Annotated in this window: 71 protein-coding genes and 1 tRNA gene (2 of these 72 cut by a window edge); 53 read left to right on the forward strand and 19 right to left on the reverse strand. The window is 72.6% G+C overall.

Annotation, left to right across the window (positions count from 1 at the left end; all coding sequences use genetic code 11):
* The 26 genes from ACN267_RS31260 to gp17 form a co-directional block, all read left to right on the forward strand.
* Nucleotides 1-308: the 3' portion of a hypothetical protein gene (locus ACN267_RS31260; RefSeq protein WP_421490265.1), read on the forward strand. 37 nt of this gene lie to the left of the window's left edge; 308 of the gene's 345 nt are visible here — the last part of the coding sequence; the start codon falls outside the window, past its left edge; the stop codon is at nucleotides 306-308.
* A 32-nt stretch (nucleotides 309-340) separates the two neighbouring features.
* Complete coding sequence (locus tag ACN267_RS31265; protein WP_421490266.1) at nucleotides 341-1,132, forward strand: DNA-methyltransferase; 792 nt, start codon at nucleotides 341-343, stop codon at nucleotides 1,130-1,132.
* Complete coding sequence (locus ACN267_RS31270) at nucleotides 1,129-1,311, forward strand: hypothetical protein (RefSeq protein ID WP_421490267.1); 183 nt, start codon at nucleotides 1,129-1,131, stop codon at nucleotides 1,309-1,311. The genes ACN267_RS31265 and ACN267_RS31270 overlap by 4 nt, the downstream gene beginning before the upstream one ends.
* The gene (locus ACN267_RS31275) at nucleotides 1,308-1,529 is read left to right on the forward strand and encodes a helix-turn-helix domain-containing protein (protein WP_421490268.1); all 222 of its coding nucleotides are present in this window, start codon (nucleotides 1,308-1,310) and stop codon (nucleotides 1,527-1,529) included. Before ACN267_RS31270 ends, ACN267_RS31275 begins: the two co-directional genes overlap by 4 nt.
* A gap of 9 nt (nucleotides 1,530-1,538) precedes the next feature.
* Nucleotides 1,539-2,198 (forward strand): hypothetical protein, encoded by a 660-nt coding sequence (locus tag ACN267_RS31280; protein ID WP_421490269.1) that lies wholly within the window; start codon nucleotides 1,539-1,541, stop codon nucleotides 2,196-2,198.
* A gap of 31 nt (nucleotides 2,199-2,229) precedes the next feature.
* Nucleotides 2,230-2,580, forward strand: coding sequence for a hypothetical protein (locus tag ACN267_RS31285; protein WP_421490270.1), 351 nt, complete (start codon nucleotides 2,230-2,232; stop codon nucleotides 2,578-2,580).
* Between the two features lie 136 nt (nucleotides 2,581-2,716).
* Nucleotides 2,717-2,842, forward strand: coding sequence for a hypothetical protein (locus tag ACN267_RS31290; protein WP_421490271.1), 126 nt, complete (start codon nucleotides 2,717-2,719; stop codon nucleotides 2,840-2,842).
* A gap of 87 nt (nucleotides 2,843-2,929) precedes the next feature.
* Complete coding sequence (locus tag ACN267_RS31295; protein ID WP_421490272.1) at nucleotides 2,930-3,124, forward strand: hypothetical protein; 195 nt, start codon at nucleotides 2,930-2,932, stop codon at nucleotides 3,122-3,124.
* The gene (locus ACN267_RS31300; protein WP_421490273.1) at nucleotides 3,121-4,140 is read left to right on the forward strand and encodes a tyrosine-type recombinase/integrase; all 1,020 of its coding nucleotides are present in this window, start codon (nucleotides 3,121-3,123) and stop codon (nucleotides 4,138-4,140) included. Before ACN267_RS31295 ends, ACN267_RS31300 begins: the two co-directional genes overlap by 4 nt.
* Before the next feature lie 37 nt (nucleotides 4,141-4,177).
* The gene (locus ACN267_RS31305; protein WP_421490274.1) at nucleotides 4,178-4,525 is read left to right on the forward strand and encodes a hypothetical protein; all 348 of its coding nucleotides are present in this window, start codon (nucleotides 4,178-4,180) and stop codon (nucleotides 4,523-4,525) included.
* A gap of 523 nt (nucleotides 4,526-5,048) precedes the next feature.
* On the forward strand, nucleotides 5,049-5,240 hold the full coding sequence (locus ACN267_RS31310; protein WP_421490275.1) for a hypothetical protein: 192 nt from the start codon (nucleotides 5,049-5,051) through the stop codon (nucleotides 5,238-5,240).
* Between the two features lie 409 nt (nucleotides 5,241-5,649).
* Entirely contained in the window at nucleotides 5,650-5,886 is a 237-nt protein-coding gene (locus ACN267_RS31315) for a hypothetical protein (RefSeq protein WP_421490276.1), read from the forward strand.
* Complete coding sequence (locus ACN267_RS31320) at nucleotides 5,870-6,952, forward strand: hypothetical protein (RefSeq protein ID WP_421490277.1); 1,083 nt, start codon at nucleotides 5,870-5,872, stop codon at nucleotides 6,950-6,952. Before ACN267_RS31315 ends, ACN267_RS31320 begins: the two co-directional genes overlap by 17 nt.
* Nucleotides 6,949-7,530, forward strand: coding sequence for a hypothetical protein (locus ACN267_RS31325; RefSeq protein ID WP_421490278.1), 582 nt, complete (start codon nucleotides 6,949-6,951; stop codon nucleotides 7,528-7,530). The genes ACN267_RS31320 and ACN267_RS31325 overlap by 4 nt, the downstream gene beginning before the upstream one ends.
* 15 nt (nucleotides 7,531-7,545) lie before the next feature.
* Entirely contained in the window at nucleotides 7,546-8,952 is a 1,407-nt protein-coding gene (locus ACN267_RS31330; RefSeq protein ID WP_421490279.1) for a phage portal protein, read from the forward strand.
* A complete protein-coding gene (locus tag ACN267_RS31335) occupies nucleotides 8,939-10,000 on the forward strand; it encodes a hypothetical protein (protein ID WP_421490280.1) in 1,062 nt (353 codons plus the stop codon). The genes ACN267_RS31330 and ACN267_RS31335 overlap by 14 nt, the downstream gene beginning before the upstream one ends.
* Nucleotides 10,001-10,051: 51 nt before the next feature.
* Entirely contained in the window at nucleotides 10,052-10,810 is a 759-nt protein-coding gene (locus ACN267_RS31340; RefSeq protein WP_421490281.1) for a hypothetical protein, read from the forward strand.
* A gap of 59 nt (nucleotides 10,811-10,869) precedes the next feature.
* The gene (locus ACN267_RS31345; protein ID WP_421490282.1) at nucleotides 10,870-11,592 is read left to right on the forward strand and encodes a hypothetical protein; all 723 of its coding nucleotides are present in this window, start codon (nucleotides 10,870-10,872) and stop codon (nucleotides 11,590-11,592) included.
* Between the two features lie 2 nt (nucleotides 11,593-11,594).
* A complete protein-coding gene (locus tag ACN267_RS31350) occupies nucleotides 11,595-12,659 on the forward strand; it encodes a major capsid protein (protein WP_421490283.1) in 1,065 nt (354 codons plus the stop codon).
* Nucleotides 12,659-13,072 (forward strand): hypothetical protein, encoded by a 414-nt coding sequence (locus ACN267_RS31355; RefSeq protein ID WP_421490284.1) that lies wholly within the window; start codon nucleotides 12,659-12,661, stop codon nucleotides 13,070-13,072. The genes ACN267_RS31350 and ACN267_RS31355 overlap by 1 nt, the downstream gene beginning before the upstream one ends.
* A 64-nt stretch (nucleotides 13,073-13,136) precedes the next feature.
* Nucleotides 13,137-13,523: a hypothetical protein gene (locus tag ACN267_RS31360; protein WP_421490285.1), complete on the forward strand. Its 387-nt coding sequence runs from the start codon at nucleotides 13,137-13,139 to the stop codon at nucleotides 13,521-13,523.
* 2 nt (nucleotides 13,524-13,525) lie between these two features.
* The gene (locus tag ACN267_RS31365; protein ID WP_421490286.1) at nucleotides 13,526-13,954 is read left to right on the forward strand and encodes a hypothetical protein; all 429 of its coding nucleotides are present in this window, start codon (nucleotides 13,526-13,528) and stop codon (nucleotides 13,952-13,954) included.
* A gap of 51 nt (nucleotides 13,955-14,005) precedes the next feature.
* Complete coding sequence (locus ACN267_RS31370) at nucleotides 14,006-15,112, forward strand: hypothetical protein (protein WP_421490287.1); 1,107 nt, start codon at nucleotides 14,006-14,008, stop codon at nucleotides 15,110-15,112.
* An 8-nt stretch (nucleotides 15,113-15,120) separates the two neighbouring features.
* Nucleotides 15,121-15,516, forward strand: coding sequence for a DUF6093 family protein (locus ACN267_RS31375; protein ID WP_421490288.1), 396 nt, complete (start codon nucleotides 15,121-15,123; stop codon nucleotides 15,514-15,516).
* Nucleotides 15,516-15,908: a hypothetical protein gene (locus ACN267_RS31380; RefSeq protein WP_421490289.1), complete on the forward strand. Its 393-nt coding sequence runs from the start codon at nucleotides 15,516-15,518 to the stop codon at nucleotides 15,906-15,908. Before ACN267_RS31375 ends, ACN267_RS31380 begins: the two co-directional genes overlap by 1 nt.
* The gene (gp17, locus tag ACN267_RS31385) at nucleotides 15,905-16,312 is read left to right on the forward strand and encodes a tail completion protein gp17 (RefSeq protein ID WP_421490290.1); all 408 of its coding nucleotides are present in this window, start codon (nucleotides 15,905-15,907) and stop codon (nucleotides 16,310-16,312) included. The genes ACN267_RS31380 and gp17 overlap by 4 nt, the downstream gene beginning before the upstream one ends.
* Here the strand turns inward: gp17 and ACN267_RS31390 are convergent.
* The gene (locus ACN267_RS31390; protein WP_421490291.1) at nucleotides 16,309-16,482 is read right to left on the reverse strand and encodes a hypothetical protein; all 174 of its coding nucleotides are present in this window, start codon (nucleotides 16,480-16,482) and stop codon (nucleotides 16,309-16,311) included. The two genes, gp17 and ACN267_RS31390, sit on opposite strands and share 4 nt — an antisense overlap.
* 77 nt (nucleotides 16,483-16,559) lie before the next feature.
* On the opposite strand from ACN267_RS31390, the gene ACN267_RS31395 reads away from it, so the two are divergent.
* From ACN267_RS31395 to ACN267_RS31455, 13 genes are all read left to right on the forward strand, one after another.
* The gene (locus tag ACN267_RS31395) at nucleotides 16,560-16,898 is read left to right on the forward strand and encodes a hypothetical protein (protein ID WP_421490292.1); all 339 of its coding nucleotides are present in this window, start codon (nucleotides 16,560-16,562) and stop codon (nucleotides 16,896-16,898) included.
* A gap of 13 nt (nucleotides 16,899-16,911) precedes the next feature.
* Complete coding sequence (locus ACN267_RS31400; RefSeq protein WP_421490293.1) at nucleotides 16,912-17,259, forward strand: hypothetical protein; 348 nt, start codon at nucleotides 16,912-16,914, stop codon at nucleotides 17,257-17,259.
* Between the two features lie 3 nt (nucleotides 17,260-17,262).
* Nucleotides 17,263-17,742: a hypothetical protein gene (locus tag ACN267_RS31405; RefSeq protein ID WP_421490294.1), complete on the forward strand. Its 480-nt coding sequence runs from the start codon at nucleotides 17,263-17,265 to the stop codon at nucleotides 17,740-17,742.
* Between the two features lie 84 nt (nucleotides 17,743-17,826).
* Nucleotides 17,827-18,369: a hypothetical protein gene (locus ACN267_RS31410; protein ID WP_421490295.1), complete on the forward strand. Its 543-nt coding sequence runs from the start codon at nucleotides 17,827-17,829 to the stop codon at nucleotides 18,367-18,369.
* Between the two features lie 104 nt (nucleotides 18,370-18,473).
* A complete protein-coding gene (locus ACN267_RS31415) occupies nucleotides 18,474-18,737 on the forward strand; it encodes a hypothetical protein (RefSeq protein ID WP_421490296.1) in 264 nt (87 codons plus the stop codon).
* 275 nt (nucleotides 18,738-19,012) lie between these two features.
* Entirely contained in the window at nucleotides 19,013-22,285 is a 3,273-nt protein-coding gene (locus ACN267_RS31420; RefSeq protein WP_421490297.1) for a phage tail tape measure protein, read from the forward strand.
* Nucleotides 22,286-24,781 (forward strand): carbohydrate binding domain-containing protein, encoded by a 2,496-nt coding sequence (locus ACN267_RS31425; protein WP_421490298.1) that lies wholly within the window; start codon nucleotides 22,286-22,288, stop codon nucleotides 24,779-24,781.
* Nucleotides 24,778-26,424, forward strand: coding sequence for a hypothetical protein (locus tag ACN267_RS31430; RefSeq protein ID WP_421490299.1), 1,647 nt, complete (start codon nucleotides 24,778-24,780; stop codon nucleotides 26,422-26,424). Before ACN267_RS31425 ends, ACN267_RS31430 begins: the two co-directional genes overlap by 4 nt.
* 3 nt (nucleotides 26,425-26,427) lie before the next feature.
* Nucleotides 26,428-27,261: a hypothetical protein gene (locus tag ACN267_RS31435; RefSeq protein ID WP_421490300.1), complete on the forward strand. Its 834-nt coding sequence runs from the start codon at nucleotides 26,428-26,430 to the stop codon at nucleotides 27,259-27,261.
* Between the two features lie 5 nt (nucleotides 27,262-27,266).
* Complete coding sequence (locus ACN267_RS31440) at nucleotides 27,267-27,524, forward strand: hypothetical protein (protein ID WP_421490301.1); 258 nt, start codon at nucleotides 27,267-27,269, stop codon at nucleotides 27,522-27,524.
* Nucleotides 27,521-27,751: a hypothetical protein gene (locus ACN267_RS31445; RefSeq protein WP_421490302.1), complete on the forward strand. Its 231-nt coding sequence runs from the start codon at nucleotides 27,521-27,523 to the stop codon at nucleotides 27,749-27,751. Before ACN267_RS31440 ends, ACN267_RS31445 begins: the two co-directional genes overlap by 4 nt.
* A gap of 233 nt (nucleotides 27,752-27,984) precedes the next feature.
* The gene (locus tag ACN267_RS31450) at nucleotides 27,985-28,263 is read left to right on the forward strand and encodes a hypothetical protein (protein WP_421490303.1); all 279 of its coding nucleotides are present in this window, start codon (nucleotides 27,985-27,987) and stop codon (nucleotides 28,261-28,263) included.
* Between the two features lie 38 nt (nucleotides 28,264-28,301).
* Nucleotides 28,302-28,943: a hypothetical protein gene (locus ACN267_RS31455; protein WP_421490304.1), complete on the forward strand. Its 642-nt coding sequence runs from the start codon at nucleotides 28,302-28,304 to the stop codon at nucleotides 28,941-28,943.
* 121 nt (nucleotides 28,944-29,064) lie between these two features.
* Here ACN267_RS31455 and ACN267_RS31460 read toward each other — a convergent pair whose 3' ends face one another.
* Both ACN267_RS31460 and ACN267_RS31465 read right to left on the reverse strand, forming a co-directional pair.
* Nucleotides 29,065-29,364, reverse strand: a complete 300-nt coding sequence (locus ACN267_RS31460) for a hypothetical protein (RefSeq protein ID WP_421490305.1) — start codon at nucleotides 29,362-29,364, stop codon at nucleotides 29,065-29,067.
* A 58-nt stretch (nucleotides 29,365-29,422) separates the two neighbouring features.
* Nucleotides 29,423-29,596 (reverse strand): hypothetical protein, encoded by a 174-nt coding sequence (locus tag ACN267_RS31465; RefSeq protein ID WP_281901936.1) that lies wholly within the window; start codon nucleotides 29,594-29,596, stop codon nucleotides 29,423-29,425.
* Between the two features lie 119 nt (nucleotides 29,597-29,715).
* Between ACN267_RS31465 and ACN267_RS31470 the strand changes: the two genes are divergently transcribed.
* Nucleotides 29,716-29,913, forward strand: a complete 198-nt coding sequence (locus ACN267_RS31470; RefSeq protein ID WP_281901938.1) for a hypothetical protein — start codon at nucleotides 29,716-29,718, stop codon at nucleotides 29,911-29,913.
* A 63-nt stretch (nucleotides 29,914-29,976) separates the two neighbouring features.
* Here the strand turns inward: ACN267_RS31470 and ACN267_RS31475 are convergent, their stop codons facing one another.
* From ACN267_RS31475 to ACN267_RS31505, 7 genes are all read right to left on the reverse strand, one after another.
* Nucleotides 29,977-30,327, reverse strand: coding sequence for a hypothetical protein (locus ACN267_RS31475; protein ID WP_421490306.1), 351 nt, complete (start codon nucleotides 30,325-30,327; stop codon nucleotides 29,977-29,979).
* A 150-nt stretch (nucleotides 30,328-30,477) separates the two neighbouring features.
* Nucleotides 30,478-32,478 carry a hypothetical protein gene (locus tag ACN267_RS31480; RefSeq protein ID WP_421490307.1) on the reverse strand — a complete coding sequence of 667 codons (2,001 nt, stop codon included), beginning with the start codon at nucleotides 32,476-32,478 and terminating at the stop codon, nucleotides 30,478-30,480.
* Nucleotides 32,475-32,837, reverse strand: a complete 363-nt coding sequence (locus ACN267_RS31485) for a hypothetical protein (protein WP_281901942.1) — start codon at nucleotides 32,835-32,837, stop codon at nucleotides 32,475-32,477. The genes ACN267_RS31480 and ACN267_RS31485 overlap by 4 nt, the downstream gene beginning before the upstream one ends.
* Nucleotides 32,838-32,858: 21 nt before the next feature.
* A complete protein-coding gene (locus tag ACN267_RS31490; protein WP_281901944.1) occupies nucleotides 32,859-33,080 on the reverse strand; it encodes a hypothetical protein in 222 nt (73 codons plus the stop codon).
* Nucleotides 33,077-33,244 (reverse strand): hypothetical protein, encoded by a 168-nt coding sequence (locus ACN267_RS31495; RefSeq protein ID WP_281901946.1) that lies wholly within the window; start codon nucleotides 33,242-33,244, stop codon nucleotides 33,077-33,079. Before ACN267_RS31495 ends, ACN267_RS31490 begins: the two co-directional genes overlap by 4 nt.
* 72 nt (nucleotides 33,245-33,316) lie before the next feature.
* Nucleotides 33,317-33,760, reverse strand: a complete 444-nt coding sequence (locus tag ACN267_RS31500) for a Pycsar system effector family protein (RefSeq protein WP_421490308.1) — start codon at nucleotides 33,758-33,760, stop codon at nucleotides 33,317-33,319.
* A gap of 14 nt (nucleotides 33,761-33,774) precedes the next feature.
* A complete protein-coding gene (locus ACN267_RS31505; protein WP_421490309.1) occupies nucleotides 33,775-34,944 on the reverse strand; it encodes a hypothetical protein in 1,170 nt (389 codons plus the stop codon).
* Nucleotides 34,945-35,049: 105 nt separating this feature from the next.
* Between ACN267_RS31505 and ACN267_RS31510 the strand changes: the two genes are divergently transcribed.
* Nucleotides 35,050-35,286 (forward strand): hypothetical protein, encoded by a 237-nt coding sequence (locus ACN267_RS31510; RefSeq protein ID WP_281901950.1) that lies wholly within the window; start codon nucleotides 35,050-35,052, stop codon nucleotides 35,284-35,286.
* Nucleotides 35,287-35,343: 57 nt separating this feature from the next.
* On the opposite strand, the gene ACN267_RS31515 is transcribed toward ACN267_RS31510, so the two are convergent.
* Nucleotides 35,344-35,583, reverse strand: a complete 240-nt coding sequence (locus ACN267_RS31515) for a hypothetical protein (RefSeq protein ID WP_421490310.1) — start codon at nucleotides 35,581-35,583, stop codon at nucleotides 35,344-35,346.
* On the reverse strand, nucleotides 35,580-35,768 hold the full coding sequence (locus ACN267_RS31520; protein WP_421490311.1) for a hypothetical protein: 189 nt from the start codon (nucleotides 35,766-35,768) through the stop codon (nucleotides 35,580-35,582). Before ACN267_RS31520 ends, ACN267_RS31515 begins: the two co-directional genes overlap by 4 nt.
* 200 nt (nucleotides 35,769-35,968) lie before the next feature.
* Here ACN267_RS31520 and ACN267_RS31525 point away from each other — a divergent pair, with 200 nt between their 5' ends.
* From ACN267_RS31525 to ACN267_RS31535, 3 genes are all read left to right on the forward strand, one after another.
* Nucleotides 35,969-36,193 carry a winged helix-turn-helix domain-containing protein gene (locus ACN267_RS31525; protein WP_421490312.1) on the forward strand — a complete coding sequence of 75 codons (225 nt, stop codon included), beginning with the start codon at nucleotides 35,969-35,971 and terminating at the stop codon, nucleotides 36,191-36,193.
* A 65-nt stretch (nucleotides 36,194-36,258) separates the two neighbouring features.
* A complete protein-coding gene (locus ACN267_RS31530) occupies nucleotides 36,259-36,663 on the forward strand; it encodes a GntR family transcriptional regulator (protein WP_421490313.1) in 405 nt (134 codons plus the stop codon).
* Between the two features lie 425 nt (nucleotides 36,664-37,088).
* Complete coding sequence (locus ACN267_RS31535; RefSeq protein ID WP_421490314.1) at nucleotides 37,089-37,319, forward strand: hypothetical protein; 231 nt, start codon at nucleotides 37,089-37,091, stop codon at nucleotides 37,317-37,319.
* A gap of 84 nt (nucleotides 37,320-37,403) precedes the next feature.
* On the opposite strand, the gene ACN267_RS31540 is transcribed toward ACN267_RS31535, so the two are convergent.
* A tRNA-Arg gene (locus tag ACN267_RS31540) sits at nucleotides 37,404-37,476 on the reverse strand.
* Between the two features lie 151 nt (nucleotides 37,477-37,627).
* On the opposite strand from ACN267_RS31540, the gene ACN267_RS31545 reads away from it, so the two are divergent.
* Nucleotides 37,628-38,344 carry a hypothetical protein gene (locus ACN267_RS31545; RefSeq protein WP_421490315.1) on the forward strand — a complete coding sequence of 239 codons (717 nt, stop codon included), beginning with the start codon at nucleotides 37,628-37,630 and terminating at the stop codon, nucleotides 38,342-38,344.
* On the opposite strand, the gene ACN267_RS31550 is transcribed toward ACN267_RS31545, so the two are convergent.
* Together ACN267_RS31550 and ACN267_RS31555 are read right to left on the reverse strand one after the other, a co-directional pair.
* Nucleotides 38,315-39,325: an alpha/beta hydrolase gene (locus tag ACN267_RS31550; RefSeq protein ID WP_281894858.1), complete on the reverse strand. Its 1,011-nt coding sequence runs from the start codon at nucleotides 39,323-39,325 to the stop codon at nucleotides 38,315-38,317. The genes ACN267_RS31545 and ACN267_RS31550 overlap by 30 nt on opposite strands.
* Before the next feature lie 102 nt (nucleotides 39,326-39,427).
* Nucleotides 39,428-39,850: an HPF/RaiA family ribosome-associated protein gene (locus tag ACN267_RS31555; protein ID WP_204958093.1), complete on the reverse strand. Its 423-nt coding sequence runs from the start codon at nucleotides 39,848-39,850 to the stop codon at nucleotides 39,428-39,430.
* 396 nt (nucleotides 39,851-40,246) lie between these two features.
* Between ACN267_RS31555 and ACN267_RS31560 the strand changes: the two genes are divergently transcribed.
* From ACN267_RS31560 to ACN267_RS31570, 3 genes are all read left to right on the forward strand, one after another.
* A complete protein-coding gene (locus ACN267_RS31560; RefSeq protein ID WP_204958094.1) occupies nucleotides 40,247-41,092 on the forward strand; it encodes a single-stranded DNA-binding protein in 846 nt (281 codons plus the stop codon).
* 157 nt (nucleotides 41,093-41,249) lie between these two features.
* Nucleotides 41,250-42,245: a cobalamin biosynthesis protein gene (locus ACN267_RS31565; RefSeq protein WP_421490316.1), complete on the forward strand. Its 996-nt coding sequence runs from the start codon at nucleotides 41,250-41,252 to the stop codon at nucleotides 42,243-42,245.
* Complete coding sequence (locus ACN267_RS31570; protein WP_421490317.1) at nucleotides 42,242-43,786, forward strand: cobyric acid synthase; 1,545 nt, start codon at nucleotides 42,242-42,244, stop codon at nucleotides 43,784-43,786. The genes ACN267_RS31565 and ACN267_RS31570 overlap by 4 nt, the downstream gene beginning before the upstream one ends.
* Nucleotides 43,787-43,927: 141 nt before the next feature.
* On the opposite strand, the gene ACN267_RS31575 is transcribed toward ACN267_RS31570, so the two are convergent.
* A complete protein-coding gene (locus tag ACN267_RS31575; protein ID WP_204958228.1) occupies nucleotides 43,928-44,329 on the reverse strand; it encodes a rhodanese-like domain-containing protein in 402 nt (133 codons plus the stop codon).
* A gap of 113 nt (nucleotides 44,330-44,442) precedes the next feature.
* Between ACN267_RS31575 and ACN267_RS31580 the strand changes: the two genes are divergently transcribed.
* The 4 genes from ACN267_RS31580 (at nucleotide 44,443) to ACN267_RS31595 (ending at nucleotide 48,519) form a co-directional block, all read left to right on the forward strand.
* Nucleotides 44,443-45,153 carry a uridine kinase family protein gene (locus ACN267_RS31580; RefSeq protein WP_421490318.1) on the forward strand — a complete coding sequence of 237 codons (711 nt, stop codon included), beginning with the start codon at nucleotides 44,443-44,445 and terminating at the stop codon, nucleotides 45,151-45,153.
* A gap of 36 nt (nucleotides 45,154-45,189) precedes the next feature.
* Nucleotides 45,190-46,542: a dipeptidase gene (locus ACN267_RS31585; RefSeq protein WP_204958227.1), complete on the forward strand. Its 1,353-nt coding sequence runs from the start codon at nucleotides 45,190-45,192 to the stop codon at nucleotides 46,540-46,542.
* 77 nt (nucleotides 46,543-46,619) lie between these two features.
* The gene (locus tag ACN267_RS31590) at nucleotides 46,620-46,826 is read left to right on the forward strand and encodes a hypothetical protein (protein WP_088646578.1); all 207 of its coding nucleotides are present in this window, start codon (nucleotides 46,620-46,622) and stop codon (nucleotides 46,824-46,826) included.
* A 103-nt stretch (nucleotides 46,827-46,929) separates the two neighbouring features.
* A complete protein-coding gene (locus ACN267_RS31595) occupies nucleotides 46,930-48,519 on the forward strand; it encodes an ATP-dependent DNA ligase (protein WP_421490319.1) in 1,590 nt (529 codons plus the stop codon).
* 22 nt (nucleotides 48,520-48,541) lie between these two features.
* Here ACN267_RS31595 and ACN267_RS31600 read toward each other — a convergent pair whose 3' ends face one another.
* Together ACN267_RS31600 and ACN267_RS31605 are read right to left on the reverse strand one after the other, a co-directional pair.
* Nucleotides 48,542-49,252 carry a hypothetical protein gene (locus tag ACN267_RS31600; RefSeq protein ID WP_421490320.1) on the reverse strand — a complete coding sequence of 237 codons (711 nt, stop codon included), beginning with the start codon at nucleotides 49,250-49,252 and terminating at the stop codon, nucleotides 48,542-48,544.
* A gap of 448 nt (nucleotides 49,253-49,700) precedes the next feature.
* On the reverse strand, nucleotides 49,701-50,516 hold the full coding sequence (locus ACN267_RS31605) for an SURF1 family protein (protein ID WP_421490321.1): 816 nt from the start codon (nucleotides 50,514-50,516) through the stop codon (nucleotides 49,701-49,703).
* Nucleotides 50,517-50,533: 17 nt separating this feature from the next.
* On the opposite strand from ACN267_RS31605, the gene ACN267_RS31610 reads away from it, so the two are divergent.
* The gene (locus ACN267_RS31610; protein ID WP_421490322.1) at nucleotides 50,534-52,105 is read left to right on the forward strand and encodes a cobyrinate a,c-diamide synthase; all 1,572 of its coding nucleotides are present in this window, start codon (nucleotides 50,534-50,536) and stop codon (nucleotides 52,103-52,105) included.
* Nucleotides 52,106-52,145: 40 nt separating this feature from the next.
* Here the strand turns inward: ACN267_RS31610 and ACN267_RS31615 are convergent, their stop codons facing one another.
* A protein-coding gene (locus ACN267_RS31615) for a transglycosylase domain-containing protein (protein ID WP_204958099.1) crosses the window boundary here: on the reverse strand, nucleotides 52,146-53,866 show its 3' portion. 412 nt of this gene lie beyond the right edge of the window; 1,721 of the gene's 2,133 nt are visible here — the last part of the coding sequence; the start codon falls outside the window, past its right edge; its stop codon occupies nucleotides 52,146-52,148.

Raw genomic sequence — 53,866 nt, forward strand, 5'->3', positions numbered from 1 at the left:
AACTCGGCCTTAACGCCTGCACCGGGCCCGACTGCGGCTGCACCACCTACCAGACCCCCGACCCCCTCGACGCCGCCCACCGCGAGCTGGCCGGCGCGTACGTCGACCTCGCCGCCGCCCACGCCGACCGCGACCGCCTGGAGACCGCGCTCGCCGCCGAGCAGGCCGCCCACGCGGCCACCCGCACCGAACTCGCCAACACCCGAACCCGGCTGGCCGAACTCGACGAGCTGCGCATGGACCTCGCCGCCGCCCGCCTCGACGTCGAATACCTGACCGCCGAACTCGCCCAGCGGGCGCCCGCATGACCCGCCGCCGCACTGCTCCGCTGGAGGAACCGATGACGCCCTACTACGCCGACGACACAGTGACGCTCTACCACGGCGACATGCGCGCTATCCTCCCCAACCTCGACATTGCTGCTGCCGACTGCATCGTCACTGACCCGCCCTACGGGCTCATGCACACCAGCGGCACCTGCACCTGGGACACGTGGCCCGCCGACTGGCCCACCACCGCCGCCACCATCACCCGCTCCATGTGGTGCTTCGGCACAATGCGCACCTTCCTCGACCGTGCCGCCGAACTCACCGCCGCAGGCTGGCGCATGTCGCAAGACGTCATCTGGTCCAAGGGCTCCGGTACCGGCGTGCAAGCCGACCGGTTCCGCCGCTCCCACGAGATCGCCACCCACTGGTATCGCGGCCAGTGGCGCGACATCCACCACCAGACACCCCGCGTCCCCAGCACCCGCCCGCCAGTGACCCGCCCCGTCGTCCACCGCGCCGACTCCATTCGCGCCGGCCGCAACGACATCTACACCTGGAAACCCACCGGCACATGGACAGACGACGGAACCCGCTACGCCCTCTCCGTCATCACCGCACCCAACATGCAGGGGCGCAGCACCCATCCCACGGAGAAGCCGACGGGCGTCCTGACCCCGCTGATCGAGTACGCCTGTCCGCCCGGCGGCACGGTGCTTGACCCGTTTGCCGGGTCCGGGTCGACCGCCGAGGCAGCCCGGAAGGTTGGCCGCCGCGCTGTCCTCGTCGAGGCCGACGAGGCGTACTGCGAGCGCATCGCCCGCCGGCTCGCGCAGGATGCCCTTCCGTTCGGAGCGTCCGCGTGACCCGCCGTCGTCTGCTGGCCGCCCTCGCCACCGCACTGGTGGCGGGGGTGGCCGGCACCCTCGCACTCGCCGCAGCCGCCGACGCCTGGACCCACGACGGTGCCGCCGTCCTCGTCGCGGTCGCCGCCGCGTGGCTCGGCTCCACCATCCCGCACCTGCCCCGCCGGAGGACCCGGTGATCGAGCTCCTCACCACCGCCCAGGTCGCCGCCATCGCCGGCATCAGCCCCGAAACCGTCCGCGGCTGGTGCCGGCGACACGGCATCGCCAGCCACCGCGTCCTCGGTCACCAGCGCGTCTACTACCCGACCGCCCCAGTCCTCGCCGCCATCGTCGGCCCGCACTACGCCGCCGACCGTCTCCACCGCTTCATCCGCAACCCCCTCAACCGCGTCTGAGGAGCCCCGTTGACCCCGCACCACCTGCACGCCACCGCCGCCCTGGAATCCCTCCGGCTGGCCCGACACCACCTCGCCGCCCTCGCCCGCGACGAAGCCGCCCGCAACGTCTGGGCCGAGCAGCTCCCCGCCGCCCCGATCTCGTCCCCCGCCTACGGCACCCGCCACGCCATCGGCGGCCACGCCGACCCCGTCAGCGGTCGCCTGGCCGTCGAAGAGCCACCCGTCCGAGCCGTCACCTGGGCCACCCGGTGGGAGATCGCCGACAGCCGTCTCAACGGGATCGCCCGCATGTTCGGCATCGCCCAGACCCACACGCTCGCCCGCATCCGCCACGCCATCCCGGCGATGCTGCCCGCCACGGCGGCCGTCCTCGCGCGCCACCTGGTCGACGAGGACGCGCTCGTCCGAGGCTGGCTCGACCTGCCGGCCTACCGCGAACCCTTGCCCAGTGCCGCCTGCCCGCACTGCGGCGAGCGGCAACTCGTCGTCCAGACCGCCGGGCCCGTCGAGGCGTGGACCGTCGTCTGCGCCACCGGCCGACTGTGCACCGGTGCCGGGTGCCCCTGCGAGATGGAAGGCGCCGTCGAGGGCGTGCCGCACATCTGGCCCCGCGCCGTGGTGCTCGGTGCGGTCGCGGGGGCCGCACCCGCCAGCCCGAACAACTGACCCGACCCGACCGACCCGGAGGAGACCCACGATGAGCTACCTCAACCCACCGACCGCCGTCGACCAGGACATCGAGCGAACCGACCGCACCGGCGGTGTCCTCTACGAGATTGCCCGCGAGCGCAGCCGCCAGGACGCGAAGTGGGGCGAGCAGAACCACCCCGACGGCACCGGCCGGGACTACGCGGAGGACGCCCGCATCGCTCGCAACGCGTGCCAGTACGCCGCCCTGAACGACCGTGTCACCTGGCGGCACATCCTCGGCGAAGAAGTCACGGAGGCACTGGCGGAGACCGACACCGCAGCGCTCCGCGAGGAGTTGCTCCAGGTCGCCGCCGTCGCGGTGGCGTGGGTCGAGGCGATCGACCGCCGGACCGCCTGATTCGATCCCCGGCCCGTGGCGTGGGGTCGCCTCGCGTCACGGGCCGGACAACCCGATAGGACCGACCATGACGCGCAGCCTCCGCCACCGGCTCACCCGACGCAGGCGGTCCCCGTACGTCTGGGGATGCGTACCGGTGATCTCTCCGTACCTCGACCGGCTCCGTGCCGCCGCCTTCGAGCCCTGCTGGCGCACCAGCCCGGAGGGCCGCGCGTGCGTGGCCGCCCTGGAGCGGGCGCTCACCCCGCCGCCCGGCACCTGATACCCGTCACAAATGGGTGTGATCAACAAGCCCCACGCCCTGAATCGCGGTAACTGACATTCTCACGAACCAGAAAGGCTGATCGACATGCGGTTCGAGTTCCGCGACGTAGCGATTGAGTTCGTCGACGGCGAGCAAGAGACCGTCTCGATGGCGACCCGGGAGTACATCAGCGACGGGGTCCTGCACCTGTTCCAGAAGAACGGCGAGTACGCCCCCGAGACGCACATGGGCTCGTACCCTCTGGCCAACATCCGGAAGTGGAAGAGGACCGAACGGTGACCGACCTGACGCCCGTCGACCGGGCACCGGCCGTCCGCGACACCGAGGTGTCCGCCAGCACCTGGGCCCTCATCGACGCAGCCACCCCCGCCAGCACCCGCCGCGCCTACCGCGACGAGTGGACCCGCTTCACCCGGTGGTGCTCCGCCCAGCAGCGCACCCCGCTGCCGGCCACCGCCGAAACGCTCGCCGAGTACGCCGGCCACCTCGCCGACCGGGACCTCGCCCCGTCGTCCATCGGCAAAGCGCTCGCCGCCATCACCAAGGCCCACGTCACCGCCGGCCACGGCGAACCCGACCGGCGCGGCGCCCGCGAGGTGCTGCGCGGCTACCGCAAGCGCCACGCCCAGGCCGGCCGCGCACCCCGCAAGGCCCCTGCGATGACCCTCACCGCCCTGCGGGCCATGGTCGCCACCCTCGACCCCGACACCCTCACCGGCGTCCGCGACCGGGCCGTCATCGTCCTCGGCTTCGCCATGGCCGCCCGCCGGTCGGAGTTGGCCGCCCTCAACCTCACCGACCTCGAACCCCACGCCGAAGGCCTCCAGGTCACCGTCCGCATCTCCAAGACCGACAAGGACGGCCACGGCCGCATCGTCGCCGTCCCGTACGGCTCCAACCTCGCCACCTGCCCCGTCCGCGCCGTCGAACAGTGGCGCACCGCGCTCGCCCACCACGGCCGCGACACCGGACCACTGTTCGTCCGCATCGACCGGCACGGCCGCCTCGGGCACGTCGCCACCGGCCGAGGCGACACCGACGGCCGGATCACCGGCGAGACAGTCGCCGCCATCATCCGGAGGGCTGCCGTCGCCGCAGGCCTCGACGCCGCCCAGGCGTTCAGCGGCCACTCGCTGCGGCGCGGGTTCGCCACCGCCGCCTACGCCGCACCCGACGCCGACCTCGTCCGCATCGCACGCCACGGCGGCTGGAAAGAGGGCAGCGCGGCCCTGTTCGGGTACCTCGAAGAAGTCGACCGGTGGCGCAAGAACCCCGCCGCCGGCATCGGCCTGTGACCACCGGACTGCTCGACCAGTGAGGGAGACTCGGACCATGGACGACCAGGTGACCAGCCTCTGCCACCACTGCGGATCGGTCCTCGCCCCCACCGGCCGCTGCCCCGGCGACACCCCGCTGATCCACCACGACGGCGACGAGTACGGCACCGCCGCCCAGATCGCCCACCGCCTTGGGGTGGACGTCGACGCCGCCCTGATCCGCCGGTGGGCCTACCGCTCCCGCCGCCCCGGCCGGCTGTCAGGCCAACTCCCCGGCCACCACCTGCCCGGCCGGGGACGCGGCACCACCTGGTACCGGTACGCCGACGCCGCCCGGGTCGAGATGCTCACCAGCACCAGCCCCACCGGCCTCAAGCGCGGCGAGTTGACGCAGGTTGCCTGACCGCGCGATCATCTGTCACATCCACCTCGTAGGCGAGGTGTGCCCACAGCCCGGCAGGTCGACCCCCCAGGTCCCGCCGGGCTGTCGTGTGTCCGGGGACGGGACGCAGGGGCGCGGGGAGAGCGGGCCGGGCACTGGCGGCGGTGCCCGGCCCGCACACCCGACGGAGGTGAACCGTGCCGCGCGCACTCAAGGTCTGCTCCAGGCCAGGCTGCCCCAACCTCACCCCCGGCGGCCGATGCGGCACGCACAGACGCGAGGCAGACCAGCAGCGAGGCAGCAGCGCCCAGCGCGGATACGGCCCGACCTGGGCCCGACACCGAGCCGCCTACCTCCGCCGCCACCCGACGTGTCGGCTGTGCCCCGCCAAGGCCACCGTCGCCGACCACCACCCCGTCAGCCGCCGCGACCTCGTCGCCCAGGGCGTCACCGACCCCGACGCCGACCAACGGCTCCGCCCGCTGTGCACGTCCTGCCACGGCAGAGAGACCGCACGCCACCAGCCCGGAGGATGGAACGCCCGATGAAGCTGCATGCTGGTGGAATCCACCGCCGCTTGGTCCTCACCACCCGCCGGTTCAGGGCGATACGTGACCTGCTCGTGGCCGCCGACCGGATGCGCGACCGGTGGGCTGAAGGCGACGAAGCAGTGCGGCGTGAGCTGTGGACCAACCTGCACAAGCGCGCCGACGACCTGCGCGACTCCATGGCCTGAACGAATGTCACGCAGCGTCACCAGGGGTGGGGGGTGACCCCCACGGACCCCCAGGTCAGAGGACCGCCGGGGAGGTGGCCGAATGTCGCGGAGGGTTCAGACGTCCAGATTGGCTAGTGGCGGTCACGCAAGGTGACTGCCGACCGATGCCGCGCAAGGCGGCTGAGGAGTGATCGACATGTCTCGTGGTGGTGCGCGTAACCGTTCGGGTCCACCGCCGGATCCGCTGTCGGGCCGCAGTGACCGGCGAGGGCTGAAGCTGACCGCTCTGCCGTCGGAGGGTTACGCCGGCGAGGTGCCGCCGTTCCCGCTGCCCCGGCCGAAGGCGCGAGAGCAGGAGCTGTGGCGGTGGGCGTGGTCGACGCCCCAGGCATGCGCGTGGTCGCGGGAGCCGTGGCGGTGGCAGGCGGTGGCGATGTGGGTGCGCACGTCGGTGATCTGCGAGAGCGCGAAGGCCACGGCGGCGGACAAGAACGCACTGCACCGGTTCGCCGACCAGATCGGGCTGACCCCGGCGGGGCTGAAGGAGAACGGCTGGGCGATCGCGGCGGACCAGCTCGCGGAGAAGCGGGCCGATGTGCCGGTCGAGCCGGCCGATGACGTGCGCGGGCGCCTGAGGGTCGTTCCGAATGCGGCCGGCGGCTGACCAGTACGTCGTCGACTTCCCCACGCTGTGGGTGGTACCGGCCTGGATCGAGAAGCACTGCATCATCCCGGATGGCTTCCGCAAGGGCCGGCCGTTCCGGATGTACGAGTGGCAGCTGTGGATCACCGCGAACCACTACCGGGTGCGCCCGCAGGCACGCCAGGACGAGGCGTTCCTCGCTGGCGACCCGGACGCGATCCCGGTCCGGTCGGAGGCGTTCCACTTCCGGCGCTCGCAGGTCATCGCCCCGCAGAAGACCGGCAAAGGTCCCTGGTCGGCGGCGCTGGTGTGCGCGGAGGCGCTCGCGCCGGTGCTGTTCTTCGACTGGGCGGGCGATGACGATCGGTTCGTGTGCGCGGAACATGGCTGCGGTTGCGGCTGGGTGTACCGGTACCGGCCGGGCGAGCCCATGGGGATGCCGTGGCCGACGCCGCTGATCCAATTGCTGGCCACCTCTGAGGACCAGGTCGACAACGTGTACCGGCCGCTGCAGGCGATGGCCCGCGGTGAGCGGCTGCGGGACCGGATGAAGGTCCGCGAGGGGTTCATCCGGCTGCTGGGTGAAGACGGCGACCCGGACCTGAACCGCATCGACGTGGTGACCAGCTCGGCGCAGTCGCGGTTGGGTAACCCGATCACGTTCTGCCTGCAGGATGAGACGCAGCTGTACAACGCCACGAACAAGCTGATCAAGGTGGCGGAGACGATGCGGCGGGGCGCGGCGGCGATGGGTGGCCGGAGCGTGGAGACGACGAACTGTTTCAACCCGGCGGAGAACTCGGTGGCGCAGCGGACGTTCGAGTCGACGCGGCGCGACATCTTCAAGTTCTACGAGCCGCCGCCGACGGAGCTGAAGTACCGGCTGAAGGCGGACCGGGCGAAGATCCACGCCTTCAACTACGCGGGTTCGCCACACGCTGACCGGCACGGTATCGAGGCTGAGGCGGCGGAGTTGATGGAGACCGACCCGGCCCAGGCGGAGCGGTTCTACGGCAACCGGATCGTCTACGCGGCCGGCTCGTGGCTGCCGGAAGGGCTGTGGGAGTCGAGGAAGGTTGCGCCGTGAAGCAGTCGGTCTGCCTCGGCTTCGACGGGTCGGAGTCGTCGGACTGGACGGCGATCCGAGCCGAGCGACTGGACGGCTTCCAGTTCACCCCGACGTACGGGCCGGACCGGCGGCCGACGATCTGGGATCCGGCGCAGTGGGGCGGCCAGATTCCCCGCGGTGAGGTGCATGCGGCGGTCGACGAGCTGTTCGACACCTACCAGGTACGGATGGCGTACTGCGACCCGCAGGACTGGCGCTCGGAGATCGGCGACTGGGCGCTGCGCTACGGCGCGGAGCACGTCGCGGAGTGGTCGACGAACCGGATCACGCAGATGCACGAGGCGTTGAAGCGGTTCCTGACGGACCTGACGACGGGGGCGATCACCCACGACGGGTGCCCGATCACCGCCGTGCACGTGGCGAATGCGCGGAAGGTCGCGAAGCCGGGTCAGAAGTACATCCTTGGCAAGCCGACGGAGCACCAGAAGATCGACGCGGCGATGGCCAGCGTGCTGGCGCACGAGGCGGCGGCGGTGCACCGGGCGGCGGGGTGGACGGATGAGCCGCAGGACAACCGGGTGATCGTGTTCCGATGAGCTGGAGGGGGTTCCGTGGCGCTCAGCGAGGAAGAGCGGGAGACCCTCGGCCGGCTGACCTTGCAGTTGCTGCGGGCGCAGCGTCCGATCCGGCGGCTGAACGCCTACTACGACGGCGAGCAGCGGGTCGAGCAGCTCGGTTTGGCGGTGCCACCGGAGTTGCGGCAGTTCCTGACGATCGTGAACTGGCCCGGAACTTACGTGGACGCCGTCGAGGAGCGTCTCGACCTGGAGGGGTTCCGGCTGCCGGGCGCCGACGAGGCCGACGCCGAGCTGTGGCAGGTGTGGCAGGAGAACGACCTCGATGAGGAGTCGCAGCTCGGCCACCTGGACGCGCTGGCGGTGAGGCGGGCGTTCGTCGTGGTGGGTTCCGGGGATGACACCCCGGATGCCCCGGACGCGGACGGGCAGGCCGGTGATCGGGATCCCGCGACGCCGCTGGTGACGGTGGAGTCGGCCACCGAGGTGACGGTGGAGTTGTCCCCGCGGACACGGCGGGTGTCGGCGGCGGCGAAGGTGTATCAGGACGGCGGCGTACACCGGTCGACGTTGTATCAGCCCGACAGCACGGTGTGGCTGGAGCGGCGTAATGCGCGCTGGGTGGAGGTGGACCGCGACGAGCACGGCCTTGGTGTGGTGCCGGTGGTGCCGATCGTGAACCGGCCGCGGCTGGCGCGGCGTGAGGGTCGGTCGCAGTTGGAGCGGGTCATCGACCTGACGGACGCGGCGGCCCGTGCGTTGACGAATGCGCAGCTCGCGACGGAGATCATGGCGATTCCGCAGCGGTATGTGCTCGGTGCCAGCAAGGGCGACTTCGTCGACAAGGACGGCAATCAGCTCGCTGCGTGGGAGGCGTACTTCGGCGCGATCTGGGCGCTGCAGAACAAGGACGCGAAGGTCGGCCAGTTCACGGCGGCCGACCTGGCGAACTTTAAGACGATCGTCGACCACTACGCCTCGCTGGTGGCCGGTGTGACCGGTCTGCCGATGCGGTACCTGGGGCAGTCGACGACGAACCCGCCGAGCGCGGAGGGTATTCGCGCTGACGAGTCTCGTCTGATCAAGACGTGTGAGCGGTTCCAGCGCACGGCGGGCGGGGCGTGGGAGCGCACGATGCGTCTGGTCCGTCGGATCATCGACGGGGACTGGGATCCGAAGCTGACGCAGATGGAGACGCTGTGGCGTGACCCGGCGACACCGACGCGCGCCCAGCAAGCGGACGCTGCCGTCAAGCTGGTCCAGGCCGGCGTGCTGCCGGTCGAAGCGGCTTGGGAGGACATGGGGTACTCGGCGGTGCGACGCAGGAAGCTGAAGGCGCTGCGGGACGCTGAGCGGGCTGCTGACCCGATGGCGGGCATCGCCCGCGAGCTGGTCGGCACCGTGCCACCGCCGGTACCGGCTGACGCCAATGTCGGCGGTTGAGGTCGCCCAGGACCATGCTGCGGCCCGCCGCCGGCTGGCCCTGGCGGTCGCCGCCGAAGCGGGCCGGTTGTGGGCCCTGGTGGACCCAACGCGGATCGGCGAGTCGTGGCTGGGGTCGCTGGCGCGGCTGCTGGTGCTGCTGACCGGCGCCCAGGTGGCGGTGGCCGGCCGCGCGGACCGGTACCTCGACGAGGTGCTCGACGCCCAAGGTGTCGCGTCGGCGGCGGCGGGCCGGGTGTCGGCGCAGGCGCTGGCGGGTGTCGCGTCGGACGGTCGGGACCTGGGCGACCTGCTGTATCGGCCGGTGGTGACCACGCTGGTCGGTGTCAAGGCGGGGGCGCCGGTGAATCAGGCGCTGGCCGGTGGGGCGGCGAACCTGGACATGATCGTGCGGACGCAGGTCGCGGACGCTGGTCGGGTCGCCGATCAGGTGGCGATGGTGGTGCGGGATGTGCCCGGGTATCGGCGGATGCTGGTGGGCCGGTCCTGTGCCCGGTGCGTGGTCCTGGCGGGCCGGTTCTACCGGTACAACGCGGGGTTCGACCGGCATCCACGGTGTGACTGTGTGCACGTGCCGGCGCGGGAGGACACCGCCGAGGAGATCCGCACCGACCCGAAGATGTTCTTCGCCAGCCTGTCCCGGGCGGAGCAGGACCGGGTGTTCACGGCGGCCGGCGCAGAGGCGATCCGCCTCGGTGCGGACATCGGCCAGGTGGTCAACGCGCGCAAGGGTGCTCGCGGTCTGACGCCGGCCGGGGCGCGGATCACGGCGGCTGAGGCGCGGATGCTGCGCGGCGGTCGGGACCGTGGCCGACTGGAGGCGGTCGACGTGTACGGCCGGCCGCTGTTCATCACCTCGGAGGGTGTGACGACCCGGGGCGTGGCTGGTGTGCGGCTGGGTGCGAAGCAGACCGGGGTGAAGCTGGAGGGTCAGCGGTACCGGTCGGCGAAGACGCCCCGGCTGATGCCGGAGTCGATCCTGGCGATCGCCGGGAACGACCGGCAGGAAGCGATCAGGCTGCTCAAGCGGTTCGGCTACCTGCTGTAGAGACTTCCCCGGCGCGCAAGGCGTCGGGGCCGACCCCGCAACGGAGTCACGATGAGGATCCACCTGCCGGCCCTCGGGCCGGACATGCCCGTCCACCCGTACACCGGACTCACCGCGATTGGTCTGCGCCGCAACGGCCAGCCGATCTGGCCCGTCAGGGGCGGCGCCCCGGACGACGACGACTCCGGCACCGGAGACGACGACGGGGACACGGGCGACGGCGACGGTGACGCCCAGGTCGGCGGTGACGCCGACGACCTGGGCGACGCCGGGAAGCGGGCCCTCGACACGATGAAGGGCCAGCGCAACAAGGCCCGCGCTGACCTGCGCCCGTGGACCGCACTGGCCCGGGAGCTGGGCGTGAAGACGCCCGACGAGGTCAAGGCGCTCCTGGCCAAGAAGAAGCCCGGCGACGGCGGCGGGGACGACCAGGTCGACCCGGAGCAGATCCGCCGGGAGGCCCGCGCCGAGGCGCAGCGCGAGACGCTGAACGATCGCGTGCTGGACAAGATCGAGGCGAGGGCGAGGCGGTTCGCCGATCCGGCCGACGCGGCGGCGTTGCTGCTGCGTGAGCACGGCGTCGACGACTTCCTCGACGGCACCCGCATCGACGGTGACGCGATCGCGGAGGCCCTCGACGACCTGCTGGAGCGCAAGCCGTACCTCGCGGCCAAGGCGGCCGAGCCGGAGCGCAAGCCGCCGAAGCCGGACCCGTCGCAGGGTGCCCGGGGCGGTGCGAAGCCCACCCCGGCGGACCGGGCCAGCAAGCGCCTGGAGCGGCTCGGTATCCGCAAGCCCGCCAGCACCTGACCTACCCCCGGGGCGTACCGCCGTCGGGGTCATCCACCCAGAGATGAGGGATCACACCCATGTACAGCGATCTTGGGGTGACGAAGACGACCCGGCGTGCCGGCGGTCCCGCGTGGGCCGGCGAGTTCCCGGTCGACTGTGCACCCATCACCCTCGACGCGGACGCGGTCCTGGCCGTGTACCCCGACGGCAACATCCCGGACGGGGCGTGCCTGGCGCTGGTCACCGCGACCGGCCGGCACGCGCCGTACGGCGGCAGCTCGGAGGAGGTGCAGACGCTCACCGTGACGGGCACCCCCACGGGCGGCACCTACACGCTGACCTACAGCGGGCAGACCACCGCAGCGATCCCCTACAACGCGACCGCCGCGCAGGTCCGTACCGCCCTGGAGGCGCTCAGCAACATCGGTGCGGGCAACGTCACCACCGCCGGCGGCGCCCACCCGGGCACCCCGATCACGGTGACGTTCACGGGCACGCTGGCCAACACCAACGTGGCGCAGATGACCGCGAACTCCGGCGGCCTGACCGGCGGCAGCAGCCCGACCGTCACACCGACGACCACCACGGCGGGCGGCGCGGACCTCGGCACGGGCGGCACCGAGACGGCGAAGGGCTTCCTGCTCGGCGACAAGCAGGTCCGGGCGGGCCGGCACGTCGCCGCCGCCCTGTACTACCGGGGTCGCGTGTACGAGGACCTCCTGCCGTCAAACGGTGGCTTCGACGCGCAGGCCCGCGTCGAACTCGCCCCGAACATCTACTTCGACAAGGTGGGTGCCTGAGCATGGCGACCATGGCTCTCGAACTGACCGACCCCGAGGAGCTGACCCTCGCGGCCCGTCAGATCCCGTTCCCGGCGGGCATCCTGCAGCGGTGGCTGCCGTCGGTGACCCGCCGCGACCACCGGTACCTGTTCCGCCGGTCCGCGCGGTCGCTGCGCAGGGCGATCCCGTTCCGGCCGTGGAACACCCCGGCGGTGCCGATGGACCGCGGGGAGATGACCGAGGTCACCGGCCGGATGCTGCCCCTGTCGGGCATCCTGTGGCTCCTCGAAGAGGACTCCCAGCTCCTCGACGCGGCCCGGGCGGCCGGCGACGAAGACGCCATCGCCGAGGTGTTCGACCAGGACCTGCTGACCCTGACCCGGGGCGCCCTCCAGCGGATCATGCTGGCGCAGGGTGAGGCGATCTGGTCGGGCAAGGTCACCGTCGGCACGCCGACGGCCCCGGAGAACCGGCTCCAGCTCGGCTCGGTGGACTTCGGTATCCCGGCGCAGCACTACTTCACCGCCGGCACCCTGTGGAACGCCGGCAGCCCGGACATCTTCGGGCAGCTGGACACGTACAAGACGGTGTACAAGACGACCACCGGGTCCGAGGTCATGCCGGGCGTGATGATCACCAGCACGCGGGTGCTGAACGTGATGCTCAAGGACTCCGACCTGCGGAACATCTTCGGCACCCTCCTCGGTGCTCCGCCGTCGATCGGTGCGGGCAGTGTCCGGCAGGCGCTGACCGACCGGGAGCTGCCCCGGCTGATCATCGACGACACGATGGTCCCGGACCACACCGGTGTGATGCGCCGGCAGATCCCGGACGACCGGATCGTCTTCCTGCCGGAGGAGCCGGGCAACGAGGGTGGGATGCCGGTCGGTCAGACCCAGTGGGGTACGACCGAGGAGGCGAAGAAGCTGGTCCGCGCGCAGGCGCTGGGCGAGGACAACGCACCGGGCCTGGTGGCGGTCGCGATGGAGTCGGAGAACCCGGTCCACACGGGCACGATGGTCGCCGGCATCGCGATGCCGGTCGTCACCGACCCCGACCTGATCATGTCGGTGAAGGTGCTGTGATGGGCCGGCTGATCGACAACACGGTGGTCCGGCACCCGGAGACCGGCGAGCCGGTGCTGCTGGCCGCCGGTGGATCCCTGCCGGACTGGGCGACCGACCTGGTCGGCGACCACCTGCTCGACGGGCCGGGCCGCCCGGCGCCGACTGCGCCGGGTGAGTCCCGGGAGCAGAAGCGGGCCCGCCTGCTGGCGCAGCTCGCCGAGCTGGACGGCGACGAGCAGGACGGGACCGCCCCCGATCCGGACGCCGGCCAGGGCCGGGGCGACGAGGGTCCGCCGCCGAAGGGCGGCCCGGGGTCGGACGCCGAGGCGTGGCGGGCGTACGCGGCCGGCAAGGGCGTCGAGGTGCCGTCGGATGCGAAGCGGCCCGCGATCATCGCGGCTCTCGACGCGGCCGGTGTGCCGACCGAGTGAGACTCCGGCCGGGCCGGGTGGCCACGTCCCGGCCCGGCCGGACCACGCAGGGGAGGGGTGAGCGGTGGCTGACCTGTTCACGCTGGAGCAGCTCGCCTCGTACATGCAGCAGGACCTGGACCAGGCGTCCGCCGAACTGGCCCGTGCGCTGACGACGGCGTTGATCCGCGCCGAGGTGGGTGCCGCCCGCTACGACGCCCTGACCGACCTGTCGCCGTTCCTGCCGGTCGCCCTGGAGGTGGCGCGGCGAACGCTGCTCAACCCGGCCGGCATCCGGTCGGAGCAGATCGACGACTACTCGGTGACGTACGCGGCCGAGGTGATCGGCGGTCCGGCGCTGACCGAGTCCGAGCGGGCGCAGGTTCTCGCGGCGGCCGGCATCCGGGCGTCGGGTGCGTTCACGATCCGCCCGGCCGGCACGCCGCCGGCCCGGTACTGCTGGAGGGGGTGACCATGGCGAACGGCTACTTCACGCCCTTCACGGAGGGTCTGCTGGACGCGACGATCGACCTGGACACGGCCGTCATCAAGGTGGCGCTGGTCAGGGGCTACACCTTCTCGGCCAGCCACAAGTTCGTGAGCGATGTGACCGGTGCGGGCGGCACCATCAACGGCACCTCTGCCGCGCTGGCCAACAAGACCGTCACCGGTGGGGTGTTCGACGCCGACGACACGGGCGTGTCGGCGACGGCCAGCACCGCCGACCACGGCTGGCTGCTGTTCCAGGCCAGCGCGGTCACTGGCGGTGCGGACGTCGCGGCGTCGGCGCAGCGGGTCATCGCCTGGTACGACACGGGCACGGGCCTGCCGGTGAAGCCGGGCACGGGGACGGTGTCGTTGACGTGGCCGGCGGCGAACCCGAAGATCCTCAAGGTCGGCTGACCGGAGGCGAGTGTGGCGGTCTCGACCTTCGAGGGCCTACCGACGGGGGCGGTGACCGCCGCAGCGGCCGGCTTCGACTTCATCAGCAGCCCGACCGGCGGCGGCGCCCAGATCATCAGCACCAACCCGTACAGCGGCACCCGGGCGTTGCAACTGACCACCGGCTCGGCCGGGGCGATCTGCTTCGCCGAGCGGACCACCCTGCTGGGGGCGGCGTCGACCGGCCAGGTGTTCGGCCGGACCAGGGTCCGTATGCCGGTGCTGCCTCCGGACACCACCGGCATGCGCATCCTGGTGGTCACCGACTCGGGCGGGGCGTTCCTCGGCGACGTGCGGATCGTGGCGTCCGGGAAGGTGCAGCTGCGGTCCGGGGCGGGTGTGCTGCTGGCGTCGTCCACGGTGACACTGACCGCCGACCAGTGGGTGGACGCGGCGATCGGCCTGCTGGCCTTCAGCTCGACGGTCGGCCAGCTGGAGATGCGGATCTGGGACTCGGGTGGCTCGGTCGCCGAGACGTGGACCAGCACGGCAACCCTGAACACGATCGGCGCGGGCGGCACCAACAAGGCGCAGGCCGGGGCGGTCCGGTCGGGTGTGAACGGCTTCGTGGTGGTCATCGACGACGTCGACTGGTCCCTCACCGGCTACCCCACGCTGATCCCGGAGTTCCCGACCGCGCCGGCTGGGATCAGCGTGCCGGCGGCGGTCGGCTCCCCGACTTCGGATGCCACCGCGGTGTCCGCACCGGATGGTCTGGCCGTGCCGGTGGCGGTGGGTGCTCCGCAGGGGGCATGGTCGGGTTCCTCGACCCCGGGCGGGCTGGCTGTGCCGTTGGCCGCGGGCGATCCTGCGGCGGTCTGGTCGGTGTCGGCTTCGCCGGATGGGCTGGCTGCCCCGGTCGTGCTCGGCGAGCCGTCCACCGGCTGGTCGACGGAGACCGACCCAGACGGCCTGAGCGTCCCTGTGTCGGTCGGCGGGCCGGCGGCGGCATGGTCGGCCGGGTCGGAGCCGGAGGGACTGCTGGTGCCGATCCTGGCGGGGTCTCCGGGCGCGCACGTACGCGGCCAGCAGGTGGCCCGCCCGTACACCGGGGTGGTGGCGCGGGCTGCTGGCGGGACGGTGGTCCGGCCGGCGAGCGGTGTGGTGGTCCGACCGTAGGAGGTCCGGTGTTGGAGGCGGTGCTGGCCCGGGGGCGTGCGGCGGCCGAGCGGCTGATGGTGGACGCGTGCACGATCCGCCGACGGCCGGGTGAGAGTGACGAGTCGGACGACGACGGCAACGTCATCGTCACGTACGAGGACCTGTACGCCGGGAAGTGCCGGGTGCAGCAGCCCAGCGCCCAGGCCGCGCAGGAAGACGTCGGCGAGGATTTCCAGCTGATGTTGCGCCTGGAGGTGCACCTGCCGATGTCGGTGGTGGGCTTGGAGGCGGGCGACGAGGTGACGATCACCGCGTCGGTCCACGACCCGGACCTGCCGGGCCGGGTGTTCCTGGTGCGGGACCTGGCGCACAAGAGCCACGCGACCGCGCGGCGGGTCGGGGTGACGGAACGGACGAGCTGATGGGCGAGCGGATCGAGACGGGCGAGCTGAAGAAGTGGCAGCACGACCTGGACGAGGTGCTGGTGCAGGCACCGGATCGGGTGCGTGGGGTGGTGCAGCGTGCCGCGTTCCAGATCAAGAAGGACGCCCAGTCCAGGGTGAAGGGGTTGAAGCACGCCCCGGCGTACCCGTACTCGATCTCGTATGACACCCGTGAGCTGGCGGGCCCGACGTTCGTGGCGGAGATCGGCCCGGACAAGGACAAGCGGCAGGGTGCGCTGGGGAACCTGCTGGAGTACGGGTCGGTGAAGAACGCGCCCCGCCCGCACATGGCGCCGGCCGCCGACGCGGAGAAGCCGAAGTTCGAGAAGGCGCTGGAGGATCTCGCGGTGCGGCTGCTGGAGGGGCGATGACGGTTCGGGCGCACGCTGATGCGGTCCTGGGTCTGCTGTCGGCGGCTCCCGGGTCGCTGCGGGTGCTCGACGGGTCGGTGCCGAAGGACGTGCTGCCGCCGTACGTGCTGCTCTACTTCGCCGACGCCGACCCGGAACTGGTCGACAGCACGCCGCTGGACGGACGCTCGGAGCGGTTCGTGCTCCGGGCCTACGTGCACAGCGTTGGCGGCAACGCGGCGGCGGCGAGGGCGCTCGGAGACCGGGTGCGCACGGCACTGCTGGACCAGGTGCCCACGGTGGCGGGCCGGGCGTGCTGGCCGATTCGCCGTGAGGAGGGTCAGCCGCCGCAGCGCGACGAGTCCACCGGCACGCTGGTGATGGACCGGATCGACGTGTACCGGCTGGAGAGCGTCCCTGCCTAGGGCTTCCGCTTCGCCCAGCGTCGCGTCAGCACCCACGTGCCATAGGCGGCAGCCAGGCCGAGTGCCAGCGAGACGACCACGTCGAACGTGGTGCTGCCCATGAACATCATCAGCCGGAACACCACCAGGCCGGCCGCGACGGCGACGACGGCCCGAACACCTTCACTCATGCGGCGCACCGTAGCGGCCCGGCTCCATCGATCCATGCCCAGAGACGGGATCACGACACACAGAGAGGGGTGCGCCGATGGCGCTCCAGGCATCGCAGACCGTCAGCGCGGGGGCTCTCACGACGCCCGCCGCCATCACTCCGAGCGCCTCCGACACGATCGCGTCGTCCAGCTTCGGCCCAGCCGGGGTGCTGTTGCGGGTGATCACCACCGGCACCGCCACCAACGTGGTCGTCCTGGACCCGGGTGCGACGCCGTCCGGCAACGCCGGCTCGCCGCCCACGCTCGCCGCTCCGGCGACGGGGGTCCGCGAGACGCTGATCCCGCTGTCGGCGATCAACCCGTCCACCGGCGTCGCCACGGTCACGTTCAGCGGGGCGCTGACCGGTGTCACGTACGAACTCAAGAGGGTCTGAGGAGGCCACCCCGATGCCGAAGACGAACTACTGGCTGACCGACGGGTACGGCAACAAGGCCCTCGTCGTCGGCACCGACGAACGAGACCGGTGGACCCCGATCGGCTGGGCCGAGTCCACCGAGCCGGCCGGCGACGACATGGTGTGGATGCGGCACGGCGGCCACGGCGGCCATGCCCAGTTCGCGGCCGGCGTCCTGGAGCAGTGGCGGGCGCTGGGCTGGGAGCCGTCGCCCCCGCCAGAGCCGGTCGACGTGCTCCACGACGGCCACCTGGTCGACGTCACCGCGCCGCCCGTCGGGCCGGCGAGCACCGCACCGCAGACCACCACCAAGGCCCCCAGCACCTCGAAGGAGCAGTGACCGATGCCCGACATCACCGCTGATGGCAAGACCCGGGTCGCATGGGTGCCGGCCATCGCGAACATCAACGCGCCGACGACGACCGAGCTGAACGCCGGCATGCTGCTCCAGTCGACGATGACCGCCGACGGTCTGGCCGGGTTCCGGCCGGAGACGGCCGACGTGGACACGTCGGCGCTGGACAGCACGTTCTCGACCAGCGTCAACGGTCGCACCAGCTTCAGCGGCACCATGCTGCGGCTGAAGAAGCAGTCCGGCACGGACACCATCTTCGACACCCTCGTGAGGGACGCGGCCGGCTACGTGGTGATCCGCCGGTCGGTGGCGGCGTCCACGGCGTGGGCGTCGGCGCAGAAGTGCGAGGTGTACCCGGCGCTGTGCGGCGAGGTGGCCCGGGTCGACCCGGAGCCGAACACGGTGGAACGGTACGAGATCCCCCTGAAGATCACGGCCAGCCCGGCGCTGCGCGCCGCCGTCGCCTGATCAACCTGACCCGGGAGGCGGGACCACCAGCCCGGCTCCGCCTCCCGGCGCCACCCTGCGGGCTGGACACGGAAGGGCTGGACGATGACCGACTTCACCACCCTGCTCGCGGCGGCACAGCTGCCCGAACGGACCGTCCCCATCTGCCTGCGGGGCGACCTGACCGCCAAATTCGAGGCGCTGGAACGGCAACTCGACGAGGCACTGCGCACCCCGGCCGATTCCCTGGCCGGTGACGGGTCCGGGGACATCGCCGAGCAGATGGAGACGCTGCGGGCCGAGATGCAGCAGCACACCTACCCGGTGCGACTACGCGCCATGACCCGCCCTGCGTGGCGGCAGTTCGTGGCCTCGCATCCGCCCCGCAAGGGGGACGACGGGGCAGTCGATGATCGCGACAGCGTGCGGGGCGTCAACGTCGACACCTTCTTCGCCGCCCTGGTACGCGCCTCGATTGTTGATCCGCCTCTCGACGACGCGCAGTGGCAGCGCCTGGCCGACGAGGTGCTGACCGACTACCAGTTCACTGAGCTGTCCAGCGCGGCGTGGGCGCTGAACAGGGGTGAGGTGGACATCCCTTTCTCGCCCGTCGCCTCCAGGATGACCCGGAGTACCGGGACCGAGTAGAGGCCGCCGAACGGCTGGGTATCCCGCCGTCCCGCCTCGACGGCCGGGAGCCGGCCGAGGTCACCTGCCACGAGTATGACGACGCTGGCCGGCTGGTGCGGTCGGTGACCAGCCGCGAACCGGAGTGGACCGAGCAGGATCGGGCGGAAATCCTCGCCCTCGCGTTGCGGCGGGCACAGCGGTGCCCTTGCGGGTGCGGGCAGCGGTATGCCGACGTGATCAGCCCCGAAGAGACCGGCCCGGCGTTCGTCGCCGAGCGGGTGGTGTGCCGTGCCCGGCTGGCGCTGCTGGAGGCGCAGAAGGCCGCCGAGACGAAAGACATCATCGGCGGAGCCCGGCTCTGGACCGTGCACAAGAGGAGTGCATAAGCAAGGAACCCCAGCCTAAGCCGGGGTCCTGCGCCAGGTTTGCGGAGTTGCCCCTTCCCCTCCATCCCGGTGCTGCGCCCAAGAAGAGGCGCTACTCGCGATGTTCCGGGTCACCGGCCTGTGGGTCTCCACACCCATTTTACCCCTGACTGAAGGGCCGACCTGTGGCGAAGCGTGCTGTTCCCGTCGTGCTGATCGTCAATGTCGCACCGTACGTTGCGGCACTCGCGGTGGTCGAGAGGGCAATTCGCGAAGAGAAGCAGGAGGAGTAGACCATGGCCCTCCGCACCGTGGGCGTGAAGCTCCAGGCCGAGGTTTCCTCGTACATGGCCAGCATCCGGCAGGCCGGCACCGCCACCCGCGGTCTCGTCGGCGAGATGGACCGGGCGGCGAAGGCCGGGCACCTCGACGCGGTTGCCAACCAGGCTGCCGGCATGGGGGTGGGGCTGATCGGCGCTGCGGGCATGGCCGTGAAGTTCGCCGCCGACTTCGACAAGCAGATGTCCTCCGTCTCGGCGGCGACGAATGCGTCGGCCGCCGACATGGAGCGGATGCGGGCCGCTGCCCTCCAGGCCGGCGCCGACACCAAGTACAGCGCCACGGAGGCCGCGCAGGGCATCGAGGAGTTGGCGAAGGCGGGTGTGTCGACGTCGGCGATCCTGTCGGGTGGCCTGTCGGGTGCCCTGGACCTGGCTGCCGCTGGCGGTCTGGACGTCGCGGAGGCCGCCGAGACGGCCGCCAGCGCGATGACCCAGTTCGGGCTGGCGGGCGGGCAGGTTCCGCACATCGCGGACCTGCTCGCCGCTGCCGCCGGCAAAGCTCAGGGCAGCGTCCATGACATGGGGTATGCCCTGTCCCAGTCGGGTCTGGTCGCCCACCAGATGGGCCTGAGCGTCGAGGACACCACCGGTACCCTCGCTGCGTTCGCGTCGGCCGGTCTGCTCGGCTCTGACGCCGGCACGTCTCTGAAGACGGCGATGCTGATGCTGGCCAACCCCAGCGAGAAGGCCGCCGACCTGATGACCGAGCTGGGCATCAACGCCTACAACGCTCAAGGCCAGTTCGTGGGCATCACCGACCTGGCGGGGCAGCTCAAGAGCCAGCTCAGTGGCCTGACCCAGGAGCAGCGCAACGCCGCCCTCGCGCAGATCTTCGGCTCGGACGCGATCCGCGCCGCCTCGGTGCTCTACGAGCAGGGTGCGAGCGGGATCCAGGACTGGATCAACAAGGTCAACGACCAGGGGTATGCGGCGGAGGTCGCGGCCCGCAAGACCGACAACCTGGCCGGCGACGTGGAACGCCTCCAGGGGTCGCTGGAGACGCTGTCGATCGAGTCGGCGTCGGGGGCGACGTCGGGGCTGCGGACGATGGTGCAGGCCGCCGACCGGCTGGTGAACTCGGTGGCGGCGATCCCCGCGCCGGTGCAGAACGCCGGCGTGCTCATCGCCGGGGTGGGTGGCGCGGCGCTGCTCGCGGCGGCCGGCACCGCCAAACTGCGGGGCGCCTCGGCGGAGGCGATGACCCAGCTCGCGGAGATGGGGCCGACCGGGGCGCGGGCCGCGAAGGGCCTGGAGAGGGTCGGCCAGTTCGCGGCGAAGACGGCCATCGCCCTGGCGGCGGTGCAGACGGCGTCCGCCGTGCTGGGCGAGTCGACCAACGCGAATCTGGGCGTACTGGGGAAGAACCTCGCGGAGTGGGGTGCCGGCGCGGATGCCGCTGGCGAGGCATCCCGCCTGTTCGGTGACGACCTGGGCAACCTGCGCTACGACCTCGGGACTCTCAACTCCGGGTTCTGGGCGGAATTCGGGAACGGCACTGCGGGTGTGATCGAGGGGCTGACCGGGCTCGGCAACGCGGTCGACCAGTCCCTGACGCACGCCAAGGAACGCATCTCCGCCATCGATTCGGCGATGGCCCAGCTTGTGCAGTCCGGCAAGCAGGCGCAGGCAGCCGACGCTTTCAAGCGGCTGGCCAAGGAAGCCGAGTCGTCGGGTGTGTCCGTCGACGAGCTGAAAAAGGCGCTGCCCCAGTACGTGGCGGCGCTGGATGCGTCCACGTCGGCTGCCGGCACATCAGCTGCGGCAACGGGCGGAAACGCCGAGGCCATGAGTGCGATGGCGGCGAAGACGGAGGAGGCGGAGAAGCAGCTCCAGGAGCTGATGGACGCGTTCGACGACCTGTTCGAGACGCAGATGTCGGTTGACGAGGCTGCGCTGAAGAGCGCCGAGTCGATCGACGGCCTACGGGAATCGTTCGCGAAGAACGGGGCCGAGACGCGGCTGAACACCGACGCCGGGCAGGCCAACCGTAAGGCGATCCTGGAACGCATCCAGGCGATCAAGGATGAGCGCGACGCCCGGATGGAGCACGGCGAAACCCTCGACGTGGCGAACGGGAAGTACGTCAAGGACATCGACGGCCTGCGCAAGAGCATGAAGCAGGCCGGGTTCACGAAGAAGCAGATCGACGAGCTGACGGGGGCGTACCGGAAGGTCCCCGAAGATGTGGAGACGAACGTCAAGGCCACCGGCACCAAGCAGGCCATGTCGAAGCTCCAAGAGCTGTACCTGCTCCAGCGGACCCTCGCTGCGGGCAAGCCGATGGCGCAGATCCGCAAGGACCTGAGCAAGGACAACGCCGACTTCCTCAAGTACGCCGACGGTGGCCCGGTCCGGGGCTGGTCGCCGCACGCGCGGGCGGACAACATCCCGGCCCTGCTCACGGCGAAGGAGTTCGTGCAGCCCGTCGGCGCGGTCGACTACTACGGCGTCGCCGCGATGGAGGCCATCCGCACCAAGCGCATCCCCGCCGACGAGCTGCGCGCCCTGGCCCAGTTCGCCGACGGCGGCATGGTCGGCATGCCGAAGGTGGGTTCGCGGTGGCCGTTCCCGACGACGGCGGCGGGTACGAGGATCCCGAGCCGGGAGCAGGTGCTGTCGGTGGTGACGCCGGGCATCCCGACGAGCGGCGCGACCGGGCCGGCGATCGTCGCCGCGGTGAAGGCGGCGTTCCCGCACTTGCAGGCGATCAGCACGTACCGGCCGGGTGCCACGACCCTGTCGGGGAACCGGTCGTATCACGCGCTGAACCGGGCGGTGGACTTCCCGCCCAGCCGGGAGTTGGCGGTGTGGTGGAACCAGCACTACATAGCTCGCACCAAGGAGCTGATCAGCCCGTGGAATGACCTGAACATCCACAACGGGCGGCGGCACACCTACACCGGTGCGGTGTGGAACCAGCACAACTGGGCGGGCGGCAACGCTCACGACCACATCGCGATGGATCAGGGCGGGGTGATCGGGGAGCCGGTGTGGGGGGTGGGCATCACCTCGGGCCGCACCTACAGCTTCGCCGAGCGCGGGCCGGAGTGGGTGACTACCCGGCCGCCTTCGTCCGGTGGTGCAGCCGGCCCGGACGCGGGGCAGGTGGCGGCGATGGTCGCCACGGCGGTAGCCCGGGAGATCCGGGGCCTGACGGTGCAGATGGACGGCCGGACGGTCGGAGTGATCCAGGGCCGGCAGGCCGACCTCATCTCGCGAGGAGTCTGAGTGGCGACGGTGACGACGTACGACCTGCAATTCGTCGAGGGCGTGGCTGCCGTCCCGGTGGTTCGGCTGGACGTCAACGCGCCCGGATGGACGATCCGGGAGGCGGATTTCGGGATGCCGCAGCTCAACCGGGCGGTGGTGTCCACGCTGCTCGCCGACGGCGACCGCTACCCGGCCGCCGCGTACGGCAACCGCACTCTGACGCTGACGCTGCGGTACGACGGTGCCTCGGCCGATGATGCTGCCGCCCAGCTTCAGCGGTTGTATCGGGAGTTGGACCGGCCGACCAACGTGCTGCTCTACCGGCCGGGGACGTCGGGTGCGGTGTTCTTCCGGACGTTCCGGTGCGGGCCGAGCGATGTGGTGTGGGACCCGTTCACGAAGCAGGTCCGGGCGGCGATCCCCGCCGAGCCGTTCGCCGTTGGCCTGCTGGAGACCCTGCCGCAGGTGACGGTGGGCAACGACCCGGGCGAGACGGAGCCCCTCAACGCCAACCCGTGGGTCGACGTGGATACGCCGGCGGTGGCGGACGGGTTTGGTCGCGTCACCTCCAGCGGGTGGGGTGTGGCGGACTCCGGGCAGGCGTGGTCGACGTCGGGCGGGTCGGCGGCGGACTACTCGACGGACGGCGCGGTCGGGGTGCACAGCGTCGGGTCGGTCAACGTGTCTCGCCGTACGGTGCTGGCTGTCTCGATGGCGGACGTGGACGTGACGGTGTCGATGGTGGTGCCGGTGCTCGCGTCGGGTGCGGCGATCAGCGCCGGGCACATGGCCCGGCACAGCGGGTCGACGGACTACTACGCGGGTGAGGTGGTTCTCAACACCGACCAGTCCGTGCAGGTGCGGCTACGGAAGAACGTCGGCGGAACGCTGACGACGCTGGCGACGTCGGCGAACGTTGCCGGCCTGACGCACACGGTCAGCCGTGTGTTCCGGCTGCGGATGCAGTTGCAGGGCTCGGCGATGCGGGCCCGGGTGTGGGACGCGTCGGGGTCGGAGCCGACGGCGTGGCACGTGGACGCGGTCGACACATCCCTCACCGCAGCGGGCCAGGTGGGTGCCCGGAGCATCCTGGCCACCGGCAACACCAGCCCCAGCCCGACGGTCACCTACGACGACCTGGTGGTGGCCGGTCCGCCCGCCGGCTGGATCGGTCAGGGCGGCATCGTCGAGCGGTCGACGGCCCAGTCACACGAGGGCGCGGCGGCGCTGCTGCTGACCCCGGACGGGGTGACCGCCACGGCGGAGGCCCGCGCGGTGGACCTGGTGCCGGTGACGGCCGGGCAGGTATACCGGGCGTCGGCGTGGGTGCGGTGTGCGGTGTCCCGGTCGATCTCCTGCAACATCAACTGGCACAACGCGGGCGGCGGCTACATGTCGACGTCGACTGGCACCACGGCGGTCACCGCCAACGTCTGGACCCTGCTCGATTTCACGGCCACCGCGCCGGTCGGATCGTCGCAGGCGCGGCTAGTACCAGCCTCGTTGAGCGGCACGCCGGCCGCCGGGCAGCTCACGCACGTCGACGAGGCCCGGATCAGGCTGGTGTCGACGACCGCCCCCGGTGGCCTGTGCTTCGACGTGTCGGGGATCAAGGGCGATGTGGAGACGCCGCTGTACCTGCGCGTCGTCGGCGAGGACGTCACCACCGTGCCGAGCAAGTGGACGTTCGGACTCGGTAGACGCCAGACCATGATCTCGGTCCGCCGCCGTGGCACCCCCTCGGCGGCACCCGGCGTGTTCGCGGCCGAGAGTCTCAACCTGGGCGACGACACCACGCTGGTCACCGGCGTGGCAGGCGCGCACGGGGGCGCGGTCGTCCGCACCAACTTCGCCACCAGCCCCGGCATGGTGATCCGGTTCGGGCCGGCTGCGTGGCCGACCGCAGCGTCGCCGGACCTGCGGGGCACCTACCGGCAGCTGGTGCGCTGCCGCAAGAGCGTCGCGGGTGACGTGATCCAGATGCGGGCGGTCTGGTCGCAGGACTCGACCGTGATCTACGGCGACATCTTGACGCTGCCCGGCGACACCGCGTGGCGGTGGATCGACTTGGGCCTGATCCAGATTCCGATGGGCTACGACCCGGCGACGGACGGCCTGTCCGGGGCGTCCCTGTCGGCGACCGGCCCTGTCTTCGACACCGCCATCGCCCGGCTCTCGGGCAGCGGGACCGTCGACTCCGACTCGGTGGCGTTCGTGCCGGCCGACGATCGGATGTTGGGCGTCGTGTGGCCGACGTCCGGGCTGCCGACCGCGTTCGTGGTCGACTCGGCGGCCAGCGGGGTCTACGGGGTGGGCTCGGCAGGTGAGGTCCGGAGCGCCCAGGTAGAGACGGCCGGCCTCCCGCCGATGGTCTCCCCCGGCGTCACCAACCGGGTCTGGTGGCTGCGGGACGTCGGGAGCGAGTTCGCGACCGGCGACGACGCCACGGGATACACCCGGATCACGCCGTACTACTGGCCCCGCTACCTGCACGTCAGGCCGGTGACGACGTGAGTCTGCCCATCCCGCTGACCGTCCGGCTGCGCACCTCCCGGGGCACCCGGGACATCACCCGGGAGGTCCGGGACCTGGCGTTTCGGTGGACGGACCCGGGCGGGCACGCGACCTGCCAGGTGTCCCTGGACCGGCCGCTCACGGTGCAGCCGGCGGAGATCGCCTACTACGGCGACCTCACCGTCCACGACGGCCGCCACGGTGCTGTCGTCTGGGATGGCCGCCTGGAGGATCCGGGCCGGTCGGCGGGGACGCAGGGGCAGGTGTGGGACCTGGCGGCGGTCGGCGGGCAGGCGCACACCCGGGACCGGACGGTGCCGTACATCCTGATCGACCAGCCGCTGACGTCGCTGGACCGGGTGGACAACGCCACCCCCAAGGGTGATGACTCGATCGCCACCGACCCGGGCAGCACGTCGTCCCAGCAGCAGGCGCTGGTGCTCCAGTACCCGCAGGGCATCACGATCGTCACGAACGCCCGCGTCGTCATGAGGTACTTGGGCCTCCAGCGGTCCGGGCAGAAACTGGCCCGCATCGACCACACCTGGGACGCGGGGCGCACCGACAGCGCGTTCCAGGTCGAAGCGCTCTGCCGGACGGACGGCAGCCTGTCGTCTGGCGAGGTGGCCCGCTCGGACAACTGGAACACCGCCGGGGGCGGGAGCAGCCCGCGCCGGATCGGCACCCACTGGACGGCCGGGCGGAACACGCCGGAATGGCGCACCATCTACACCGGCGTCGGCGGGGCGATCAACAACGACCTGCACTGGGCCAGCATCAGCAACCTGATCGTGATGGCCACCCGGTACACGGCGGCCGGCGTGGAGCAGCTCACCGGCACCCCATACGGCAACAGCTACGTGCTGGCCAGCGAGGTAGTCGCGGACCTGCTCGGGCGGCTGCTGCCGCGCTTCGACGGGGCCGGGGCAACGATCGCGACGACGTCGTACCAGATCGACCAGATGGCGTACCCGGATGGCGTCCAGCCCGCCAAGGTGCTCGAAGACCTCATGAGCATGGAGGCCGGCTACACCTGGCGGGCCTGGGAGCGGGGGGCGAACGGCCTGTACCGGTTCGAGTGGGTTCAGGTCCCGAGCGTTGTCCGGTACGAGGCCGATGTGGTCGACGGCTACGACTCGCAGGGGTCCGCTGGTGGGCTCTACGACCAGGTCAGCGTCCGGTGGAAGGACAGCAAGGGTCGCCCGCAATTGACCGTGCGAACTGCCAGCGTGCCGGAGCTGACCAGCGCGGGCCTGATTAGGCAGGAGATCATCGACCTGGGCTCGGACGTCGGGTCGCTGGCCGCCGCCCAGAGGGCCGGCGACCAGTGGTTGGCGGACCGCCGATACGCGCCCAACGCCGGCCGGCTGCGGGTGGCCCGCCCGATCCTGGATCTCCAGACCGGCCGCATGGTGCAGCCGTGGGAAATCCGGCCCGGCCTGATCCGGGTCCGGGGCATCCTGCCGCGCACCGACGCACTCAACCCGACGGCCTCCCGCGACGGCGTGACCATCTTCAGGATCGTCGGCTCGGAGTACCGGGCCTCCGACGCCGCCGCGACCCTCGACCTGGACTCGTACGCCCCGTCGACCGGCCGCATGCTCGCCGACACCCGCGCCAAGTTCCGAATGATCCGGAGGTGAACCGTGGCCACCCGAGCCACAGACACGTTGCGCGACCTCGCCGCCGGCTGGGAGCGGCTGTTCCCGTCAGCGAAGCTGTCAGGCATCGTCGGCGACACCCGGCACGCCAAGCGCGGCGGCTACCACATCAGCATCGAGGACCAGGTCCGCGACGACGACTACTCGGTGATCCGCCCGGACGACAAAGCCCCGCCCGGCAAGTGGCCGCGCGACTGCGCCTCGGCCGTCGACATGAACCTGTCCCTGCCCGACATGAAGGTGTGCCACGCCCGGCTGGTCGCCGTGTGGCGCGCTCGCGCGACCGACCCACGGGCGCGGTACATCAACGCCCACAACGGGTGGAACGGCTCCGGGTCGCCGGGCCGCTACGACTGGGTCACGAGTGCCGTGTCGACGGCGTCGGACGACCACGAATGGCACGTCCACCTGGAAATCCGCCGCCGCTACGTCAACGACCCGCAGGCCGCGAAGGCGGTCCTGTCCATCCTGCGAGGCGAGAGCCCCGCCCAGTACCTGGGGAGGGAAGACGACATGGGCTTCTTCGACGAGAAGCAGATCGACGGGCGCACCGGCGCCCAACTGGTCAAGGACGTCTGGTGGCTGCTGGTGAAGGGCAACCCGACCACGGCGCTCTACCGCTCGCTGGAGCAGCTCGGCGCGGACCTGGGTGAGGTCGACGTCGACGAGGCCGCGATCGTCACCGGCGTCCTGGCCGGGCTGACCCCGGAGGCGATCGCCGCCGCGATCCCGCCCGCCCTGACCAAGCAGGTCGCCGACGAGCTGGGCCGCCGGCTGATGGCCGACGCCGCCCCGATCCCGGGCCAGGCGCGTGAGTGAGGCCGGTGCGCGTCCCCTTCGTACGGGACATCACCTGCCTGGCCATGGGCGCGGCGGGGTTCGCGTACAGCGTGGTCACCGGGGCGGGGGGATGGCCGCCGCTGCTGGTCAGCGCCGGCCTGATGGCAGGGCCGAGCGTGCTGCACGTCGTGCTGTCGGGGCTTATCCCGGGCGGTGGGCTGTCCGCGGTGCCGGCCTCGTCGGAGCCGCAGCAGCCGTCGCCGTCGCAGTCGCCCGCGCCCTCGGCAGGGGGTGACCGGTGAGCCCACACCGCCGGCCGGTGCCGCTCTGGTACGTGCTGCTCGCCGTCGTCCTGTCGGTGTTGACGGTGTCCGGGGCTGGCATCTGGTACACCAACCACGTCGCCCGCCGGCAGTGCACCGTCCTAGCCGCTGAGGTGGCGGTGTATCGGGAGTCGCCGCCGACGACACAGACCGGCCAGCACCTCGCTCTCGCGAAGGAGCAGTTGCTCCGCGAGCTGCACTGCTGACGCCTGGATCTCACCTGCCCCGGTGCTCGTGCCGGTACTGCGTCACCTGCCCGCACTCGGGCCACCGGCAGCGCCACTGCCGACCCAGCTCCCAACAGCCCTCGACCGTGCACGCACCCCACGCCGGAGTCGTGTCCGGGTGCCCAGCCGGGCACGGCTCAGGCACCTCTGCCAGCCCGTCTGGCGTCCACCTGTACCGCTGCACCACCCGACCGTACCCAAGGAGGTACCCCATGCCGGTCCTCGGCAGCACCGTGCTCTACACCCTGTCTGAGACGGACGCCGCCACCATCAACCAGCGCCGGGATGACCTGCGCATCGTCGGCCTGAGGGTGTTCGCCGGCATCGAGGCGGAGCCGGGGCAGGCGTTCCCGGCGACGGTCACCCGCGTCGACGGCGACGCCGCCAACCTGCAGGTCGCCCTCGACGGCACCGACGTCTACTGGGCGCCCGCCCGCACCGAGGGCGAACCCGGCGAGCAGGGCACCTGGGTCCAGCCGTCCACCAGCTGACCGGCACCCGCCGGCAGCCCCATCTCGTAAGGAGCACCGTGAGAATCTTCGGACGTGAGCCGGCGCTGGTCATCGGCGCGGTCGGCTCCCTCATGACCGTCCTGGCCGCCCTGAACGTGCCCGGCCTGTCGGCCGGCGCGGCGGCGGCCATCACCGCGCTGATCGCGGCGGGCATCACGGCCTGGGCGACGCGCCCGGTCGCCCCGGCGCTGTACGTCGGCGTCATCGGCGCGGGTGCGTCGCTGCTGGCCGAGTACGGCTTCCACGTGTCCGACGGGACGGTGGCGGCGATCGGTGGCGCGATCGTGGCCGGGTTCGCCCTGTTCGGCGTCCGCCCGCAGGTGTCGCCGGCCGGCGAGCCGGCGCGACCCAGCAGTCTGTCGTCCGTCGGGCGCGGCGGGAACGCCGCCGTCATCGCTGCCCTGGCCATCGTCGCGCTCGGCGTGGCCACCCTCCCGGCGTACGCGGCGACCGGCCCGGCCCGCCCGGGTGAGCGTGCGGCGCGGCCGGTCGCCACCGCGCCGTCGCCGTCGACCCTGCGGTGCACCACCGTCACGGTGGTGCCCGCCCAGATCCGCCTGGACCGTTGCACCAGCAGCGGTGTGTTCGTCGGCTACCGGCCGTTCATGTGGGACGGCGTGAACGGCGTGTGGGTGCAGCTCGCCACCGCCCCCGCCTGAGTCAGCACCCGCCGGTAGGATCGTCGGCGCGGTGCCACCGGTGGACGTCCCGGCCGGCACCGACCAACTACGGCAGCGGCCCCGCTCCCCTCGTGGGGGCGGGGCCGCAGTGCGTCCAGGGTCAGAGGGTCTGCTCGATGCGCCGCAGCAGCGTCAGGGCCACGTCGACCGGGGTCGCGTCGGTGGTCAGGCCGATCCCGCCGAGCCACCGGCCGCGCCGCCACAGCGAGTACACCGCGCCCGGGGCCGGCATCAGCAGGTCGTAGTAGGTGCGGCCGGCAGTGACGCGGACGGCCCAGGTGCCGGCGTCGACGTCCACGAGGGCGCTGATGCGGCCGGCGGCGTGGGGGGCGGCGCGGAGGGCGTCGGCGATGTCCTCGGCGAGGGCGTGGGCGTAGCGGACGGCGGCGATGGTCGGCACGGCGGGCTCCTCTGCTGGGGGTGGGTGGGGCCGGCTGGGTGGCCGGCCCCGGGGCGGGTCAGCTGATGGGGTCGTAGCCGAGCTTCTCCACGATCCGCTCGTAGCGGCCGAGCACCTGCGGCCGGAGGGGGCTGCCGGGGGTGAGGTGCTTGTACAGCTTGGCGGTGCGGGCTGCTGAGGCGATGAGGTTGAGCTCCTGCTCGGTGGCGTCCGTCTTGGTGGTGACCTTCACGGCTGACTCCCTCGGTTGGCGCGCTTCCGTATGCAACCTAGTGTGGCATACGCATGTGGCATAACGCAACAGGAGTAGGCCACCTTGTGTGGCCTCACGGCGTGTGGCACGATCGTCGGGTGACCAGACTCGACGACGCCGCCCGCACCCACCAGCACGCCAAGGCGGCCCTCGACACCGCCCGCACCGAACTGGCCCAGGCCATCGTGGAAGCCGCCCGCACCGGCACCAAGCAGGCCGACATCGCCCGCACCTCCGGATACACCCGGGAGCAGATCCGCCGCATCTGCCGCGCCGCCGGCATCCAGGCCGAGTAGCCGCCCCAACGACAGCGCCCCCACACGGCTCTGGCCGGCGGGGGCGCTTCGTCGTGCCTGGAGCTACCGCAGCCAGTAGACCGCCCCACCCGCCACGGCGACCAGCACCAGCCCGGCCACACCGAGGACCGGCCGGTGGATGCCCATCTGCACCGACCACCGCCACCGTCGCCACACCCACACCGCGACACCCAACCCGGCGGACAGGGCCGCGATCAGCGCCAGCCGGGGCAGCCACCACGCCGACCAGCGCACCGCCAGCCACACCGCCATCCCCGCAGCGACCAACAGCAGCACCGTCGGCGCGACCCGCCGCACGATCTCGAAGGCGGCGAACCACCGCCACATTCGACGCCCGAACTCGTGGGCGGCAGACCGCCGGGCGCTCCCGAACCAACTCACCGTCTCGCTCACTCTCCGTCGATCTTCACGGACTTCACGGACTTCACACTTCACGCACTTCACGCCCCCGATTCCTCGCGCGTACGCGCACGTATAGGGGCCTCTTGCCGGCCGGGGCGTGAAGTGCGTGAAGTACGTGCACACACCCACGCCCGTGTGACGCTACGTAGCGGACGCGCTGGCGAGTGCGGGCAGCACGATCTCGTACACGCCCCGGCCGGCGGCGCGGCGCAGCATCTGCCCCGGCCCCGGCTCGCACAACTCCTTGAGGATCTTCGTCATGGTCGGCGGCTTGAGCCCCGCCTCGCCCACCAGTCCCACCAGCGGCGCGAAGCTGGACGGCTTGACCTCGGTGATGCCCCGGCGGTGCGCATCCTCGATCGCCTGCCGGACCAGGCTCCGCACCTGCTCAGGGGTGTACCTGTGCCCGTCTTCCGACTCGACGAGCAGGTCGATGCGTGGCCGGTTCGGCACCGTCAGCGGGGTGCGCGGGTCGCCGTCGGGCGGGCAGTCCGGGTCCACCGGCAGCGGCGGGCACTCCGGGTCGTCGTCGAACAAGTCGCCCTGGTCGCCGTCGCCCTCGGCCGGCTCGTCGACCACCTCGCCCTCACCGACAGGGACCGGCAGCGCCTGCTCGGCGTCGTCGGCGCGGGCCGCGTCCAGATGCTCGACCAGCTCGGCCACCAGGGCGTCACGGTCCGGCCGGTACGTGCGGGCCGGCAGCGAGTAGTCCTCCTCGTCGACGCCGGGAAGCTCCGCGTACAGGGCGCCGGGCTTCTTGTTCTGCCAGCGCCCCGGGTCCGCACCGGCGGTTATGGTGTCCTCGCTGAGCACCCGGGCCGCCTCGGCGGTGGTCTTCGTCCCCATGCAGATCACGGCTCCGATCGTGGTGCGTACCGACGTGGGCATCCGGTCCCCGGTCGCCCGCTGCAAGCCGAGCAGCACGAAGATGCCGACGGACCGGACCGATTCGGCCAACTCCACCAGGGTGTCCTCGGACTCGATGAACTTCGAGGCTTCATCGACGATGACGACCTCGAACGGCGGGCACTGCCGGCAGCCGGCGGTCCACTGCTCGTGGCCGTGCCCGCCGATCTGCGCCGCACGCCGGGCCACCTGGTCGACCAGGGAGTCCAGGAACTGCTCACCCTCGGCCGCGTCGTGGATCATCGTGTGCATGGCGTTGCGGAACGCCGCCGGCAGTTGCAAGCCCTTCCGGCCGTCGATGTACGTGACCCGGGTGTCCCGCCGCGACCGAGCCTCAGCGGCCAGGAACAGCTGAAACTCGGTCTTCCCGGAGCCGGACTGGCCGAGCAGCACCATCACCCCGATGGCGTTACGGCCAGCCTTCGCGTCGCCGGGCAGCACCAGGGGGACCTGCTTGCCGGTCTGGTAGACGGCCAGGCGCAGCGGCTCGGCGATCGACCCACCGGGTGCCGACAGGCCCGGCCAGCCCGGCGGGTTCTCCAGCATGTCCACCGGCGACAGCTCGATACGCCCCTTGCGGACCGACCCGCGGTTGGCGACCACACGCACGCCGCCGGCCGGCAGGTCGTGGGCCGACGCGATGGCGGTACGCACCTCCGGCTTGGCGAGCTGCGCGAAGTCGCCACCGTGCACCATCTCGACGTCGGTGACGACCCGCCCGTCAACCACCCTCGGGCGTCCGGCCTGGCCGATGTCCTGGAGTTCCTTGACCCGCTCGGACAGCTGCCCGAACAGGCTCGGTCGGGCGTCGGTGCCGTCGCCGCGTAGCAGCTTCGTCAACGCCAGCAGCACCGACGCGGTGCCCGCGCCGAGCAGGTACACCATCACCGAGTCGAAGGTCCAGCCGCGGAACGTCAGTACCCACAGGCCGCCGCTGGCCACGGCGGACAGCATCAGCGATGCCACCCGCAGTTCCACCTTCCGGGCCCGCCCCACCTTCCACGTGCCCCACATGACGGTGCACGAGCAGCCGGCCAGCAGCGCCGACCGCCACGCCGACTCCCACGGGGTCGCGTCGGCGTACGCACCCCACAGGTGCGACAGCACCCCGGAGGCGATGAGGCTGGTCACGGCGGCGGCGGGCGGCACCACGTACGGCAGTGGGTTGCCCCGCACCGTGTACGTGGCGCCGCGCGCCAGGTCACCCAACCCGCTGGCGCTGGTCTTGCTGCTCATCGGCCGGCCTGCCGGCGGGCGCGGGTGGTGACCTTGAAGTCGGACCGGTCGGCGTTCTCGTCGTCGAGGGCGGTCACGAACGCCTCGAAGCGGTTCTTCGTGACCTTCGCGTACCCGGCCACGGCCAGCATCGCGTCGGCGCAGCGGGACAACGGCAGGGCCACCATGCGCCCCCACCAGCGGGCCTTGACCCGGCCGAGGCCGTTACGGCGGCCGTACCGCTCGATCTTCATGCGGATCATGCCGGCCAGTTCGTCCAGCTCGTCGTGGCCGGCGATGCCGACCTGCCGGATGCCCTCCAGCATCTGGATCAGGTCCTCGTCGGTGCGGATGTCGGTCTCGGGCAGCAGACGCGCCACGGTGTACTCCTCGGGGTCGGGTCAGTGGGTGGGGCGGGTGAGTCGGGTCAGCCAGGCCGGCGGCCTGCCGGGGCCGGCGTAGGCGAGGTGCCCGGCGGCGCGCAGGGCGTTGATGCGGGCCATGCCGGACCGGGTGGCCCGGGTGGTGTGGCCGGGGCAGTGCCCGGCGGGGCACACACCGGTCTGGTGCCGGTAGTGGATTCGGGCCGGCGGCCGGACGCGGGCGAGCAGCCGGCGGATCACCGGACCACCTGGATCCGCGGGCGGATGCCGACGCGGGTGGCCTCGGTGAGCCGGGCGGCGAGCTGCGCCAGGGTCGGGGCCGGCAGGGCGACGGTGCGGCCGACGAGCATCCGCAACGGCGAGTCCTGGGGGACCCGCCCGCACACGCGGTGGGTGATCGTCATGATGGTGATGCCTCTCTCGTGAGGTGCGGGGCCCGGCCGGGCTGTCCAGGCTGGTGGCCGAGCCCCGCGTGATCAGGACTGGCTGTGCAGGTAGGCGGTGACGATCGCGGCAACCAGGCCGCCGCCGAGCAACGCCAAGCCGAGCTGGATCCGCCGGTACTTGCCGCGCACGCTGCGGGACAGCGCCCGCAGCTCGTGGGCCTGGCGTTCGGTGCCGCCGGCGGCGAAGTGGGCGAGGACCTCGTCCAACGTCCCGGCCGCCGCCCAGGCCATGAACCCGTACCGACCGGTCAGCCGGGGCCGGATCGCGTCGGCCAGGGCGGCGACGCTGGCCAGGATCAGCAACCCGGCCACGACCGCCGCCGTGCGGGCGGGACCGTGGAGCTGGCCGGTGCCGACGACGGCAAGCCCGGCGGACAGGGCGGTGCCGGCGAGCGCGAGCAGCGCGAAGCCCTTGCCGTCGACACGGGCCAGCTCGGCGCGGACGTCAGTGATGGCCTGGGTGAGCGGGTCCACTTCGGGTCCTCCGATCAGACCGCAGCGCGGTCGGTGATGGTTTCGAGCGCCCGGACAACGGTCCGGACGGTGCGGTCGGTGGTCTGCGCCAGCTCGGCGATCCGGGCCCGCGGGGCGTCCGGCTCAGCCTCCAGGGCGGCGATGACCCGGGCGGTCAGGGCGGAAGAGACGCCCGGCACGGCCGGCACTTCTTCCGCGTCCAGGACCGGAAGAGCGGCCGGCGTGGCAGCCAGTTCCTTCCGGGCTCCCGAGCCGGAAGAGCCGACCGTCTTCCGTCCGCTCTTCCGGGTTACCTTCCGCCCGCCGTCTTCCGCCGTCTTCCGGGCGAGCCGGTCGTGCGCCTGCCGCACCCGGGCCAACTCGTCGGCGACCGACTCGCGGGCCATCTCGACGGCGGCGGCGTGCTGCTCGGCGGCGGCGCGACCAGCGGCGGCACGATCGGCGGCGGCCCGAGCCTCGTCGAGCTGGCCAGCGACCCGGGCTGCCTCTTCCGAGGCTTCGGCGGCCTGGGTTCGGGCGTCCCGCGCGGACGCCTTGACCTCTTCCGCTTGGGCGTGCAGGCGGGCGATTTCCGCCGCGCTCTTCCGGTTGTCTTCCGCCCGCTCTTCCGCCTCCCGGGTGGCTTCGGCTTCCGCCACTTCCCGGCCGGTGCGCTCGGCGTCGGCGCGTTCTTCCGCCTGCCGCCGTGCGGTCTCTTCCGCCTGCCGGGCGGCGGTCTCGTCGGCCGTCTTCCGGTTGGCGTCGGCGAGTTGCGCGCGGAGCCGGGTGACCTCTTCCGCCTGCCGGGCGGCGGTCTCGTCCGCCTCGCGCTCGGCGGCGGTCTTCCCGGTGAGCATCTTCACCCGGACGACGACGATCGGGGCGACGCAGGCGACCGCCATGACGAGACCCCACGGCACCTGCTCGCCGGTGGTGATGAACACCGGGACGAGGTGGACGGCCACCTGCGAGAAGAGCATCAGGGCCAAGGCGACGAACATGTCGACCTTGCGTCGCTTGTGAAACGCGGTGACCACGTAGACGTCGAGCATCACCGGGTAGAGCCAGGCGATTCCCTTGGCGAAGTGCGCCAGGACGGCGAGGTCGTACTCGCTCTTGGCAGTGAGGGCGACGGCGGTGCCGAGGGCGATGCGCTCACCCCAAACACCGGCGTCGGCGCGGAACCAACTGTCTCGGTCGCTCATGCCCGCCAGTATGACACACTAGGCACGTTGGACACATTAGGCACGGTGAGGGGAGCGCACGTGTCGATCACCGCCACACTCGACCCACCCGCTACGATCGGCGCGATGCCCAGGACGGTGGAAGATCTGGAGAGAGCGGCTCAGGCTGGCGAGTGGCTACGTCCCGCCGACGTCGCTCTACTGCTCAACGTCTCCAAGAGCACCGTCGTCCGGATGCTCAACGCGGACCCACCCGAGATCCGGTTCCGCCGCAAGGCCGGGACCGGCCGGCACCGCGAGTGCCACCCCGAGGACGTGCTGAGCAAGCTGACGGATCGCCGACAGGTCCACGGCGACACCTGACCCCCTGACGCAGAGCAGCCCCCGACCGTGCTGGTCGGGGGCCGTCGTGTGTCCGGGTCACAGCCGGGCCGGCTCCAGCCCGTAGCGGGTGGCGTAGCGGGCCGCCCACTCCACCCGGCCAACCCGGCGGGGCTGGTGCAACAGGTCGTGGGCGAGCAGTTCGGCGAACGCCTGGGCCCTCGGCCAGCACCGGCGCGGCGTGCGGCACACCGGGCACAGGCCGTTCCGCTGCCGGTGCTCGTCCAGCACCTGCCACCACCCGGCAACCTGCTCGTCCGTCGGGTCTGTGCCGCTCACCGGAACACCCCGGCGATGCCGGCCACCGTGAGGGCCAGGACGACTGCGGCGATGACCCACCCGGGCCAGCGCGCCGGGGCCGGCCGGGGCGGCTGAGGGACGCGGTCGCCGTCCGGGGTGGGCGGCCGGCCGTGCGCGACCGGGTACGCCCGGGGGCAGGGGTTGTCGCTGGGGCGCTCGCGCATCGGTGCCTCCGGCCGGTGGTGCGGCGAGGTGTGCCGGGCGGGGCGGCACGGGGTCCAGCCCGGCCCGGCCGGGGCTGCCGCTTTGCCGACGAGCAGCCCCGATGGAGGGAACTTAGCTTGCTGAGTAAGCCAAGGCAACACAGTCGACACGGCGCGTAATCGCGGCTGGCAGCCTGAGGGAGCCGACGAGAGGTGGCTCCATGCACCGCCGCAAACCGCTGTACGAGCGCGTCGTGGATGACGTCACGGCGTCGATCCAGGCCGGGACACTCAAGCCCGGTGACAAACTGCCGTCGATCGCGCAGCTTGTCGAGCAGTACGGGATCTCCCACACGATGATCAAGTTCGCGTTGCGCATCCTGGGTGAACGCGGGTTGATCGAGACACACCAGGGCAAGGGAAGCTACGTGGCACCAGAGCGGTAGCCGCCGCGAACGTTCGAACGTTGCGCCGGCCGGACGTTCGCGCCGCCGCTCCTAGCGTCCGGCCTGTGATCAGCCCGCACACCCGGGTGCCCGTCGCCTACCAGCTCGCCGCTGTGCTGCGCGCCCGCATCCTCGACGGCACGTACCCTCCGGGTGGGCTGCTGCCCAGCGAGACGCGGCTGAGCCAGGAGCACGGGGTGGGCAGGGGCACGGTGCGGCGGGCGGTCGCCGAGCTGCGCGCCGAGGGCCTGGTTGACGCGGCGTCGGGGCGGGGCACGCGGGTGCGGGAGGCGGCCGACCGGGAGATCGTGTCGGTGCCGCGTGGCGCGCTGGTCAGCGCCCGGATGCCGACGCCGGAGGAGCGGGCGGAGCTGGACATCCCGGAGGGGGTGCCGGTGCAGGTGGTCACGCTGGGCGGGCGGGTGCGCGGGGTGCACCCGGCGGATCGGGTGACGCTCAGGCTCAGGTAGCGCTATCTAGCGCCAGGTGGCGTTGTGATCGTCGATCTTGGCCCGTGCAGTGTCGGGAATGCGCCATCTCGCAATCCGTGATGGCGTCCGATCTGCCCGACTCATGGGGGCGCATCGGACATAACCCCCGTATTGTCAGGACAGTTATCTATGGATCGCTACCCGCCATGATCGGGCGATCACGGACCGGAGTGACTTTCGGCGATGGGCACGCTCCCAGCAATCGGCCCATAGACAACTGTCCCGCCAGTGGGCCGATGGTCTCGTACAGTAGTGCGATCCCTACTGAACCTGACCTGCATTGACCGCTATGCGCGGTCCCGGCAACCGGACCCAGGAGGCAAGCCACCATCCGCAGCACGGAGAGGCCGGACCCCGAACCCGACCTCCGATCATCACCGAACCGCCATCCGATCGGAGCTGACATGCACCGCTACCTCGGCGCCGTCGCAGCCCTGCTGCTCGTCGCCATGGCCCTGCACGCGGGCCTCGCCACCAACCCCCACACGCCGGGCCTGATCGTCCTGGCCGTCGCTGACCTGGCGCTCTGGATGGCCGCTCTCCAGCACCGCGCCCGGGTGCAGGGCTACCTCGACGGTGTGCGGGAGACCGTCGATCGTCTCGCTGCCGCCCTGCCGAAAGGGCCATCCCGATAGGGATCTGTCCCCATGATGTCCCCACACGATGCGCAACGGCCCCTCGGAGCCTCTCCGGGGGGCCGTTGTTGCTGGCAAATAAGGTGCGCCCGGCAGGATTCGAACCTGCGGCCTTGGGATTAGAAGTCCCCTGCTCTATCCGCTGAGCTACGGGCGCGCGGCGTACGTGTCGCGCCAAGAGGGTACCGCCGACCCCCCGCCGCACGGCGGAACGGGTCGCATCCGGACACGCGTGATCAGCGTCCCACGGCACCCCCGATCCGGGCACCCCTCTTCCGCCCGGCGCGGCGGGCCGTACCCTCGGGTCCGTGCTGCTGGAACCCGACGCCGAAGACGAGGTCGCCTACGAGCTGTGCCAGCTCCTGGGTCGGGCCATCCTGCCGGTCGACACGGCCGGCGACCCGGGCACCGCCTTCTTCCTCAGCCATCCGGCCGGCGAGTTTCTGCTGACCGCGGACGTGGTCGCCGGGCAGGCGCAGCGGCTCGGCCTGCGGCCCAGCGTCACCGAGCCGGCCGGCGTCGCGGGCGGGTCGCTGCCGCTGGCGGACCTTCCGACCGGCTGGACCCGGGACCCGCAGGTCGGCGTGGCAGCCCTGCCCACCAGGGAACTGCACGGGTACGCCGGCGGGCATGGTTGGCGGTGGCGGGTGCAGCCGGTGCCCGCCGCGGTGGCCGTCACGGCGGACGATCTCGCCGCGTTCGCCGCCGGGCCGGTCACCGCGATCGTGCTGGCCCTCGGCGTCGGCGGCGACGGCAGCCGACCGCTGGAGGTCGCCGTCGAGCGGGCCGTCCGCGACGGCGACCGGCTGCGGATCACCGCCGCGCTGCCCGCCGGCTACGTCGGCGCTCCCGTCTTCGGGGTACGTCCCGACGCCGCCGGGGAGATCGGCCTGCGCTGCCTCGGCGTGCTCCTGCCCGCCGAGGCAGCACCGGCCGTGGAGGTTCAGTCCGTGGACGGACACCCGGTGGCGACCCTCGACCGGGTCCTCGCCGCCCTACCCGGAGGTGGCGAACGTCGAGCCTGACGTGGGGGTGGCGGTGGGGGTGGTCGGGGTCGGGCCGGCACCGAGGAAGGCTTCGGCCCAGCGGCCGACCTCGGTGAAGACCTGCTCACGGACGGCGGGACCGGACAGCACCAGGTCGTGCTTGCCGCCGTCGAAGCGGGCCACCGTCACGTGCCGGCCGAGCCGGGGCGCCCAGCGGACCATGTGCTCCACGTCCAGCACCGCGTCGGCCAGGGCGGCCGAGTCGTGCCAGCGGGTGCCCCGGAAACTCCGGGTCGAGCAGGCCACCAGCACGGGGACGGGAATGTCCAGCCCGGCGCGGAGCTGCCGTTGGGCGGTGCGGATCGCAGCCAGCCAGCCGGCCCGGACGGGGAACCCGGCGAGCGGCTTCCAGGCCAGGTCGTACGTCCACTCACCCCGATGGTCGGCGTGCAGGCTCTCGCCGTACACGGTGCCCAGGCCGAAGGGGAGGATGCGGTGCGGCGCGCGACGGCCCAGCCGGGAGACGGCGGCCGCGAGGGGTCGACGGACCAGCCAGGGGGCGTTGAGGTCGAAGAAGGGGCTGTTCAGGACGAGTCCGTCGACCGCTGCGGCGTCGCGACGGGCGTGTGCCCACAGCGAGATGAGCAGGCCGCCGGTCGAGTGGCCCATGGCGAGCAGGGTGTCGTGGCCGTCCTCGTCCCGGATGATCGTCGCGGCGGCGTCCAGCTCGGGGAAGTAGTCGCTCAGGTCGCGGCAGAAGTTCGGGGTCTGGTGGGGTAGCAGGCTGCGACCGTACTTGCGCAGGTCGAGGGCGTAGAAGTCCCAGCCGCGCTCGGCGTAGAAGTCGGCCAGGTGGGTCTGGAAGAAGTAGTCGACGAAGCCGTGCACATAGAGCACCGCCCGCCCGGTCGGGCGGTCGGCGCGCCGTCGGACCAGCGTCGCGACCACCGGACCCTCGTCGTCGGTGCCCAGGTCGATCGTCTGCCGCTCGTACGGCGGCCCCAGCACGTCCTGTTCCACGACCGCGACGCTACGCCCGCAGGCTACCGGGCGGTAGCCCCCCACGGTGCCGCATCGGGCCGTTCCCCTCCCACATCCGAGGGGAACGGCCCGATGCGTCGGTCAGACGGCTTCGGCGTCGAGCCGGCCGGCGGTGTCGTCGGCGTCGAGATCCGGCGCGGGGACGGGCTGGGCCATCTCCCGGATGTGCTTGTTGTGCCGGGGCTCCTGCTTGGTCTTGGCGTCGTTGAGCTTGCGGCGCAGGTCGTCCCGGGCGTCGTTGAGGGCGGCCCGCAGGTCCTCCTCGCTCGACGTGGTGACGATCTTCTGCCGGCCGGCGATCCAGCACTCCAGGGTGACCTTCTGCCCGCGCGCCTCCCGGTCCTTGACCGACACCTCCAGCTCGGTGGCGTCGGCGTGGAAGGCGGCCAGCCGGGCGTCCAGGGTGCCGAACTGCTCGACGATCCAGTTCCGGTCGCCCTGGGAGAAGCCCGCGCCCATCCGCAGGCACTCGGCCACGGTCGCCGGGTTCGCCACCGCGCTCATCGCCGCACCTCCCGCTCGGTGCGGACGGAGCCGGTCGTACGCAACGGGGTCCGAATCATCAGCGTTGCCTTTCTCGTCGGACGTCGTGCCTGGTGGTGCCTGGGTGATCAACTCTTTACCCAGCCGGGGTCGACCTCACTCCGGGTGACGCCACCTTCCCCGTGTCGTCGTGACCCGAGGGGTGGGATCGGCTCCGCCCTGTGATCCTCGCCCCGGCCGGTCGGGCCACCCCAGGGCCTGATGGCCTAGCACACCGGGACCTTGATCAGGTGATCGTCCACAGGCGTTCCGGTTGTCCACAGGACGGGGTCGGGGGCTCGCCCCACCGTGCCGTACCGGCCAGGCTCGGTCCCGAGTCGACTCGCCACCGCATCCACAGGCCCCTGGGAGGGGACGATGTTCGATACCTACGTCACGATCGTCGGCAACGTGCTGACCGCGCCGCAGTGGCGTCGTACGGCGCAGAGCAACACCCTGGTCGCCAACTTCAAGGTGGCCTCGACCGCCCGCCGCCTCAACCGGGACAGCGGCCGGTGGGTGGACGGCAACAGTCTGCGCGTCCGGGTCAACTGCTGGCGCAAGCTGGCCGAGGGGGTGGCCGCCTCGGTCATGGTCGGTGACCCGGTGGTGGTCGCGGGACGGCTCTACACCCGCGACTGGACCGACGACGCCGGCAACCACCGGGTGCTCTACGAGTTGGAGGCGGTCGCGGTCGGGCACGACCTGTCCCGGGGCCGGTCCCGGTTCCTGCGCAACCGGCCGAGCATGGCCACCAGCACGGTGGAGGACGCGGCGGCGGCCCAGCGGGTGCACGGCGAGCCGACCGAGCCGGTGCCGGCCGACCAGGTCCCCGTCGGGCCGGACGACCGTCCCCTCGACGACGACTTCGACCTGCCCGGCTTCGGGCTCCCGCAGGCCGGCGACGACCTGTCGGCCGGCGGGTACCTGCCGAACGACCTGTCGGCCGGCGGGTACGTGCCGGCGGCCGACCCGTTCGACGACGAACCCGACGACGACCTGTCCCCGCTGCCCGACGACGGGCCGGCGGCACGGTCGGACGGCGGGGACCGGCCGGGCGACGCGGGCGGTCCGGGCGGCGGGAGCCGTACGGAGGACGACGGACCGGGCGGCGAGGGGGCGGCCGGTGCGGAAGGTGCGGTCGTCCCGACCCCGGGCGAGGTGGCGCTCGGTCCGGCGGGCCGGGGCAGGCGGGGCCGGGGTCGGGTCCCGGTGCCGGCCTGAGATCGCTCCACAGCCGCCCGCACCGGGTGTGGGCGCGCTCCGGGACCCGTGCCGGGGAAGGGACACGGTCCCGGTTCGTACGGACGGGGGCGGGGTGGCGACGGCGACGTGGCCACCCCGCCGTACGACTAGGCTGGCCGGCCGGAGGTGGTGACGGGTGGGGCGACGCACAGCGACGGCGGACACGGTCGGGCTGCTGGCCGGGTACGCGCTGGACAGCCTGCTCGGCGATCCTCGGCGCTGGCATCCGGTGGCCGGCTTCGGCCGGGCCGCCGGTGCCCTGGAACGGCGGGTCTACCGCGCCGACCGCCGGGCGGGGGCGCTCTTCACCGCCGTCGCGGTGGGCGGGCCGGTGCTGCTCGGAGCGGCGGTCAGCCGGGCCACCCGGCGGCACCCGGTGGTCCGGGCCCTGGCCGTGGCCGCCGGCACCTGGACGGTGCTCGGCGGGCGGACCCTGCGCCACGAGGCGACCGTGATGGGTTCGGCGCTGCGCGCCGGTGACCTGCCGGCGGCCCGGCACCGGCTCGGGCACCTCTGCGGTCGGGACCCGTCCCGGCTCGACGAGGGCGAGTTGGCCCGCGCCACCGTCGAGTCGGTGGCCGAGAACACCTCCGACGCCGTCGTCGCGCCGCTGCTCTGGGGTGCCCTCGCCGGGCTGCCCGGCCTGCTCGGCTACCGGGCGGCCAACACCCTCGACGCTATGGTCGGGCACCGCTCACCGCGCTACGCCCGGTTCGGCACCCCGGCCGCCCGGCTCGACGACCTGCTCAACCTGGTGCCGGCCCGACTGACCGGGCTGCTCACCGTGGCCGCCGCACCCACCGTGCACGGCGACCGGGGACGGGCCTGGCAGGTCTGGCGTCGGGACCGCAACGACCACCCCAGCCCCAACGCCGGTCAGTGCGAGGCGGCCATGGCCGGTGCGCTGGGCGTCCGGCTCGGCGGCCGGAACGTCTACTTCGGGCGGTCCGAGGTGCGGCCGTTCCTCGGCGACGGCCCACGCCCCGAGGCGCGGCACCTCAAGCGGGCCGCCCGGCTCTCCGGCACGGTCGGCCTGGCCGCGCTCGCGCTGGCCGCGGCCTGGCCGACGACCGGGGGTCGGCTGGTCGCCGCCACCGGTGGCACGCTGTGGGGTGGGGGGCGTCGCCGGTGAGCGGCGGGCTGCTCGTCGCGGGCACCACCTCCGACGCGGGCAAGAGCGTGCTCACCGCCGGCATCTGCCGCTGGCTGCACCGGCAGGGCGTCGCCGTGGCCCCGTTCAAGGCGCAGAACATGTCCAACAACTCCGCCGTGGTGGTCGGCCCGGACGGGCGGGGCGGCGAGATCGGGCGGGCCCAGGCGATGCAGGCCGCCGCCTGCGGGCTCGCGCCCGACCTGCGGTTCAATCCGGTGCTGCTCAAGCCCGGCAGCGACCTGGCCAGTCAGGTGGTGCTGCTCGGCGAGGCCGTCGACACGGTCACCGCCGGCAACTTCCGCACCCTGCGTCCGAAGCTCGCCGAGACGGCGTACGCGGCCCTGGCCGAACTGCGGGCGACGTACGACGTGGTGATCTGCGAGGGGGCGGGCAGCCCCGCCGAGATCAACCTACGGGCCGGCGACTACGTCAACATGGGGCTCGCCCGGCACGCCGGGCTCCCCACGATCGTGGTCGGCGACATCGACCGGGGTGGCGTGTTCGCTTCGATGTTCGGCACGGTGGCCCTGCTCGACCCCGCCGACCAGGCGCTGATCGCCGGCTTCGTGATCAACAAGTTCCGGGGCGACCTCGGGCTGCTCCGCCCCGGGCTCGACATGCTGCACCGGGTCACCGGCCGGCCCACCTACGGGGTGCTGCCCTGGCACCTCGACCTGTGGCTCGACGCCGAGGACTCGCTCGCCTACGGCCGGGTGCTCGGCCGGCCCGCCGCCCCGCACGGCACCGACTGGCTCGACGTCGCCGTGGTCCGGCTGCCCCGGATCAGCAACGCCACCGACGTGGAGGCCCTCGCCACCGAACCGGGCGTCCGGGTCCGGCTCACCGTCGAGCCCGCCGAGCTGGCCGCCGCCGACCTGGTCGTCCTGCCCGGCTCGAAGTCCACCGTCGCCGACCTGGCCTGGCTGCGGGAGACCGGGCTCGCCGAGGCGGTCACCGCGCACGCCGCCGCCGGCCGGCCGCTGCTCGGCATCTGCGGTGGCTTCCAGATGCTGGCCACCGCCATCCACGATCAGGTGGAGAGCCGCCGGGGCAGTGTCCCCGGCCTCGGCCTGCTCCCCATCGAGATCACCTTCGACCCGGTCAAGACCGTCCGCCCCGCCGTCGGCACCGCCGCGCCGGACGTCCCGGTACGCGGCTACGAGATCCACCACGGGTACGTCTCCACCGCCGACGCGGACCTGCCCCCACTGCTGCACCACGCCGACGGGCGGCCCGAGGGCGCGCGGCTCGGCGCGGTGCACGGCACCCACTGGCACGGCGCGTTCGAGTCCGACGGGTTCCGCCGCCGGTTCCTGACCGAGGTGGCCCGGTCGGCCGGTCGGCACGGCTTCACCGTCGCACCGGGCACCAGTTTCGACGCCGCCCGCGAACGCTCCCTCGACCTGCTCGGCGACCTGGTCGAGGAACACCTCGACACCGCCGCGCTGTGCCGGCTCATCGAGACCGGTGCCCCCGCCGACCTGCCGTTCATCCCACCCGGCGCACCACCGACGAGCTGACCACCCCGCCCGCACCGGCCGGAAGCCCGGCCCCGTGCCCGCACCGGCCCCGTGCCCGCACCGGCCCCGAGCCCGCACCGGCTGGGCAGCCGGTCCGGGCCAGGCAGATCGGTCGGGCCGTCGTCGTGCCGGGCCCGGTCGTCAGCCGCGCACGTCGGCGGGCTGGTCCGACAACGGCAGGCCGGCCTCCAGCCACCCCTGCACACCGCCGATCATGTCGGTGGCGTTGCGCAGGCCCAACGCCTGCAGGCCCGCCGCCGCCAGGCTGGAGCTGAAGCCGTGCCGGCAGGCCACCACGATCTCCCGGTCGTAGCCGGTCGCCTCGGGAATGCGCCACCGGCTGGCCGGGTCCAGCCGCCACTCCAGCACCGTCCGGTCGATGACTATCGCGCCGGGTAGTTCCCCCTGCTCCCGGCGCTGTCCCTCGGTACGCGTGTCGACCAGCAGCGCACCCGCCCGTACCGCCTCGACCGTCTGGTGAGGACTCAGCCGGCGCAGCCCGGCCCGGGCCTGTTCCAGCAGGGCGTCCACGCCGGGACTCATCACGTCATTGAGCACGTCCAGATCATGCCCCGGCACCCACGGGCCCCGCCCGACGAACCGCGCTCCCCACGGTGGAACCAGGCTCACGGGGGACACCCACTAGCGTCACCGGTGTGACGGTGGCCCTGGTCGAGGCGTACGCGACGCTGGCCCGGCGGGTGCTCGCCGGGCCGGCGCGGCTGGGGCGTACCCGACTGGTGGCCGTCGACGGGCCCAGCGGCGCGGGCAAGAGCGTCTTCACCGCGCGTCTCGCGGACGCCCTGGCCGGCCTGCCCGACGGCGGGCGGCCACCGGTGGTGCACACCGACGACCTGCTCGACGGCTGGGACGACCAGTTCACCTTCTGGACCCGGCTGGAGGACCGGGTGCTCACCCCGCTGCGGGCCGGGCGACCGGGGTCCTACCGGCGGTACAGCTGGGTGCGTCGGGCGTTCCTGCCCCGCGCGGTGCCGGTGCCTGTCGCGCCGGTGCTGCTGCTGGAGGGGGTGAGCGCGGCGCGGGCGGCGATCCGCCCGGAGCTGACCCTGTCGGTGCAGGTCACCGCGCCGGAGCCGGTGCGGTTGCGGCGCGCGCTGGACCGCGACGGTGCGCACCTGCTGGCGGAACTGCGCCGCTGGCACGCGGGGGAGGCGGCCCACTTCGCGGCCGACCGGACCACCGACGCGGTCGACCTGGTGGTCGACGGCGCACCGACCCTGCCGCACGATGGGGAGCGCTACTACGTCCGCCGCCCGGCACCCACCGGTGCTCCCGGGCCGGCGGCTGCGGCCGGTCGCCGGCCCGGCCCGACCGCGGGTTCCGGCTCGCCGGGTGGCTCGCGGTAAGGCCGGCATACGATGCCGGTCATGACCTCACCGATCATGTCCGAGTCCGAGGTACGGGCCGCCGTCGCGCGGGAACTGCCCGGGGTCCGTGCCGACCTGGAACGTCTCGTCCGCATCCCCGGCATCGCGTTCGAGGGGTTCGACCACTCGCACGTCGAGCGCTCCGCCGAGGCGGTCGCCGAGTTGCTGCGCGGCTGCGGTCTCGACGTGCGGATCGTGCGGTCGGGCGGCCAGCCCGCCGTGATCGGGACGAAGCCCGCCCCGCCCGGCGCACCCACCGTGCTCATGTACGCCCACCACGACGTGCAGCCCGTCGGCGACCTGTCGCTGTGGGAGTCCGAGCCGTTCGAGCCGGTCGAGCGGGACGGCCGCCTCTACGGGCGCGGCGCGGCCGACGACAAGGCCGGCATCATGGCGCACGTCGCCGCCCTGCGCGCCTTCGGCGACCAGCTCCCGGTCGGCGTGGTGCTGTTCATCGAGGGCGAGGAGGAGTACGGCTCCGACTCGCTGGAGCGGCTGCTCACCGAGCACCGCGAGGAGATCGCCTCGGACGTCATCGTGATCGCCGACTCCACCAACTGGGACGTGGGCGTGCCGGCCCTGACCACCTCGCTGCGCGGCGTGGTCAACCTGTTCGTCGAGCTGCGCACCCTGGACCACGCGGTGCACAGCGGCATGTTCGGTGGGGCCGTGCCGGACGCGTTGACCGCGCTGGTCCGCCTGCTGGCGACCCTGCACGACGACGCCGGGGACGTGGCCGTCGACGGCCTGACCGCCGGGGCGGGGGCTGCCGTCGACTATCCGGAGGACCGGTTCCGGGCCGAGGCCGGGCTGGCCGAGGGGGTCGCGCTGATCGGCACCGGCCGGATCACCGACCGGCTCTGGACCCGACCGGCGGTGGCGGTGCTCGGCATCGACGCCCCGGCCACCGGCGAGGCACCCAACGCGCTGGTCCCGGCGGCGAAGGCCAAGCTGAGCGTACGGCTGGCGCCGGGCGACGACCCCAAGCGGGCGTACGACGCGGTGCGTACCCACCTGGAGAAGCACGCGCCGTGGGGGGCCCGGGTGGCGGTGACCCTGGAACACGACGGCGACCCGTGTGTCATCGACGCGTCGGGGCCGATGTTCGACGCGGCCCGCGCCGCCTTCCGGGCCGCCTGGGACGGCACCGAGCCGGTGGACATCGGCGTCGGCGGTTCGATCCCGTTCATCGCCACCTTCCAGGAGATGTTCCCGCAGGCGGCGATCCTGGTGACCGGGGTGGAGGACCCGCACGCGCGGGCGCACGGCCCCAACGAGAGCCTGCACCTCGGCGAGTTCGCCCGGGTCTGCCTGGCGGAGGCGTTGCTGCTGGCGAAGGTGGCCGAGCAGGGTCGGCGGGCCGGTTAGGTCGCGGAACCATAACTTCGGGGTCGATGTCGCAGTTCGCGGCGTGTCGGACGGCAGTCTGGTATAGCCTTTCGAACATGCGTACGAACGACGTGATGACGCGGCTGGAAGCCGCCGTGAGCGCTCTGGGGGACGTCGACGTCTCCGCGTGGCCCGAGGACACGCTCAAGGAACAGCTCGGCGAGCTCTCGGCGGTGTTGGTCGCCCTGGACGGCGTGCTGTCCCGGGTCGCCGACGGCGTCCGCGCCCGGGGTCTGCGCATCGAGGAACCCGTCTCGGTCTGAGCCGTGGTCCGGGTGCCCACACCCGACGCCACTGGGGAGGACGGCCGGATCGGGACGGCCCGGGTACGGCAATACCCGGGCGATGTCGGGGGTGGCTGGCAGGATGAGGTGCGTGCGGTTCCTCGACCTGGCAGCCACCTCCGCGGCCGTCGCGGCCACCACCGGCCGGCGGGCCAAGGTGGAGTTGCTGGCCGACGCGTTGCGGGCGCTCGATCCGTCCGAGGTGTCGGTCGGCTCCGGCTACCTCGCCGGTGAGCTGCGCCAACGGCAAACCGGCGTGGGCTGGGCCAGCCTGCGTGACCTGCCGCCGCCGGCCGCCGAGCCGACCCTGACCGTGACCGCCGTCGACGCGGCGATCGACGAGATCGCCGCCGTGCACGGTCCGGGTTCCCAGGCCCGCCGCCGGCACCTGCTCGGCACCCTCTTCGGGGCCGCCACCGCTGACGAGCAGCGGCTGCTGGTCGACCTGTTCCGGGGCGAACTGCGCCAGGGCGCCCAGGCGGGCCTGCTCGCCGACGCCGTCGCCAAGGCCGCCGAGGTCCCGGTGACGGCGGTCCGCCGCGCCCTGCTGCTCGCCGGTGACCTGCGGGCCGTCGCGCTGGCCGCCCGCACCGGCGGGGCCGCCGCGCTGGCCGGGTTCGGGCTCCGGGTGGGCCGCCCGCTCGCGCCGATGCTGGCCCAGAGCGCACCCTCGGTCGACGCCGCGCTCCAGGCCACCGGGGTCCCGGCCGTGGTCGACGTCAAACTCGACGGCATCCGCATCCAGGTGCACCGCTCCGGCGACGACGTCGCGGTCTTCACCCGCAGCCTCGACGAGATCACCACCCGGCTGCCCGGGGTGGTCGACGCCGTACGCGCCCTGCCGGTCCGGGACGTCGTGCTCGACGGCGAGGCGATCGGGTTGGACACCGCCGGGCGTCCACTGCCGTTCCCGCAGACCTCCAGCCGGGCGGCCCGCCGGGCCACCGCCGCCGCGACCGGGGTCACCTCCGCCAGCGGTGCGGCCGACGTGGCCCCGCTGGCCGAGGCGACCGCGCTCACCCCGTACTTTTTCGACCTGCTGCACCTCGACGGCGACGACCTGATCGACCTGCCGGGCCGGCAGCGGTGGGCCCGGCTCGCCGACGTCGTCGACGGGTCGTTGCTGGTCGGCCGGTCCGAGGTGGACGACCCCGAGCAGGCCGGTGCGGTGTTCGCCGCCGCGCTCGACGCCGGTCAGGAGGGGGTGGTGGTCAAGTCGCCGGACGCGCCCTACGACGCCGGTCGACGGGGCACCGCCTGGGTCAAGGTCAAGCCCCGGCACACCCTCGACCTGGTCGTACTGGCCGTCGAGTGGGGCAGCGGCCGGCGGCAGGGCTGGCTGTCCAACCTCCATCTCGGCGCCCGGGACCCGCGCACCGGCGAGTTCGTCATGCTCGGCAAGACCTTCAAGGGCCTCACCGACGACCTGCTGCGCTGGCAGACGGAACGCTTCCTCGGGCTGGCCGTGGAGCGTGGCGACTGGGTGGTGCGGGTCCGCCCCGAGCAGGTGGTCGAGATCGCCTTCGACGGGGTGCTCGCCAGCACCCGCTACCCGGGCGGGGTGGCCCTCCGGTTCGCCCGGGTGCTGCGCTACCGCGACGACAAGTCGGCCGCCGAGGCGGACACCATCGACACGGTCCGGGCGCTGCACGCCGGGCGTCCCACCGGCTGAGCCGCGCCGGTGGGACGGTCGGTCAGAGCGCGGACAGCGAACGGGCGTAGTTGACCTGGTTGTTGATCTGCTGCACCTGTCCCTGGTCGAGGACCGGGATACGGGCCACGTACTGGTGGCCGCCGCTGGTCACCGTCACTTGCACCGTGCCGTGGTAACGGGTCTCCTTGATCAGCAGAAAGAGCAGGCTGAAGATGGTGAGGCAGAAGAAGCCGAGGATGGCGCAGACCATCGCCCAACTGGCGATCTTCTCCTCCCGCTGCCAGTGGTCGGTCACGTACCAGGTGGCACCGGCCAGGGGCATCATCCCGGACGGGGTACGGATCACCGGCGGACTCACCATGATCTCGCCGATCTGCACCGCCGCCGGCTGCTGAAAAGCCGCCGCCCCCGGCAGCTGCGGGGTGAACTGCGGCGGGTACGGCCCCGGCTGGCCCACCGGCGCGGCGTACGGGTCGACCCCGGCCGGTGCCGGGAACTGGGCCGGTGGTGCGGAGAACTGGGCGGGTGGTGCGGAGTAGGGATCGGCCGTCGACGAGGTGGCGGGGTTCACCGGTGCCGCCAGGGGAGGCGCAGTCGGGAACGGGGCCGTGGACGGTGTCTGTTGTGCCGGGGGCGCGGGGAAGGCCGCCGGGGGCGGGGGCGCGTCCGGCGACAACGCCCACGGGTCGGAGGCGGGGCTCGTCTGCGTGGGCGGATCGGACGGATACGACGGGGCGGGGTCGGAGGTCACCGCGACACCTCACGCGCGTTGGACATCCTGCGGACCATACAGCGTCCGGTTTCGCCCCGCGTCCCCGCGTGGTTCGGACCTGGGCCCGACGGCCCGCCGAGGGCCCGGTGCAACCAATCGCCTGCCGGTCGCCCCGGCCGGGTGGGTGCCTGTCGTGCGTCCTTTCGAGGTGATGACGAGAACGAGTCGCAGGCTACCGGGAGTGGTGGACCGAGTCGCGCGGCCCCGGCACTCGACCGGTTGATGTCGTGACGTCATCAGCTCGAAAGGACGCGCACCCATGGTGGGACGCCGCCTGGCTGGCACCGGGCCGGCCGGCGGTGGGCCGTGGGGGGCGGCGCGGGCCGGCGGTGGTGGGCAGTGGCGCGGGTCGGCCGGCACCCGCACCGACTGTCCGGCAGGAACCGCCCGGGTCCGCAGGCTCGCCCGGGTCCGCAGGCCCGGCGGGTCAGGCGGAGGTGGCCGGTTCGGCGGCGCGGTCGACGGGGGGCTTCGGGGCGTCCAGGCCGGCGGCGCGTCGGGCCTCCCGCCGGGCCACCCAGCCGTAGCCGAAGAGCGTCATCGCGGCGAACAACCACCACTGGACGACGTAGCCGAAGTTCTGCCAGTTGTTCGTGTGCCCGATCGGTACCGCCCGGAACGCCGGGTCGTTCGCCGGGGTCTGCTCGTCGAGCAGCAGGTACGCCCCGTGCAGCGGGTACGGCAGTTCCCGGGCCAGCTTGTCCACGGTCACCCGACGGGTCTCCAACCGGCCGTCGCGCCGGTCCACGCCGTTGCCACCGGTCTCGGTGGGGTGCACCCGGCCGACGACGGTCACCTGACCGGTCGGCAGCGCCGGCACCTCGGGCATGGCCAGCGCGCCGCCGGGCGCCGGGGGGACCCAGCCCCGGTCGACCAGCACGGCCGTGCCGTCGTCGAGCACCAGTGGGACGAGCACCTCGAAGCCGACCCGGCTCTCCACCGTCCGGCCCCGGACCAGGATGATGTTCGTGGCGTCGTACCGGCCGGTGGCGGTGACCCTGCTCCACTCGGCCTGCGCGGCGGGGGCCGCGCCGACGGTGCCCGCGCCGCCGGTGGGGGCCGGCAGCGTCGACCGCAGCGGCGCGGGGGTGCCGGCGGTGCCGGCGTCGATCCGCTCGTTGACGGCGGTGCGTTCCCGGTAACGGTCCAGCTGCCAGTTGCCGAGCAGCACCATGACGGCGGCGGCGACCAGGGTCAGCGCGAGGATGCCCAGCCAGCGTGGGGTCAGCAGGAACCGGTACACAGCACGAGGCTACCCGTATGACCGACGCCACCCTGCGCGACGGCCCGGCACCGGCCCGTACGGCGTCGGATCGGCGGTCTCCACCTGTCGCCGGGGGCGGGTATGGTCACGCCTGCGGATCGCCGCCGGTGTTCCTCCCGGCCGTCCGCGAGCCACCGCCCGTCGCCACCGAGGAGTCGATGATGACCGCCGTGCCGCGCCTCGTGTTCAGCGCGCCGTCCTCCGGTCACGGCACCAACGCGTTGTCCGTCGGTCTGCTCGCCGCTCTCGCCGACCGGGGGCTCGACGTCGCCGGTTTCAAGGTCGGCCCGGACCACGTCGACGCCGCCTACCTCGGCCTGGCCGCCGGCCGTCCCGGCCGTACCCTCGACCCCCGGCTGATCGGCGGCGACCGGCTCGGGCCGCTCTTCGCCTACGGCGCGCAGGGCGCCGCGTTGGCCCTGGTCCAGGGCACCATGGGGTTGTACGACTCGGTCGCGGGCCGGCCCGAGGCGGAGTCCACGGCCGCCGTGGCGACCGCGCTGCGTAGCCCCGTCGTGCTGGTCATCGACGTGGCGGCGATGGGCCAGTCGGTGGCGGCCCTGGTGCACGGCTTCCGCTCGTACGACGAGCAGCTCTGGTTGGGCGGGGTGATCCTCACCCAGGTCGCCTCCGGCCGGCACGAGGCGATGCTCCGGGAGGCACTCGACGACGTCGGGATGCCGGTCTACGGCGCGCTGCGCCGGCACGAACTGCCCCCGGTGCTGCCCGCCCGTCGGCACGGCGTGGTGCCGGTCCTCGGCCGCGACGCCGAGGCGTTGCGCGCGGTGCGCCGGCTCGGCGAGGCGGTCGCCGGGACGGTCGACCTGGAACGCCTGCTCGGGTTGGCCCGCTCCGCCCCGACACTGTCCGTCTCGCCCTGGTCGCCGGCGTCCGCCGCTGCGGTGGGAGACGTGCCGGTGGGAGACGTGTCGGTGGGGGACGCGCCGGTGGTGGCGCTCGCCGGCGGACCCGGCGGCAGCTACAGCCACCCGGAGACCGCCGAGCTGCTGCGGGCCGCCGGGGCCCAGGTGGTCACCGTCGACCCGCTGCGCGACGAGACGTTGCCCGCCGGCACCCGCGCGCTGGTCGTCGGGGGCGCGCTGCCCGAGTCGTACGCGCGGGACCTGTCGGCCAACCGGCGGCTGTGCATCGCGGTGGCCGAACTGGCCCGCACCGGCCGTCCGGTGATCGCCGAGGGTGCCGGCCTGCTGTGGCTGGCCCGGGAGCTGGACGGGCTGCCGATGTGCGGGGTGCTGGACGCGATCGGTGCGAGCCGGGACGGCCTGGTGGTCGGTTACCGGGAGGCGACCGCCCTGTCCGACAGCGCGGTCGCCCGTACCGGTGCCACGGTGGTGGGCTACAAGCAGCACGGCGCGGTGCTCACCCCCCGGTCCGGCCAGCGGGCCGCCTGGAGTTGGGAGGGCGGCACGCCGGAGGGCTTCGTCTGGCGCGGTGTGCACGCCTCCCAGTTGGGTCTGCACTGGGCGGCGTACCCCGAGATCGCGGCCCGGTTGGTGACGGCGGCGACGACGCCCTCGCCGGTCGAGGGGGTCGCCGCGCCGGCCTGACCCGCCCGGCAGCCACGGCCCGGCACCCGCCGACCCCGCCTCAGCCGACGATGGCGTCCGACGGCGGGGTGAACTGGCGGGTCGGGGTGCCCTTGAGACCGTCACGCAGGGTCTGGGCGACCGCGTTGACCGGCACCTGGGACTGCCCGTCGCCGACGGCGTTGAACGGGTTGTCCGGGTCGGCGATGAAACTCGCCGCCGCCAGCTCCGGGGTGTACCCGACGAACCAGGCCGACCGGGTGCTGTCCGTGGTACCGGTCTTGCCGGCCACCGGGCGGCCCACCGTACGGCGCACGCTGTCCGCCGTCGACCAGCCGCCGCAGCTGCCCTTGGCCGGGGTGTCACCGGTGGGGCAGCGCGCCGCGTCGGTGGCGGCACGGGCCGCGTCGGCGTTGACCACCTGCCGGCAGCGGGGCTTGGCGACCTCCCGTTCGATGCCACCTGCGGTCTTGTACGTTGCCGGGGTGCCGTCCCGGTTGGTGATCGAGTTGACCGGCATCGCCTCGCAGTACCGCCCGTCGGCGGCGATCGCGGCGTAGGCGTTGGCCATCTCCAGCGGGGTGGCGTCGGAGACGCCCAGGGTGAACGCGCCCCACTTCTTGGCCTTGGCGGGTGACGCCTGCTCCTTGTCGACGTCGGTACGCCAGCGCAGGCCGAGCTGCTCGGCGAGGTGCACCCCCCGGTCCGCGCCGATCTTCTCCTCCAGCTGGACGAAGTAGGTGTTCACCGACTTGCCGAACCCGGACCACATGGTCTGCCGGCCGGTCATCGCCCCGCTGGCGTTGGACGGGGCCCACCCGTCGTACACGGCGGACTTGTAGCGGTACGGCGAGTCGAAGGCGGTGGACAGCGGCATCCCGGCGTCCAGGGCGGCCAGCATCGGGAACATCTTGAACGTCGAGCCGGCCTGGTAGCCCGGGAGGGTGCCGCCGCCGAGCAGCGGGGCGACCGTGTTCGGGTAGTTCGCCTTCATCTTCGGGTCGGCCTCGGGGTTCGAGCTGGGCCCGTTCTCGCTGACGTCCAGGGAGTAGGTGCGGTTCACCGCCATCGCCTTGATCCGTCCGGTGCCCGGTTCGGCGACCACGATCCCGTTGGCGAAGGGGCTGTCGACGCCTTCCTTGGCGCGGACGTTCCGCTCGGCGGCGGCCTGGACCTTCGGGTCGAGGCTGAGCACGATCCGGTAGCCGCCCCGGCGCAGCTTGTCCATCCGTTCCAGCCGGTTCTCCCCGAACGCGGGCTGCGCGCTCCACCAGTTCTTGACGTAGTCGCAGGCGAAGCCCCAGGCGTTGTACGTGCCGGGGATCGAGGCGCAGTCGTTGGCCGGGGTGGTGGGCCGGGTCCGGATGGGTTCGCTCTTGGCCACTGCGGCGGCGTCCGGGGACAGGTAGCCGAGCTGGGACATCTTGTCGAGGACGTAGTTGCGTCGGCCGGTGGCCTCCTTCTGGTCCGAGCTGAGCGGGTCGTACTCGGAGGGGGACTTGACCAGCCCGGCGAGGGTGGCCGCCTCGACCGGGGTGAGGGTGGCCGGGGTCTTGGAGAAGAAGATCTGCGCCGCCGCGTAGATGCCGTACGCCCGGTGGCCGAAGTACGCCGAGTTGAGGTAGCGCTCCAGGATCTGCTCCTTGGTCAGCTCCTTCTCGATGTCCAGCGCCATCCGCATCTCCTTGACCTTGCGCAGGCTGGTCTGTTGGGTGGCCTCCTGGACCTCCTGCGGCGTCTGCGCACTGTCCCGCAGCGCCATCCGGACGTACTGCATGGTCA

This window comes from Micromonospora sp. WMMD734 (assembly GCF_049178975.1).
Taxonomy (GTDB): Bacteria; Actinomycetota; Actinomycetes; order Mycobacteriales; family Micromonosporaceae; genus Micromonospora; species Micromonospora wenchangensis.

Bases quoted from the DNA above. Each gene is read 5' to 3' on its own strand.
- ACN267_RS31520 (WP_421490311.1), bottom strand. From the start codon at position 35,768: ATGCGCGAGCGCCCCAGCGACAACCCCTGCCCCCGGGCGTACCCGGTC.
- ACN267_RS31505 (WP_421490309.1), bottom strand. From the start codon at position 34,944: ATGAGCGACCGAGACAGTTGGTTCCGCGCCGACGCCGGTGTTTGGGGT.
- gp17 (WP_421490290.1), top strand. From the start codon at position 15,905: ATGACGGTTCGGGCGCACGCTGATGCGGTCCTGGGTCTGCTGTCGGCG.
- ACN267_RS31380 (WP_421490289.1), top strand. From the start codon at position 15,516: ATGGGCGAGCGGATCGAGACGGGCGAGCTGAAGAAGTGGCAGCACGAC.
- ACN267_RS31395 (WP_421490292.1), top strand. From the start codon at position 16,560: ATGGCGCTCCAGGCATCGCAGACCGTCAGCGCGGGGGCTCTCACGACG.
- ACN267_RS31410 (WP_421490295.1), top strand. From the start codon at position 17,827: ATGACCGACTTCACCACCCTGCTCGCGGCGGCACAGCTGCCCGAACGG.
- ACN267_RS31405 (WP_421490294.1), top strand. From the start codon at position 17,263: ATGCCCGACATCACCGCTGATGGCAAGACCCGGGTCGCATGGGTGCCG.
- ACN267_RS31560 (WP_204958094.1), top strand. From the start codon at position 40,247: ATGTTCGATACCTACGTCACGATCGTCGGCAACGTGCTGACCGCGCCG.
- ACN267_RS31285 (WP_421490270.1), top strand. From the start codon at position 2,230: ATGAGCTACCTCAACCCACCGACCGCCGTCGACCAGGACATCGAGCGA.
- ACN267_RS31320 (WP_421490277.1), top strand. From the start codon at position 5,870: ATGCGGCCGGCGGCTGACCAGTACGTCGTCGACTTCCCCACGCTGTGG.
- ACN267_RS31355 (WP_421490284.1), top strand. From the start codon at position 12,659: ATGGGCCGGCTGATCGACAACACGGTGGTCCGGCACCCGGAGACCGGC.
- ACN267_RS31390 (WP_421490291.1), bottom strand. From the start codon at position 16,482: ATGAGTGAAGGTGTTCGGGCCGTCGTCGCCGTCGCGGCCGGCCTGGTG.
- ACN267_RS31340 (WP_421490281.1), top strand. From the start codon at position 10,052: ATGAGGATCCACCTGCCGGCCCTCGGGCCGGACATGCCCGTCCACCCG.
- ACN267_RS31295 (WP_421490272.1), top strand. From the start codon at position 2,930: ATGCGGTTCGAGTTCCGCGACGTAGCGATTGAGTTCGTCGACGGCGAG.
- ACN267_RS31575 (WP_204958228.1), bottom strand. From the start codon at position 44,329: ATGAGTCCCGGCGTGGACGCCCTGCTGGAACAGGCCCGGGCCGGGCTG.
- ACN267_RS31450 (WP_421490303.1), top strand. From the start codon at position 27,985: ATGCCGGTCCTCGGCAGCACCGTGCTCTACACCCTGTCTGAGACGGAC.
- ACN267_RS31365 (WP_421490286.1), top strand. From the start codon at position 13,526: ATGGCGAACGGCTACTTCACGCCCTTCACGGAGGGTCTGCTGGACGCG.
- ACN267_RS31350 (WP_421490283.1), top strand. From the start codon at position 11,595: ATGGCGACCATGGCTCTCGAACTGACCGACCCCGAGGAGCTGACCCTC.
- ACN267_RS31525 (WP_421490312.1), top strand. From the start codon at position 35,969: ATGCACCGCCGCAAACCGCTGTACGAGCGCGTCGTGGATGACGTCACG.
- ACN267_RS31310 (WP_421490275.1), top strand. From the start codon at position 5,049: ATGAAGCTGCATGCTGGTGGAATCCACCGCCGCTTGGTCCTCACCACC.
- ACN267_RS31335 (WP_421490280.1), top strand. From the start codon at position 8,939: ATGTCGGCGGTTGAGGTCGCCCAGGACCATGCTGCGGCCCGCCGCCGG.
- ACN267_RS31595 (WP_421490319.1), top strand. From the start codon at position 46,930: ATGAGGTGCGTGCGGTTCCTCGACCTGGCAGCCACCTCCGCGGCCGTC.
- ACN267_RS31400 (WP_421490293.1), top strand. From the start codon at position 16,912: ATGCCGAAGACGAACTACTGGCTGACCGACGGGTACGGCAACAAGGCC.
- ACN267_RS31495 (WP_281901946.1), bottom strand. From the start codon at position 33,244: ATGACGATCACCCACCGCGTGTGCGGGCGGGTCCCCCAGGACTCGCCG.
- ACN267_RS31305 (WP_421490274.1), top strand. From the start codon at position 4,178: ATGGACGACCAGGTGACCAGCCTCTGCCACCACTGCGGATCGGTCCTC.
- ACN267_RS31610 (WP_421490322.1), top strand. From the start codon at position 50,534: ATGACCGACGCCACCCTGCGCGACGGCCCGGCACCGGCCCGTACGGCG.
- ACN267_RS31510 (WP_281901950.1), top strand. From the start codon at position 35,050: ATGCCCAGGACGGTGGAAGATCTGGAGAGAGCGGCTCAGGCTGGCGAG.
- ACN267_RS31345 (WP_421490282.1), top strand. From the start codon at position 10,870: ATGTACAGCGATCTTGGGGTGACGAAGACGACCCGGCGTGCCGGCGGT.
- ACN267_RS31535 (WP_421490314.1), top strand. From the start codon at position 37,089: ATGCACCGCTACCTCGGCGCCGTCGCAGCCCTGCTGCTCGTCGCCATG.
- ACN267_RS31480 (WP_421490307.1), bottom strand. From the start codon at position 32,478: ATGAGCAGCAAGACCAGCGCCAGCGGGTTGGGTGACCTGGCGCGCGGC.
- ACN267_RS31590 (WP_088646578.1), top strand. From the start codon at position 46,620: ATGCGTACGAACGACGTGATGACGCGGCTGGAAGCCGCCGTGAGCGCT.
- ACN267_RS31555 (WP_204958093.1), bottom strand. From the start codon at position 39,850: ATGAGCGCGGTGGCGAACCCGGCGACCGTGGCCGAGTGCCTGCGGATG.
- ACN267_RS31265 (WP_421490266.1), top strand. From the start codon at position 341: ATGACGCCCTACTACGCCGACGACACAGTGACGCTCTACCACGGCGAC.
- ACN267_RS31420 (WP_421490297.1), top strand. From the start codon at position 19,013: ATGGCCCTCCGCACCGTGGGCGTGAAGCTCCAGGCCGAGGTTTCCTCG.
- ACN267_RS31585 (WP_204958227.1), top strand. From the start codon at position 45,190: ATGTCCGAGTCCGAGGTACGGGCCGCCGTCGCGCGGGAACTGCCCGGG.